The sequence below is a fragment of the Pseudanabaena yagii GIHE-NHR1 genome (assembly GCF_012863495.1).
Taxonomy (GTDB): Bacteria; Cyanobacteriota; Cyanobacteriia; order Pseudanabaenales; family Pseudanabaenaceae; genus Pseudanabaena; species Pseudanabaena yagii.
In genome coordinates, this window is sequence record NZ_JAAVJL010000002.1 from 636,886 (window position 1) to 694,556 (window position 57,671).

General features: G+C 40.9%; 61 protein-coding genes and 4 pseudogenes (2 of these 65 only partly in view). 38 read left to right on the forward strand and 27 right to left on the reverse strand.

Annotated elements, in window-relative coordinates; translation table 11 throughout:
• The 4 genes from HC246_RS19695 to HC246_RS19710 all read left to right on the forward strand — a co-directional run.
• Positions 1-25 carry the 3' portion of a DUF1269 domain-containing protein gene (locus HC246_RS19695; protein ID WP_169365128.1) on the forward strand. 458 nt of this gene lie to the left of the window's left edge, so 25 of the gene's 483 nt are visible here — the last part of the coding sequence; its start codon lies off the left edge, out of view; the stop codon is at positions 23-25.
• Between the two features lie 87 nt (positions 26-112).
• Positions 113-577 carry a hypothetical protein gene (locus tag HC246_RS19700; protein WP_169365129.1) on the forward strand — a complete coding sequence of 155 codons (465 nt, stop codon included), beginning with the start codon at positions 113-115 and terminating at the stop codon, positions 575-577.
• 524 nt (positions 578-1,101) lie between these two features.
• Complete coding sequence (locus HC246_RS19705) at positions 1,102-1,374, forward strand: hypothetical protein (protein ID WP_169365130.1); 273 nt, start codon at positions 1,102-1,104, stop codon at positions 1,372-1,374.
• A gap of 263 nt (positions 1,375-1,637) precedes the next feature.
• Positions 1,638-2,540 carry a GGDEF domain-containing protein gene (locus tag HC246_RS19710; RefSeq protein ID WP_169365131.1) on the forward strand — a complete coding sequence of 301 codons (903 nt, stop codon included), beginning with the start codon at positions 1,638-1,640 and terminating at the stop codon, positions 2,538-2,540.
• 77 nt (positions 2,541-2,617) lie between these two features.
• Here HC246_RS19710 and HC246_RS19715 read toward each other — a convergent pair whose 3' ends face one another.
• The gene (locus HC246_RS19715) at positions 2,618-3,931 is read right to left on the reverse strand and encodes an MFS transporter (protein WP_169365132.1); all 1,314 of its coding nucleotides are present in this window, start codon (positions 3,929-3,931) and stop codon (positions 2,618-2,620) included.
• A gap of 46 nt (positions 3,932-3,977) precedes the next feature.
• Between HC246_RS19715 and HC246_RS19720 the strand changes: the two genes are divergently transcribed.
• From HC246_RS19720 to HC246_RS19770, 11 genes are all read left to right on the forward strand, one after another.
• A complete protein-coding gene (locus tag HC246_RS19720) occupies positions 3,978-4,679 on the forward strand; it encodes a DUF1345 domain-containing protein (RefSeq protein WP_169365133.1) in 702 nt (233 codons plus the stop codon).
• Positions 4,680-4,931: 252 nt separating this feature from the next.
• Complete coding sequence (locus tag HC246_RS19725) at positions 4,932-5,348, forward strand: hypothetical protein (RefSeq protein ID WP_169365134.1); 417 nt, start codon at positions 4,932-4,934, stop codon at positions 5,346-5,348.
• A 69-nt stretch (positions 5,349-5,417) separates the two neighbouring features.
• The gene (locus HC246_RS19730; protein ID WP_169365135.1) at positions 5,418-5,771 is read left to right on the forward strand and encodes a DUF5335 family protein; all 354 of its coding nucleotides are present in this window, start codon (positions 5,418-5,420) and stop codon (positions 5,769-5,771) included.
• Between the two features lie 66 nt (positions 5,772-5,837).
• On the forward strand, positions 5,838-6,326 hold the full coding sequence (locus HC246_RS19735; RefSeq protein ID WP_169365136.1) for a YggT family protein: 489 nt from the start codon (positions 5,838-5,840) through the stop codon (positions 6,324-6,326).
• A 94-nt stretch (positions 6,327-6,420) separates the two neighbouring features.
• Positions 6,421-7,167, forward strand: a complete 747-nt coding sequence (locus tag HC246_RS19740; RefSeq protein ID WP_225903053.1) for a sterol desaturase family protein — start codon at positions 6,421-6,423, stop codon at positions 7,165-7,167.
• Positions 7,168-7,453: 286 nt separating this feature from the next.
• Entirely contained in the window at positions 7,454-7,636 is a 183-nt protein-coding gene (locus HC246_RS19745; RefSeq protein ID WP_169365138.1) for a CsbD family protein, read from the forward strand.
• 99 nt (positions 7,637-7,735) lie between these two features.
• The gene (locus HC246_RS26510; RefSeq protein ID WP_169364650.1) at positions 7,736-8,131 is read left to right on the forward strand and encodes a CsbD family protein; all 396 of its coding nucleotides are present in this window, start codon (positions 7,736-7,738) and stop codon (positions 8,129-8,131) included.
• Between the two features lie 107 nt (positions 8,132-8,238).
• Entirely contained in the window at positions 8,239-8,625 is a 387-nt protein-coding gene (locus HC246_RS19755; RefSeq protein ID WP_169365139.1) for a hypothetical protein, read from the forward strand.
• Positions 8,626-9,056: 431 nt separating this feature from the next.
• Complete coding sequence (locus HC246_RS27035; protein ID WP_169365140.1) at positions 9,057-9,209, forward strand: lmo0937 family membrane protein; 153 nt, start codon at positions 9,057-9,059, stop codon at positions 9,207-9,209.
• 113 nt (positions 9,210-9,322) lie between these two features.
• Positions 9,323-10,969 carry a B12-binding domain-containing radical SAM protein gene (locus HC246_RS19765; RefSeq protein WP_169365141.1) on the forward strand — a complete coding sequence of 549 codons (1,647 nt, stop codon included), beginning with the start codon at positions 9,323-9,325 and terminating at the stop codon, positions 10,967-10,969.
• Between the two features lie 92 nt (positions 10,970-11,061).
• Positions 11,062-11,769, forward strand: coding sequence for a TMEM175 family protein (locus HC246_RS19770; protein WP_169365142.1), 708 nt, complete (start codon positions 11,062-11,064; stop codon positions 11,767-11,769).
• A gap of 131 nt (positions 11,770-11,900) precedes the next feature.
• On the opposite strand, the pseudogene HC246_RS19775 reads toward HC246_RS19770, so the two are convergent.
• Positions 11,901-12,301, reverse strand: a pseudogene (locus tag HC246_RS19775) (ISKra4 family transposase); the annotation flags it as partial.
• A 5-nt stretch (positions 12,302-12,306) separates the two neighbouring features.
• Here HC246_RS19775 and HC246_RS19780 point away from each other — a divergent pair.
• A pseudogene (locus tag HC246_RS19780) lies at positions 12,307-12,977 on the forward strand (IS1 family transposase); the annotation flags it as partial.
• A gap of 184 nt (positions 12,978-13,161) precedes the next feature.
• Here the strand turns inward: HC246_RS19780 and HC246_RS19785 are convergent.
• The 10 genes from HC246_RS19785 to HC246_RS19830 form a co-directional block, all read right to left on the reverse strand.
• Entirely contained in the window at positions 13,162-13,671 is a 510-nt protein-coding gene (locus HC246_RS19785; RefSeq protein ID WP_169365145.1) for a hypothetical protein, read from the reverse strand.
• A 97-nt stretch (positions 13,672-13,768) separates the two neighbouring features.
• Entirely contained in the window at positions 13,769-14,059 is a 291-nt protein-coding gene (locus HC246_RS19790) for a hypothetical protein (protein ID WP_169365146.1), read from the reverse strand.
• A 36-nt stretch (positions 14,060-14,095) separates the two neighbouring features.
• Entirely contained in the window at positions 14,096-14,527 is a 432-nt protein-coding gene (locus tag HC246_RS19795; protein ID WP_169365247.1) for a hypothetical protein, read from the reverse strand.
• 56 nt (positions 14,528-14,583) lie between these two features.
• On the reverse strand, positions 14,584-14,952 hold the full coding sequence (locus HC246_RS19800; protein ID WP_169365147.1) for a phage holin family protein: 369 nt from the start codon (positions 14,950-14,952) through the stop codon (positions 14,584-14,586).
• An 83-nt stretch (positions 14,953-15,035) separates the two neighbouring features.
• Positions 15,036-15,206: a YqaE/Pmp3 family membrane protein gene (locus HC246_RS19805; protein WP_169365148.1), complete on the reverse strand. Its 171-nt coding sequence runs from the start codon at positions 15,204-15,206 to the stop codon at positions 15,036-15,038.
• An 88-nt stretch (positions 15,207-15,294) separates the two neighbouring features.
• Positions 15,295-16,065, reverse strand: coding sequence for a histidine kinase (locus HC246_RS19810; protein WP_169365149.1), 771 nt, complete (start codon positions 16,063-16,065; stop codon positions 15,295-15,297).
• Between the two features lie 118 nt (positions 16,066-16,183).
• Positions 16,184-17,221 (reverse strand): hemerythrin domain-containing protein, encoded by a 1,038-nt coding sequence (locus tag HC246_RS19815; protein ID WP_169365150.1) that lies wholly within the window; start codon positions 17,219-17,221, stop codon positions 16,184-16,186.
• A gap of 232 nt (positions 17,222-17,453) precedes the next feature.
• The gene (locus HC246_RS19820) at positions 17,454-17,954 is read right to left on the reverse strand and encodes a hypothetical protein (protein WP_169365151.1); all 501 of its coding nucleotides are present in this window, start codon (positions 17,952-17,954) and stop codon (positions 17,454-17,456) included.
• 87 nt (positions 17,955-18,041) lie between these two features.
• Positions 18,042-18,290, reverse strand: a complete 249-nt coding sequence (locus HC246_RS19825; protein ID WP_169365152.1) for a GlsB/YeaQ/YmgE family stress response membrane protein — start codon at positions 18,288-18,290, stop codon at positions 18,042-18,044.
• 95 nt (positions 18,291-18,385) lie between these two features.
• A complete protein-coding gene (locus tag HC246_RS19830) occupies positions 18,386-18,961 on the reverse strand; it encodes a YtxH domain-containing protein (protein ID WP_169365153.1) in 576 nt (191 codons plus the stop codon).
• Positions 18,962-19,688: 727 nt separating this feature from the next.
• Here HC246_RS19830 and HC246_RS19835 point away from each other — a divergent pair.
• From HC246_RS19835 to HC246_RS19910, 17 genes are all read left to right on the forward strand, one after another.
• A complete protein-coding gene (locus HC246_RS19835) occupies positions 19,689-20,303 on the forward strand; it encodes a general stress protein (protein ID WP_169365154.1) in 615 nt (204 codons plus the stop codon).
• 141 nt (positions 20,304-20,444) lie between these two features.
• A complete protein-coding gene (locus HC246_RS19840; protein WP_169365155.1) occupies positions 20,445-20,903 on the forward strand; it encodes a BON domain-containing protein in 459 nt (152 codons plus the stop codon).
• A gap of 335 nt (positions 20,904-21,238) precedes the next feature.
• A complete protein-coding gene (locus tag HC246_RS19845) occupies positions 21,239-21,376 on the forward strand; it encodes a hypothetical protein (protein WP_169365156.1) in 138 nt (45 codons plus the stop codon).
• A gap of 35 nt (positions 21,377-21,411) precedes the next feature.
• Entirely contained in the window at positions 21,412-22,818 is a 1,407-nt protein-coding gene (locus HC246_RS19850) for a PRC-barrel domain-containing protein (RefSeq protein WP_169365157.1), read from the forward strand.
• A gap of 477 nt (positions 22,819-23,295) precedes the next feature.
• Positions 23,296-23,502: a chlorophyll a/b-binding protein gene (locus tag HC246_RS19855; protein WP_211167853.1), complete on the forward strand. Its 207-nt coding sequence runs from the start codon at positions 23,296-23,298 to the stop codon at positions 23,500-23,502.
• A gap of 134 nt (positions 23,503-23,636) precedes the next feature.
• On the forward strand, positions 23,637-24,140 hold the full coding sequence (locus HC246_RS19860) for a YtxH domain-containing protein (protein ID WP_169365158.1): 504 nt from the start codon (positions 23,637-23,639) through the stop codon (positions 24,138-24,140).
• 351 nt (positions 24,141-24,491) lie between these two features.
• Positions 24,492-24,692 carry a rubredoxin gene (gene rd, locus HC246_RS19865; RefSeq protein WP_169365159.1) on the forward strand — a complete coding sequence of 67 codons (201 nt, stop codon included), beginning with the start codon at positions 24,492-24,494 and terminating at the stop codon, positions 24,690-24,692.
• A 66-nt stretch (positions 24,693-24,758) separates the two neighbouring features.
• Complete coding sequence (locus HC246_RS19870) at positions 24,759-25,295, forward strand: Dps family protein (protein WP_169365160.1); 537 nt, start codon at positions 24,759-24,761, stop codon at positions 25,293-25,295.
• Positions 25,296-25,367: 72 nt separating this feature from the next.
• Positions 25,368-26,108: an alpha/beta fold hydrolase gene (locus HC246_RS19875; protein ID WP_211167854.1), complete on the forward strand. Its 741-nt coding sequence runs from the start codon at positions 25,368-25,370 to the stop codon at positions 26,106-26,108.
• Positions 26,109-26,501 (forward strand): alpha/beta fold hydrolase, encoded by a 393-nt coding sequence (locus HC246_RS25610; RefSeq protein WP_211167855.1) that lies wholly within the window; start codon positions 26,109-26,111, stop codon positions 26,499-26,501.
• A gap of 149 nt (positions 26,502-26,650) precedes the next feature.
• Positions 26,651-27,316 (forward strand): glutathione S-transferase, encoded by a 666-nt coding sequence (locus HC246_RS19880; RefSeq protein ID WP_169365161.1) that lies wholly within the window; start codon positions 26,651-26,653, stop codon positions 27,314-27,316.
• A 32-nt stretch (positions 27,317-27,348) separates the two neighbouring features.
• On the forward strand, positions 27,349-28,266 hold the full coding sequence (locus HC246_RS19885) for a diguanylate cyclase domain-containing protein (protein ID WP_169365162.1): 918 nt from the start codon (positions 27,349-27,351) through the stop codon (positions 28,264-28,266).
• A 136-nt stretch (positions 28,267-28,402) separates the two neighbouring features.
• The gene (locus HC246_RS19890; protein WP_169365163.1) at positions 28,403-29,407 is read left to right on the forward strand and encodes an NADP-dependent oxidoreductase; all 1,005 of its coding nucleotides are present in this window, start codon (positions 28,403-28,405) and stop codon (positions 29,405-29,407) included.
• A 171-nt stretch (positions 29,408-29,578) separates the two neighbouring features.
• Positions 29,579-29,761, forward strand: a complete 183-nt coding sequence (locus HC246_RS19895; protein WP_169365164.1) for a CsbD family protein — start codon at positions 29,579-29,581, stop codon at positions 29,759-29,761.
• Between the two features lie 121 nt (positions 29,762-29,882).
• Positions 29,883-30,164 carry a 4a-hydroxytetrahydrobiopterin dehydratase gene (locus HC246_RS19900; protein ID WP_169365165.1) on the forward strand — a complete coding sequence of 94 codons (282 nt, stop codon included), beginning with the start codon at positions 29,883-29,885 and terminating at the stop codon, positions 30,162-30,164.
• Positions 30,165-30,209: 45 nt separating this feature from the next.
• Complete coding sequence (locus HC246_RS19905) at positions 30,210-30,512, forward strand: hypothetical protein (RefSeq protein ID WP_169365166.1); 303 nt, start codon at positions 30,210-30,212, stop codon at positions 30,510-30,512.
• Positions 30,513-30,537: 25 nt separating this feature from the next.
• Entirely contained in the window at positions 30,538-31,083 is a 546-nt protein-coding gene (locus tag HC246_RS19910; RefSeq protein WP_169365167.1) for a hypothetical protein, read from the forward strand.
• Positions 31,084-31,330: 247 nt separating this feature from the next.
• Here HC246_RS19910 and HC246_RS19915 read toward each other — a convergent pair.
• The 3 genes and pseudogenes from HC246_RS19915 to HC246_RS19925 all read right to left on the reverse strand — a co-directional run bounded on the left by HC246_RS19915 (position 31,331) and on the right by HC246_RS19925 (position 38,780).
• A pseudogene (locus HC246_RS19915) lies at positions 31,331-32,159 on the reverse strand (IS630 family transposase).
• A 99-nt stretch (positions 32,160-32,258) separates the two neighbouring features.
• Positions 32,259-34,910 (reverse strand): CHAT domain-containing protein, encoded by a 2,652-nt coding sequence (locus tag HC246_RS19920; RefSeq protein ID WP_225903054.1) that lies wholly within the window; start codon positions 34,908-34,910, stop codon positions 32,259-32,261.
• A gap of 33 nt (positions 34,911-34,943) precedes the next feature.
• Positions 34,944-38,780 (reverse strand): two-partner secretion domain-containing protein, encoded by a 3,837-nt coding sequence (locus HC246_RS19925; RefSeq protein WP_169365169.1) that lies wholly within the window; start codon positions 38,778-38,780, stop codon positions 34,944-34,946.
• 495 nt (positions 38,781-39,275) lie between these two features.
• Between HC246_RS19925 and HC246_RS19930 the strand changes: the two genes are divergently transcribed.
• Together HC246_RS19930 and HC246_RS19935 are read left to right on the forward strand one after the other, a co-directional pair.
• Positions 39,276-41,030 carry a ShlB/FhaC/HecB family hemolysin secretion/activation protein gene (locus tag HC246_RS19930; protein ID WP_318655978.1) on the forward strand — a complete coding sequence of 585 codons (1,755 nt, stop codon included), beginning with the start codon at positions 39,276-39,278 and terminating at the stop codon, positions 41,028-41,030.
• A gap of 9 nt (positions 41,031-41,039) precedes the next feature.
• Positions 41,040-43,466, forward strand: a complete 2,427-nt coding sequence (locus tag HC246_RS19935; protein ID WP_169365171.1) for a CHASE2 domain-containing protein — start codon at positions 41,040-41,042, stop codon at positions 43,464-43,466.
• A 435-nt stretch (positions 43,467-43,901) separates the two neighbouring features.
• Here HC246_RS19935 and HC246_RS19940 read toward each other — a convergent pair whose 3' ends face one another.
• Entirely contained in the window at positions 43,902-46,511 is a 2,610-nt protein-coding gene (locus HC246_RS19940) for a tetratricopeptide repeat protein (protein ID WP_169365172.1), read from the reverse strand.
• Between the two features lie 80 nt (positions 46,512-46,591).
• On the opposite strand from HC246_RS19940, the gene HC246_RS19945 reads away from it, so the two are divergent.
• On the forward strand, positions 46,592-46,825 hold the full coding sequence (locus HC246_RS19945) for a hypothetical protein (RefSeq protein WP_169365173.1): 234 nt from the start codon (positions 46,592-46,594) through the stop codon (positions 46,823-46,825).
• Between the two features lie 190 nt (positions 46,826-47,015).
• Positions 47,016-47,144, forward strand: a complete 129-nt coding sequence (locus HC246_RS26515) for a hypothetical protein (protein WP_263972538.1) — start codon at positions 47,016-47,018, stop codon at positions 47,142-47,144.
• A gap of 33 nt (positions 47,145-47,177) precedes the next feature.
• Here the strand turns inward: HC246_RS26515 and HC246_RS19950 are convergent, their stop codons facing one another.
• Positions 47,178-48,116: an aldo/keto reductase gene (locus HC246_RS19950; RefSeq protein ID WP_169365174.1), complete on the reverse strand. Its 939-nt coding sequence runs from the start codon at positions 48,114-48,116 to the stop codon at positions 47,178-47,180.
• Between the two features lie 995 nt (positions 48,117-49,111).
• Here HC246_RS19950 and HC246_RS19955 point away from each other — a divergent pair.
• Complete coding sequence (locus HC246_RS19955; protein WP_169365175.1) at positions 49,112-50,743, forward strand: helix-turn-helix domain-containing protein; 1,632 nt, start codon at positions 49,112-49,114, stop codon at positions 50,741-50,743.
• Positions 50,744-50,826: 83 nt separating this feature from the next.
• Here HC246_RS19955 and modB read toward each other — a convergent pair whose 3' ends face one another.
• The 10 genes and pseudogenes from modB to fdxB all read right to left on the reverse strand — a co-directional run.
• A complete protein-coding gene (modB, locus tag HC246_RS19960) occupies positions 50,827-52,668 on the reverse strand; it encodes a molybdate ABC transporter permease subunit (protein ID WP_169365176.1) in 1,842 nt (613 codons plus the stop codon).
• Positions 52,649-53,479: a molybdate ABC transporter substrate-binding protein gene (gene modA, locus HC246_RS19965; RefSeq protein ID WP_169365249.1), complete on the reverse strand. Its 831-nt coding sequence runs from the start codon at positions 53,477-53,479 to the stop codon at positions 52,649-52,651. Before modA ends, modB begins: the two co-directional genes overlap by 20 nt.
• Before the next feature lie 13 nt (positions 53,480-53,492).
• Positions 53,493-53,702 carry a TOBE domain-containing protein gene (locus HC246_RS19970; RefSeq protein WP_169365177.1) on the reverse strand — a complete coding sequence of 70 codons (210 nt, stop codon included), beginning with the start codon at positions 53,700-53,702 and terminating at the stop codon, positions 53,493-53,495.
• Positions 53,703-53,789: 87 nt separating this feature from the next.
• A pseudogene (locus HC246_RS27040) lies at positions 53,790-54,419 on the reverse strand (class I SAM-dependent methyltransferase).
• Between the two features lie 113 nt (positions 54,420-54,532).
• Entirely contained in the window at positions 54,533-55,174 is a 642-nt protein-coding gene (locus tag HC246_RS19980) for a CBS domain-containing protein (RefSeq protein WP_169365178.1), read from the reverse strand.
• A gap of 344 nt (positions 55,175-55,518) precedes the next feature.
• The gene (locus HC246_RS19985) at positions 55,519-55,794 is read right to left on the reverse strand and encodes a hypothetical protein (RefSeq protein WP_169365179.1); all 276 of its coding nucleotides are present in this window, start codon (positions 55,792-55,794) and stop codon (positions 55,519-55,521) included.
• Positions 55,795-56,130 carry a hypothetical protein gene (locus HC246_RS19990; RefSeq protein ID WP_169365180.1) on the reverse strand — a complete coding sequence of 112 codons (336 nt, stop codon included), beginning with the start codon at positions 56,128-56,130 and terminating at the stop codon, positions 55,795-55,797.
• Positions 56,131-56,137: 7 nt separating this feature from the next.
• Complete coding sequence (locus HC246_RS19995; protein ID WP_169365181.1) at positions 56,138-56,575, reverse strand: ArsC/Spx/MgsR family protein; 438 nt, start codon at positions 56,573-56,575, stop codon at positions 56,138-56,140.
• A 162-nt stretch (positions 56,576-56,737) separates the two neighbouring features.
• The gene (locus HC246_RS20000) at positions 56,738-57,358 is read right to left on the reverse strand and encodes a cysteine dioxygenase family protein (RefSeq protein ID WP_169365182.1); all 621 of its coding nucleotides are present in this window, start codon (positions 57,356-57,358) and stop codon (positions 56,738-56,740) included.
• A gap of 87 nt (positions 57,359-57,445) precedes the next feature.
• Positions 57,446-57,671, reverse strand: partial view of a ferredoxin III, nif-specific gene (fdxB, locus tag HC246_RS20005; RefSeq protein WP_169365183.1) — the 3' portion only. 74 nt of this gene lie beyond the right edge of the window; 226 of the gene's 300 nt are visible here — the last part of the coding sequence; the start codon falls outside the window, past its right edge; the stop codon is at positions 57,446-57,448.

The following is a 57,671-nucleotide window of genomic DNA, read 5'->3' on the forward strand; positions in this document are numbered from 1 at the left end:
GCTCCAAATTGCTTTAACCAAATAGTGAAGTGCAGATTTATTTCTCCCCTTGAGAAACTAAAGAATTAGTTGAAATAAGGCTTCATAGTTTTTGTTAATCAAGGAGTTGTATATGTTATTTAATCCAATTCGACTAGGCTTTTTAGGAATTGTCGGTTTATGTCTTAGTTTAAATTTTGCATCCCCAACCCATGCAGAAACCTGTGAACCACTTAATGTCGTTGGTGCTGATGGAATTAGTGTCAAAAAGACTGTTTCTCCCTTTAGTACTTTAGTGACTAATAACAACTGGAATACAGACTTCGCAGTTCCTAGCGATCGCTCTTACAATCGCTATGTGGCAACGATTGTTCCTGAAAACAATGCCAACTATGATATAGAACTCAATCTCAAATATAGTGACAATAGCTCTGGCGGAGCCTACAAAAAAGACAATGTGGCGGTTAAGGTCGGTCAACCACTACGACTCGTTGGTGTACCGCGATCGCGTCGTGATCCTTTTCAGGTGAATGTATTTATCGGCGGACTCAATGCGATCGGTAATACCTATACCGTATCAGTTGACGGTTGTATTTAGACATTGCACTAAAAGAGAAATTTTTGAAAGCGCGGCTTCGCCGCGCTTTCAAAAATTTCTATGTGCTGTAAGCACTTAAGCCATGTATTTCCACCTTCGATGGAAACACACAGCTTAAGTGCTTTTTTGTAAAACTTTATTATTTATTAAATCAAGTTAATCAAATCAATTAAGAAATCAAACAGTCTACTGTCATGGTAGTGATAAAGAAAATATATTTCTAGACATATATGGACAAAACTAATCCTATCTTAGAATTTGGAATTGGTATAATTATTAGTTCTTTCGTGGCTCTAGTCTTACAGCAGTTTGGAGTGATTGACTTAATTTGTGATGTCGGATTTACTACCCAAAATATAACTGCTAATAAAACAAGCAAATAAGAAAATAAGATTGATTTTTATAAAATACTTACAAAGTAGTATAGGGTTATAAGTAGCTGGGGCTGTGGCTCACGCGCAGCGTGAGCCACAGCCCCAGCTACTTTAGGATATTTTGAATAAAGTCTACTACAGCATGAATCAATGGCAAATGAGATTTTTGATCAAATATTTCGGGATAGCGAAGGCAAAATTGTTCTAGCACAAATGCCGAACTTACCTCTCATCACTTGGCTGGTTGCTAGTATATTACAGCTAATTTTTACGACGGGTAAAATTAATATTGGGTTAGAAGTTCTATCCTTTGGAGCCATATTTACTTGGGCTTGGGAAGAATTATTCCAAGGTGTTAATTATTTTCGGCGCACACTAGGCTTTGTTGTAATAATTATGCTGATTTTGTCAAAAGTCCAGTAATTTCACTGTAAAGATTTATTAGATTCTTATACAAACTATATATCTTATACATCGCTTCAACGTGATTTCAAGCAATAGAATTTTATGTTGATATTGTGAATACTGTGTAGTAAAGATTTTTCAATCTCCATAGCACATCCTAATAGCGTTTTACAAATGGGCGCATACTTATTTGTAAATCAAACAAATCGATCAGGCTAAAGGTTTAGAGGTTTTATTTTGTCTACGACAAAATAAAACGCGCTATAAGCATTGAGAAGAATATGTACACTAAAATCATGGCAAATGCAGGTGCTTTGAACAAGTCAGGAAGCAATGAAGACATTTCTCTTAAACTTGTGCTTGAGCAAAGTGAGGAAATTAAAGCAAAAGTTAAGGAAGCCGCCGAACAAATAAGTTCGGTAAATGCTGTCCTCAAACAAGAAGAGGTCATTCCTCCATACTCGACCATGGAAGAAGTGATCGCTCAAAATGAAGAGGCTGAGCAAAAAGTAACTCAGGCTGTAGGGGATTTACATCAGGTTAACGCTGAACTTGCTAAGCAGGTTGCCGAAAGAATTAATATTGAATTAGAACTAAAACAGACTAAGAGCGAACTATCTGACATACGTGCTGATTTATCAAAATCCCAAGTCAAAGAGAAAGATGCACTATATATTGCACTGCATGACTCATTAACGGGACTTCCCAACCGTTTACTACTAGAGCAACGTCTTGATCATGGATTAACTCAAGCTAGAAGATATGGTTGGAAACTGGCGATCCTGTTTATTGACCTAGATAAATTTAAGAATATTAATGATTCCTATGGTCACGATATTGGCGATAAAGTTTTGATTCGTGTCGCAGAACGTTTACAAGCTTCTGTACGTGGCGAGGATATGGTCAGTCGTTGGGGAGGAGATGAGTTCATCTGTGTCATGCTGAACATCAAGCATGAAGCTGACGTGATTAGTCTTGCCAACAAGATGGTTGAGGAGATTTCTCAGAAATGTGACTTTAACGGAACTATGGTTTCTATAAGCGCCACGATTGGAATTGCTCTATGCCCTAGGGATGGAGAAACGGCTGAAATCCTCTTTAAACAGGTTGATCGAGCTATGTATAGATCTAAAGGAACACACCAGCGAGTGATGCTGTTTAGTGAAGATATCTTAGATGTTTAATGGTGGGTAGCGCTTTACGTTGCCTATAACTTTTCAAAAAGATTGCTTCGCAATCTTTTTGAAAAGTTATCTGGATTTTAACAATTCTCATGGACAAATAGTAGAGGAATAACTGCCACTAAACGAAAAATTGCAGAAAGAAAAAATACTCCCAAAATTCCTTCATAATGGGCATATTGGGCTAAAGTTCCACCCAAGGTTGTACCCAAGGCACTACTAACGCCTGCGATCGCAGAGACGATCGCAAAAAAAGTTGCGTGATGTTCTATAGGTGCAATACCAATCTGAATATTATTACTGCCTAGATCGATCGCCGCCCAAGTCCCGCCTAAAAAGAGATGAAAGATGATCAGATATAGCCACAATTGTTCTTGCACTTGCGATATCCCAGTCAGCAACCAGAATAAAGGCGTAATGGCGATCGCCATACCCACCAATATCAATAAAGGACGATTGCCATAGCGATCGCTTAATCTTCCCCACACCAATAGCATCAGCATATTTGCGCCACTCGATAGGCTACTTAATAGCGTTACCCAAGTGATATCGACACCGAGATTCTCTAGCATATAGAGATTAAAAAAGGGAGTACTGAGATTAACGGCAAATCCCCAGAGGGCAACATAGATTAGAAAAAAGATGAGGTTACGATCTTGAAACGGAGCGATGAGATTATTAAATAGATTTATTTGATAATGTTCTTTTTCTGGTTCAGCTTGATATTTAGTTTGATATCTCTGAGGATTAACATCGATCATCAAATGTTGACAGGTCAAACTCGCCACCCCTGCCAAGATGCCCATACTCAGCACCAGTCCATATCCAGCAATACTTCCGCCTTGCCAATTAGCGATGATAAAACTAGCGATCGGTAAACAGAGTAAACCCGTAACATTGCTAACGATGCTACGCACACTATAGTACCGTCCCCGTAATTTTGCGGGAACTAATGCGGCGAGCCAACTCATCCAAGAAGCACTGCCCAATGCCGCTAAGATATTGGAAGTAATGACCAAAACCAAAGTCAAATAGACTAGCTCTCTAGAGAAGTCAGTATTTGCACCTCTTAAAATAATGCCAACAAGGAGAACGAGCCAAATTAGTCTCGCTGGCAAAAATGTCCAGATTCCATAGTCATGGCGGCTATGAGAACGATTGGATAATAAAGCTCCTAAAGGTTGCAAGAGATTTGCTAACATGGGTAGAGAAGCTAACATCCCAATCTCAAAGGGACTCGCACCTAAATCAATCAAAAAGCTACTAAGTAGAACGCCCCCTGTGATATTGCTAAAAACCGTTGATAAACTGCCATCAATACTTGATGCACGGAGGCTAGTACGAACAGATACTTTCAGTTCTCTTTCTTCTTCAGCATAGGTTTCAATGATCAAAATGAGCCTAGATATTTCTTAAGATGTTTTATAAATTGGATTGACAATGACCTTACCGAATAAATCTCAAAAAGCTTTGGTCAAAAATAAACTTTCTCATCAATGGAGAGTGCGATCGCGCCTAATTTTATCCAGTCTCGTTGCTATAATTGTCGCAATTTTCTTGCCTAACTGGTTTAGTATATCTACCCGTATTCTCTGTATATGGAATGCAGGGATGATTAGCTTTTTATTAGCAACTTGGACATTAATGTTCCAAGCAAAACCTAAAACCATGCGTCGGAATGCTCAAAGCCAAGATGAGGGACGTTTAGTAATTTTGAGCTTAATTACGGCGGCAGCTTGTGCCAGCATATTAGCGATCGCTTTCATTTTGAGAGAAGCCAAAGGGCAAGATATCAATATTGTCATTCCTCATGTAATTCTGGCAGTGATTACAATTATTGGTTCATGGTTACTCGTCCATACAATTTTCGCGATGCACTATGCCCATGAATATTATCAAGATCATCAAATACATTGTGATACCAAAGCAGGTGGACTAGATTTCCCTGACGATATTGAACCCGACTATTGGGATTTTCTATACTTCTCGTTTGTTATTGGCATGACTAGTCAAGTTTCTGATGTACAGATCACTTCGCGATCGCTAAGGAGATTATCTTTGTTCCATAGTATTCTTTCTTTTTTCTTTAACACTGCTATTGTAGCAATGAGTATTAACATTATTGCTGGCTTAATTCAGTAACCTATTAGTTCTTATTGTAATGATTTATAAACTTCTAATACAAATCATACAATTTATACAGTATGCAAACATGATTTCAAACAATGGGGTGTAAAAATCATTTTCTATCTAACTAAGTAGCTGGGTGCAATTAAATATAAAATTCCAAAACCTGTGGCGCACGCGCAGCGTGCGCCACAGGTTTTGGTTCTGGTTTTTAATTACACCTAGCTACTTAGTAAGAATCAGTTATTTATATAGAGGAATCCCATCATGAGTAATGCAACTGAGACTTTGAGTAAACAGTTTTTTGATAATTTACAAGTGCTTGAAGATCGAGCCAAGTCTCTGAAAGAGAATATTCAGTCTTCAACTAAAAAGACACAATCAGAAATCCAATCTTCTCTCGTAGAAATAAGAACAAACTTAAGTGCGAAAAAGCATGAATTTGATGAGTATCGCACAAAGTTGCAAACGCAGTTTGCAGAACAAGAATCTGAGTTGAAGTCAAATATTGAAGAATGGAAAACAAGTCACGAAGTCAAAAATCTGGAAAATCGGGCTGATAAAGCAGAAGAATATGCCTCAAATATGATCTACTTGGCAATGGCAACAATGGAAGAAGCCGAAGAAGCGACCTTAGCTGCAATTTCTAGCAGACTTGATGCTGACGCTGCTAACAAATCATAACCATTTTCAATTTTGGCTTTGCGAATCACAAATCAATTTCAACTCCTAACCAATTTTTGAGAGAATCCTATGATGAATAAAATTGATCTCAGCCAATCTGTATCAGGCGAGGAATGGGGAGAATTTTTTGATCGGTTTTCCACTAATAATCGTGGACGACATATTTCAATGGAAACCATTGATGAAGAGATAGGTGATTACAAACTGATTAGTAACGCACCTTTACTAGCAATGATTTACGATCGCCCTGACAAGGGAGATAATTTAGCGATCGAAGTGGGTCAAGATCAAATGACCTATGGTCATACCATTGATTCTCCTGTAGAGGTTTCGACAGGACAGAACACAAATGGTGAAATTGTCGCAATGTGTATTATCGATAATACGGGAAGAAAGACTCTGATTAAATTACACGCTGATTGAAATTAAATTGAAATCAAACACTGTGTAAAAGGGTTTAACCACTATCAAAAATTCAAGGTATTAAAAATGAATGATAATCAGAGTGATGAGAATAATCTGAAGCGTCGGCAAGACTTACTTTCACGTGCTTCTCGCCTTACGCCACTGAATAAAGGTGATGAAAATAATCTGGAGCGTCGTCAAGACTTACTACAGGATGAAGAAACCTTTCGGCTTCGACAAGAAGAGCAACGCTTAGGAGCCGCTCAGCGAAGTAATACCTATATCTGGATAGTGAATAGCATTTATTGGCTAGGAGGATTACTGGAAATCTTGCTAGGACTAAGGTTTGCACTTCGTCTATTTGGCGCTAATCCTCAAAATGAATTTGCGCGATTGATTAATAATTTATCGGCTCCCTTTATAGCACCATTTTCCACCCTATTCATTAGTCCCACTTCAGATAAAGGTGCAAATATCTTTGATGTGAATATTGTGATTGCGATTATTGCCTATGCACTCTTGAGTTACCTTGTTGTGTCCCTAGTAAGATTCATTTTCTACAATAGAGTATAAGCAAGTCTTGTTTTCAGAAGATGGATGGCGGCGCTTTGTGCCACCATCCATCTTCTGGTTTTGTGGGTAAAAAATGTTATATAAGGAGACTAAATTGCTAGATCACTCATTTGGTTTCTATGGTATTGCCCTATTTGGCATTATTCTCGTTAGATATTTTCTAGTGGCAGGGGGGATGTACCTATTCTTTTATGCACCATTTCGCCAATCATTCTCAGAACCCGATCTAAGACAGCTCCCTGACAAAAAATTAATTCAAAACGATATTAAACTCTCGGTGCTTTCGGCAGCAGTATTTGCGATCGCTTCAGCCTTAATTTTATCGAGCTATAGTTTGGGGATTACCCGCCTATACAGCGATCCTCAACAGTATGGTCTTTGGTATTTGGGTATAAGCTACGTCGTAGTTTTGATTCTTCAGGATACCTATTTTTATTTTACCCATCGTTTATTTCATCACCCATCACTTTTTCATTGGGTGCATCAAGGACACCACCGATCTCACCATCCCACCCCTTGGACTTCATTTGCCTTTGATCCGCTAGAAGCGATCGTCAGTTCTCTCTTTCTCATGAGTATTGTTTTTATTCTGCCACTGCATTTCATCACTATGATAGCAGTGCTAACGACAATGACAGTTTGGGCTGTATTAAACCATTTAGGAATGGATCGACTTCCCCTATCCTTCCCTCATCATTGGCTGGGTAAGTGGTTTATTGGGCCCGATCATCATTCTATTCATCATCTTAAGTACAATCGACACTATGGGCTTTATTTCACTTTTTGGGATAAATTGCTCGGTACTGAAGATTCCAATTTTACGAAGAAATTAAATGAGTAACTGATGTTACGTGGAACGCAGATGATAAATCTCTTGCTGCTAGCGAAGCAGGGCAACCACGGGGGGATTGCCCCTACCTGTAAATTTTTTATATCTTGTAGGGGCTGCGCCCCCGTGCCAGCCCCAGACTGCTTTGCGATTTTTATACAATTTGTATCGTATTCAATCAATTTAATCAATTCATGCAGAAAGTCAAATATCTGCTTGTCATAGTAATCACAGAAGTCCAGAATTACGGACTCAACTCTAAAAGAATATTCCTCAACTTTAATCAGGAGAACATATTATGAGTTTAGAAAATAGAGCTAAGGCAACTGCCAAAAATGTCGAAGGGAAAATCCAAGAATCAGTAGGTGACCTAACTGGTGATACTAACGCTCAAGTAAAAGGTAAGGAAAAACAAGCTGAGGCGAAAGTTCGTCATGCTACTGAAGATGTTAAAGATGAAGTCAAAAAGGCTATTGACTAATAGTTTTGGAGTCATAGAGGTGATTTATAAATTGACTCTATAGTCAAGAATCTGGAATTCATCAAATTTACTTTTTGCAATTAATTTGGAATAAAAAATATGGGTTTACTTAAACAAATTCGCAGTCTTTTGGTCAACATTGGTTTAGCTATATTTCTTTCAGCTATTATGGTTGTAGGAACTGGAGCTGGTTTGGCGGCAATTGCATTCACTCCAATCGTCAGTCAAACACAGTATATCGCAACTACAAGTCAAGACAATACAGCCAAAGATATTGAAAGTAAAGCTCAAGAAGCTCTTGGCAAACTGACAGGTAATCAGGAAACAGAATCTACTGGAAAAGAGAAGCAATTTAAAGCTAAAACTTTGGAAGGGATGAACAATAGTTTTGTCAATCCCAACTATAAACCTAGTGGTGAAAGTGACCCAACAGAAAACCTTGCCCGTGAAACAACGGAAGATTTAGAAAGTCAAATCAGTGACACCTTTAAGTAAATAATATTGCGGTTTGTAAGTTGTCAAAAATGACTTGATTAGAAACCGCGATGTTTGACACTTTATAAAACTCTTTAGTAGCAACAATAAATAAAGGAAATGTGAAGATGAGTAAAGTTGGTCTATGGATTGACCATAGAAAAGCGATTATTGTGTCTGTTAAAGAAAAATGGGAAGAGATCAAAAAAGTAGTTTTAGTATCCGAGCAATATCCTCAATCTTTTATTAATTCAACTTTTAAGGGTAATTATAGTTCGCTTCAAATACCAGTAAATTATCTTTCCCAGAGAATATTTCAGGAGCAAATTAACATTTATTATGACGAGATTATTGCAAGTATCTGTGATGCAAACTCTATCCTCATATTTGGCTCGAACACAGCAAAAGATGAACTAAGATATCGTCTTGAAATGAATAAACTAGGAGATCGCATTGTTGGTATTGAGACAATCGATAAAATGACGGAGCGCCAGATTTCAGCAAAAATTTTATAGTAAGTTGACGATAATATTAGAAGGCATTTGTAAAATAGTTGTTAATCTGCTGATTAGCCCTATCTTCAAAGGCTTTAAGCATTAACTGGTAATTTATTGGAAACTTGGCCCAAATACCTACACAGTAATGTTTTCAGCTAAATTAATATTTGAATTTGCCAATCCCTTCTATCTTTTGGTTTTAGTATTTAAATTAACAATAGCAATTCTTAATAGTTTGTAATATTACATCTCAAAGTATAAAAGTCAGTAATCTCACAAATAGAATTAGGAATACTATATGTTGAATTTAATCTTGCTTAGTGTTTGCTTAATTAGTATTCTGAGTATATTAACTTTATCAATTATTACAGTTTTTGTAATAGAAGGAACAACATCAAAGTAATAAATAGATAAATAACCACCTTGTATTGTAAATCAATAAAAAATATATGTTAAATTTAATTTGGACTGGCGTTGTCATACTGATTATTCTATGGGCATTAGGTTTTTCAGTTAACATTGGTGGTGGCTTAATCCATCTGCTTTTAGTTCTAGCTGTGATTGGCATTGTCTACAACATATTTGTGGGACGACGTATATAATAAATATTAAATGAATAATATAGTGGTATCTTTGCGAAATAATTAGTGTCTAAATCCTTCGCAATATTCATTTCTAAATTGATCACTCAAAATTAACTTGTTGGAGAACTGCGATGAAAGCATTGTTGCTCTATCCTCTATTTCCGCAATCATTTTGGTCTTATGATCGCCCTATGAAAATGGCTGGACTCAAATCCGTAATCCCCCCATTGGGCATTATTACTGTTGCTGCATTATTGCCTCCAGACTGGGAAATTCGATTTTGCGATCGCAATGTCAGTTTAGAGACAGATGCCGATTGGGATTGGTGCGATCTAGTGATTCTCTCAGCAATGCTAGTACAGAAACCAGACTTCCATGCCCTAATTCAAAAAGCTGTACGATTAGGCAAAAAAGTGGCTGTAGGTGGACCTTATCCGACATCGGTTCCCCAAGATGCTCTAGAGTCTGGAGCAGATTATCTCATTCTCGATGAAGGAGAACTAACAGTACCAAAGTTTCTCGAAGCATTAGCCCAAGGTAAAACAGCAGGAATCTTTCGTTCTATTGACAAGCCTGATGTTACGACCAGCCCGATACCGCGCTTCGATCTGCTCCAAATGTCAGCATATTTTATGATGGCAATTCAGTTTTCACGAGGTTGTCCCTTTAATTGTGAATTTTGTGACATCATCACTCTTTATGGTCGTAAACCCCGCACTAAAGAGCCAAGCCAAACTTTAGCTGAACTACAAACTCTCTACGATCTAGGCTGGCGAGGTTCTCTATTCATTGTTGATGATAATTTCATTGGCAATCAGCGCAATGTTAAGCGATTTTTGCGAGAACTGATTCCTTGGATGGAACAGCACAATTATCCCTTTACCTTTATTACTGAAGCCTCAGTTAATCTTGCTGAGGATGATGAACTACTGCAACTAATGATCGCTGCCCATTTCTATGCAGTGTTTCTAGGCATCGAGACTCCCGATCATGATAGTTTACATGTCACCCAAAAAGTTCAAAACACCCGTAACTCTCTCGTAGAAGCCTGTTCTAAAATCAATCAAGCAGGGCTATTAATCTATGCAGGGTTTATCCTCGGTTTTGACGGTGAACGTACTGGTGCAGGTGATCGCATTCAAGCATTTGTAGAAGAAACACATATTCCGCAGCCAATGTTAGGGATCTTGCAAGCATTGCCGAATACAGCCCTGTGGAGCCGTCTCCAGCGAGAACATCGTCTTGTTGAAGAGATGCATACCACAGCGACGGGAGATCAAAATGCCCTGATGAATTTTATTCCTACTAGGGCGATCGCGGAAGTTGCGAAAGAATATGTGGAAGGATTTTGGATGATGTATGAGCCTGCAAAGTATCTGCGGCGAAGTTTTCAGCAATGTTTGAACATCAGCACCTCAACTAATGAACAGACGATGAAACTACCACTAGGCAAAGGATTGCACGTGGTAGCCCAGTTAATTTGGCATCAAGGCATCCGTCGTCCTGAAATTCGCGGACAGTTTTGGCAACAGCTATGGCAGATTTTACTCAAGAAGCCTCAAGCTTTAAATATATATTTATTTCTATGCTTGACGGGTGAGCATTTCTGGGAGTATCGCGTTCTCGCTAGAAAACGTATTACTGAACAGTTAGGCTACGACCCGTTAATCGTTTCAGGGCTACGTGAGAATGTAAAGCAGCGCTCAGAGGAATCTGTAATTGAGTCAAAAATTTCTCAAACATTCTCTTACAGCGCTTCGCGCTCAAACCAAAATTAAGAGATTTTGTAAAAGTGTTGCTTTGCAACACTTTTACAATCTTTTGAGGTTCATTTGATCGATAATTGCTGCAATATTTCATAGTGATAGAAATGCGCTTTCCTCCATTCCGCTTTGTCAATTTACTTAGAGGCGTAAGGAATCGAATTTCTTCAGAGCCTGAAAATACCGATATTAGCAATCATCGTATCGATGCTTTAGTTGATGCTTTTTTTGCGATCGCTTTAACACTATTAATATTAGACATTAAGACATTTCATGTGGAGTCAGATGCGGAACTGATTCAGAAACTAATTACACTAATCCCTAAATTTTTTACTTACTTTCTGAGTTTTACAATTCTAGGACTATTGTGGTTTGAGCATCAAATGGTATCCCATTATGTTGCTCGATCTGATCGCACGCATATTTGGCTAAACCTGCTATTTTTGATGTCTATCTCCTTGATCCCTTTTGCAGCATCACTATTAGGCGAAAATCTTTCTCATCCATCTGCTACTACCTTTTATGGAATTAACCTTTTCGTTACAGGATTAATTCAATATTTTGATTGGGAGTATGTAACTCGCAAAAATCGTTTAATCGATGAAACCCTCAACCGAAAATTAGTCCGCTCTATCCAAAAAACATTTTTGTTGGTCGCTGTAAGCTATGCGATCGGGATTGAAGCTTCGTTCTACAGCATTCCTGTGAGTATCGCAATTTATAGCTTAGCTACTCTTGCAGGTGCATTGAGAATGAATGCCATCTTCCATCAATCCCATGAATTTAATCAGCCAGAAGTAATCCTCAAAGAGTAGTACTATAGCAAATATTAATCTAGAGAGGTACAGTAGCAAGAATGAGTAAACCAAAAATGAGAATCAGCAAGAGAAAGACTATTAAAAGCGTCGTCAAGAGATTTGAGCAAATCAGGATAATAGGGAGCATCTCAATTAGGCGCTGAGTAAAAACACTTAGGAGAATAGAAGTAACCATTAAGATAAACGCAGCGATGTTTCAAAACTTGAGCAACATTGGACTTATTCCACTGAGCGCCAGAAATCTTGAGGCGACGACCAATCTGCTTAATCGTCGATTCAACGCGCCGCCTGAACCAATGGTTAGCCCCTGTTTCTGTAGATAACCATACTCAGGCATACGATGACGGTGATTGCGTAAATAAGCCAGAAAATTAATAGCGCGTTTGAATTTACAACCCGCAAATAAGACAACCGCCTGCTCAACATTGCCTTGCCAGAGCCAATCTTCAGCCTTGGCTAGACGACGCAAAGAACCGCTAACATTGTAAAGATGTTCTTTCAGATGATACCAGTCGAGTATTTCAAACCTTTGCACAGAATTACAAGTGTCGAGACTGTGGTCGTCAATTTGTTGAAAATCCTCAATGGCAAAGATTGTTAGAACGTATTTAACCTATGCAATCTCTGCCAAAGTGACAGCTATTGGAAAAAATCCCATTAGCAGGGATAACACGAGTTCTGAAATTGTCAGAACGTTGGTTACAGAGTTATGTTAATCACAAATATCAAGACATTTCTCATGAGGTGCAAGTTCAACCCAAACCTAAACGTCGTCTGACTGTACAGATGTACGAATTATGGTCATTTGTTGATAACACAGACAATCAATTGTGGGTATGGTTAGAGCTTGATGTTGAGACTCGTGAAATAGTTGGTTGTTATATTGGCGAGCACTCTGATGCGTCGGCTCAAAAGTTATGGGATTCTCTACCTGCCGTCTATCGACAGTGTGCTGTCTGTTATACCGATTTCTGGTCTGCTTATCCGACTGTTCTCCCAAGTAAGCGCCATCGGGCTGTGGGTAAAGAAACGGGTAAAACTAGCTATATTGAAAGGTTTAATTGCACCCTCAGGCAAAGAGTATCGCGTCTGGTTAGGAAAACTCTGGCTTTTTCTAAAAAGTTGAAAATCATATTGGTGCTATTTGGAATTTTATCCATCACTACAATGATTTTCTCCCTCTATGTTCATCCTTTCCTTTTTAGGACTACCAAATTATCAACGGAATAATAATTCTTCTAACAACACCCGACGCGATCACTACGACCGTTAACACATTCTTTGCGAGAGAGATTATCGATAACCTCCCTTATAGCCTCTAGTCCCTCAAGGCAGCACTAGAGACTATCGAGATAATGCAATTGATATTTTCATTTTGCATTGAGTGATTCATTTACGACCGATCCATTTTGAGGCGATCGCACCTACAACTGCGCCCACAAGAGGATTGCTGAGAAACTTGACCAATGCAGGTTGATCGGCTAAAACTTCATGAAAAATGTCAGGACGTGAATGATACGCAAACCCTGCTAATTTGGCGACATCATCAGGGTTCATGCGGCTAGGATCGTGACTAGATAAGCCTAGTTGTTTCTCTAGTTCTCGATTACCTAGTCCTCTCTTTTTAAGCTGGCTAAATAACTCTCTCGCTACGTCATCTCGCTGACTTGGTTGAATTTTTGCAAGTGCTTGCTGCAATTCTGGTTCCATTTGTGCTGAGGAAATACGATCGGGCTGAAAGAAATCACTAAATAAATTACGACGTTCCTCTCGTGAAGACCTTTGAGCAAAATTGTCAAAATCTGCAAAATTTTCTGAATTATCGGGTAGAGGTTCTTTATTCCCTCCCGCTAAATCTTTCATAACTTGACGCTTATATTCATCGCTAGTATTTGGCATAGCTATTTGGAACTCCATTAAAAATAAATAGATTATGTGATTAATTAAGTATCCCTAGTTGGCACTTGGCACTGCATAGGACTGCCTGAAAGGATTTTCAAGTAGTTCCTGCCTGATCCCAAGCATCACGAACTGCGTCTTTGACTTTATCCCAAGCTAGTCCTGTGCCACTTTTTTGGGCTAAGAGAGCTTCATAATCTCGCTTGAGTTCAGTTTCTGCTTCATCAAAGCTCTTGCCAAAATATCGATCGCAACCTTCATGTCCTGTATGATAGGCAAGTTGATAGTCTTCATAATTAGCTCCTTTCTCAATATACGGACGAGAACTATGATTCTGTCGCCAGTAACTATCATCGAAGCTGGCAATTTTTAGGGTTTGATTACTCATGGTTATCTCAATAAAGATCTGGTAGATCGAGCTGAATTAACTTGCTTGTTGATAATCAATTTGTTTAGACTGATAATCGTATCGAGCCGTTAAAATCAATTTTTTGTCAGGTGCATAGATCAAAACGGTTAAATCTTGATTTGGGAAAGTATTCCGAAAGCCTTGGGTTAGTGATTGAGTTAAAGACTTTACATCTGTAGGTAGAACTTGAGATGAAATTACAACCCCTAATTTATTACCATCGCGCACATAGGCATCCTTAATTAAGCCTTTACTAGTTTGCATCACCCAATTTCCGAAATCTTGTCCTGTAGCGGAGTTGCCTCGCGCTATCTGACTGTAATTTGAACTCTGATTGAGCTTTACTGGACTAGAAGACTGAGGAGATCCACAAGCAGTTGTAAAAGTCAAAACCAACATTAGCGCGATCGCTACTATTGTGGTTCGAGCGTAGCGCAAGAAATTCATCTGATTGTCCATTAGTTTTCGGTAATCGTAAGAGGATGGGCAGTACTTTATGCTGTTTATCTTTTCTCTTGACGACCAACTCCTTTCTCAGCAAAGTATTTGTTTAGGAAAGTACTACAAAAAGATAGAACGATAGGGGCTAGGATAAATGCCAAGAAACCATTCATCGTAAATCCCGGAACAATAATTGAGGCAATCCATAGCAATATTCCATTCAGGACGAAGGAAAATAATCCTAGAGTAAGAAAGGTAAGGGGGAGAGATAAAACCTGCAAAACTGGTCTAATGAAGGCATTGACAAAACCAATGACGACTGCTGCTAGCAGAGCCGCAGGGAAGTTGGCAATGTCTACACCAGGAACAAATGTATCAACAACGAGAAGCCCTAAAGCTGTCGCTAATACGGTCAGAAAGTAGCCAATCATATCTTTTAGCCTAATAGTAATTTTTGATGAAATGAGAGAGTGAAAAATACGAAGCGGTATTCCAACGAGCAAATCAAATAAATCTAATTACTTGACTGCTTCTCTTGCTGTTTAGAGATCGCCCAAACAGCGTGAATAATGCCAGGAATCCACCCTAATAGGGTTAGTCCAATATTGATTAATAGAGTGGTACTAAATCCGTAAGCCAGAAAAACGCCAAGAGGTGGAAGAAGAATGCCTAGAATTAGTTTCATAGTTGATTAGTCTTTAAGGAATTTACTGTTTTTTTGGATTTGATGCGGGCTTTGTCTGTATCAAATCTCCCGATGTATGATTGTGAAATTAGCGCTTAGTGGCGGAATTTTTACTTTCCCAAATTGCTTTTAGACCTTGCTTAATTTGTTCTTCTTTACGAGCGACTACTGAACCAAGTTCGCCTAGATTCTCGTCAATTTCAGCCTGTTTTTGTTGTAAAGGAATGACTCGACTAGCTTTAGCTTCAACTTTTTTCTGGTCATACCAAGTTTTAGCTTTTTCCCATTGCTGCTTAATCTCTTGATAGCGATCGCCATAACGATCTGCCAACTTCTCATCTAGAACGGCAAGTTGAGCCTTGAGTTTGATGTACTGCTCTTGCAAAACCCCCAACTCGTGATGCTCTTGATAGGTATTGACTGCTAGATGAATTTCTTCAGAATTAGGGTCAGTCAATTCTACTGCTTTGATATCCATCATGATTGCACTGGATTCACGATCCAGTTCCTCCTGCTGTTCATCTAACTGAGTTTGAATCGCCAGTAGTCTTTCTCGACGCTCGGCGATCGCCTGTTGACGCTGGTGAGTACTGCCTGCGATCGCACCTTCAATAGAAGCAGTAATTTTTTCAGAGTTTTCCTTGTCACTTCCCTTTAAATCACCTTTTAAATCAGCAATTACCGTAGAGATAGCATCTTTGACAATCAAGCCAATTTCACCTGAGCCTTCTTTTAACTCAGCAACAGTTTGGACAACTGCATCTTTGACGATTTCTCGAATATGTTCGGCTCTAATCTTGCCTTGACTCTTGGCTCTGTCAAGATTGATTTTAATCTTGTCTTTAACTAGGTTAGACATAGTTAATTTTTCCAGTTTATAGATGGTATTGAAGTTTTGTCTGATCTCAGTTTGAGCAATTACAGATTTTCTAGGACTCGCACCCCATCCTGATGGGACGGCGCAAGTCCTAGAAAATCTATTCAGAAACTGCTGCTAGTCGCTGATCTTGAATCTTGCTTTTGGCAGTTTTAAAATCTGTCGCCAGTTGTTTCTGTTGATCGTCACCAAAACTACTGCGAATACGAGGAAACATCTCATTCTCCTCTTCTAGCACATGGTCGTTTACAGCCATCGCGAGAATCTCTACCGCAGCTTTAAACGCTACTGTGTCGTCAGAGTTCATCGCTTTGATCTGTTCAAGCGTTTGCTTCATTTCCGCTTGTTCGTTATAAAGCTTCTGAACGTCATTGAAGTAAGGACGCACAACTGGATAGATAACCTGCTCCTCAGCATCAGAGTGGGCGCTTAAATCTTGGTAGACTTGACCAAAATACTCCTCTAGCTTTTGAGGATCATCGGTGGCTTTAATCTGAGAGAACAGAGAATATACCTTGACGTGATCGAGATGAATCAAATCACAGATATTGATCTCATGGTCAGTACGACTGATCAGGCTGCCAGCAATACCACTCAAAGCCGCGATCGTGTCTTGTACCCTTGACCACAGCCCACTGTCGGAAGGCTTGCCAGTTAGCTCCATCGTGCTGAGGGATTCCATAATGCCCTTCAGTTGTTCCTCATGTCCACGATTTTCAAAGTTAACCGTATTCAGAGGGGCGATCGCTACAGCGATATCTGCACCAACCACTTGCCCAGCCTTGTGAACGAGAACTCCTGCCATTGCTTGAGTATGTTTGAGAATTTCGTGCTTGGCAACCTTTTCAAACAAAGTTAGATCCGAGTCTTGCATCATCTTTCCAAGATCTTCAAACTCTTTTTGCATGGATGGATTTGGCTCAGCTTTAATTCCATACTGAACAATCACTGTGTCGATGATATCCAAATTCTTCTGATCATCTCTGAGAAAACCTTCTAAACGATTAGTGATTTCTCGATCTGGACAAGCAGAGATTAAACTTTTCTCATTGGCAATAAGCAAGTTCTGAGTGGCTTTCATGTCTGCCAATTTGACTGCGATCGCAGTACGTTTGTTATTTTCGAGTGTTACTGACATTGACGTTAATCCTTATGTATAGTTCAGAGACAATTACTTCTCTGTATAGAAATCATGACGTTGGAATGTCCAACTACTTGAACGATTTGATGGATTTGCTTTACTATGAAACAAAGTGTAATGGAACGGAATCTCTATTACACTTTGTTTCTATTCCAAATTAGTAGGGAACTAGATTTTTGATGTCGCGGCAATTCACTGCTAAACCACAAAAATCAATTACTCCTGTGATTTAACGACGAATTGCCGTAGAAGCACGATCCCAAGCATCTTTTACCGCATGTTTAGCTTGTTCCCAAGGTAAACTTCCAGTCTGATTTGCTTGATAATCACGCTGCAAATCCGTCTCAACTTCGTTGTAAGTCCGACCACTGTGACCATAGCGATCGTAGCCTTCATAGCCAGTACGATAGGCTGGTTGATAGTCTTCGTAGGTTTTATCTTGCTCAGAATAGGAACTAGAAGTATAAGTCTCCTGCCAATCATTGTCTTCAAAAGTAGGATTAGCTTGCTCAGCCACATTCTTGCCAGCTAAGCCACCGACTACGGAGCCGATTACCGCACCAACTACTGCACCAACAGGACCACCAATTGCGCCACCGATGACTGTACCAGCAGTTCCCGCACCTGCGGCTCCCACACCTGTTCCCACAGGATGCGCTCCTGTTTCTCCAGAAAGCGGATCGAGATTAGCATCGGTTTGCTGATCAGGGTTTACAGTTTTATTAGTCATTGTTATTTATCCTCTAAATAATCTATTAGTGATTTGCACAAAATCTTGAATTTGAAAACTCTCTTTTAATCCAATGGAAAAGGATAATTAAGAAGTTCTATTAACTAAGCGAATACCGTATAGAAGCACTACTGCACCAATAGTTGCCACAAACAGGCTACCGATTAAGCCTCCACCTGTAGAGACACCAAAGGTGTTAAATAGGAAGCCACCTAATAATGCGCCGACAATACCAACTACAATATCGCCTAAAGTACCGAAGCCACCACCGCGAACTATTTGACCAGCCAAAGCGCCAGCCACTAGTCCAATTAAAATGAACCAAATAAATTCCATACATTTTTTCTCTGTTTATCTATTTAAAATTGATGGGAATGAGCAAACAGTCATCGCCAAATGATCGACAAGTGATGACTGTTTGCTTACTACATTTACTGTCCTAAAAAGTCTTTGACAGAATCAATGGCTTCATCGACTTTGCTGCCAGCTTTATCAGGCAAGTCTTTGGCTCCATCCTTAACTTCATTGGTGCGATCGCTTGCCATTTCCTTGGCTTTATCAACACCATCACCAATTTTGTCTTTGGCATCTTTAGCAACTTCCTTCGCCTTGCCAATATTTTCCTTAGTGCCTTCCTTGACGTTTTTAGCCAATTCTTTGGTACGTTTTCCTGCTTCTTTGGCAAAGTCTTTAGAGGTATCTGCAAGTTTATCGATCACCTTGTCAGTTCTACCATCACGAAGATCGCGCCCGATTTCCTTAGTGATGCCTGCGGCTTTGTCGATCGCCATGTCAGTCTTCACACCTTGGGTGATCTCTTCAACTTTGTTGCCGAACAAGCCAGCCAAAGGAGATGCGATCGCCCCAGAACTAAAAAAAGTCGCTTGCAACATCATAACTAGCGCAAAACCCGAAGCAAAAAGAAGTCCTTTCTTGACACCATCTAGTAACGCAGTAACTGGGCTATTAAAATGATTAGATTTGCCCTTGTCGAAGATATAATTCATTTATTTCACCTAATGTTTTGTGTGTAGTTGCACGAGTCAACATCTAAGCTATCAGGTGATTGTTCGATCTAATATTTAAGCAATGTATAAATTGAATGAATTGCACCAAAACAAGATAAATCTTTATAATAAAATCCAATTGTTACTGCTTAATAACTAAATTGACTTAATTATTGACTAAATAAGTAACTTAACGCAATTAAATCTAAAAGACTATAGCGCATATTCTGTAAATGTGATATGGGATTTACTTTGAATTTTTATAATATCTAACTACTTATATATAATTGCTAAAGCGTTGTAGATTTTGGGGTTTGTGGAAGTACAGCCAAAAGGATTATGCTCCACAGACCATTTAGGATTACCATAAGTAGCTCAAAAAACATATTCTGGAACATTTTAGTAGCTCTAATAAGGTGATTAAGAGTCCTATTTATTGAAATCTTTCTAGTTTATATAAGTAAAAATATTTATATTAATAGTAAAAATATTTGTAATGTAAAGATTTAAAATATTTTAAATCATTTTATACAATTCATTCATATTTAGCAGTTTTACGGTACAAGATTTAACACATTAAAGTGTAAAGATATCAACTGTACATAAAGTATAAAACTAAATTCATTTAAGGTAATTCTAGAGAGGAAATCTCTAAGATTCTAATTTCTAAAATTGTTTGAAAGTTTTAAAAAATGTAATTCTGAATTGTATTAACAAGTGAAAAAACATGACAGTAGCACAACAAAACAAAAGGGCGATCGGCACATTCTCAAATCATAGTGAGGCTGAGACGGCTTTGCGTGAACTCAGAGATAGTAACTTTCCCATGGATAAGGTTTCTGTGGTTGGACAGGATATCGACCGTAAAACAAATATTGCTGGAGCCGACGGAAGCAACAGCCTCTCTGATTTAGCAGAAAAACATAATAAAGCTGATCAAGGTGCGGCTACTGGTGCGGCTACTGGTGGTGCTGTGGGTGGGCTTACAGGCTTGCTTGTAGGCTTGGGTATGGTCGCAATTCCAGGAGTAGGACCGATCATGCTTGCAGGTGCAGCGGCAACCACTTTGGCAACTACATTAGCTGGTGGAGCCATTGGCGCAGCAACAGGCGGAATTGTAGGTGCATTAGTAGGTATGGGAATTCCTGAAGATCGGGCTAAGAAGTATAGCGATCGCATTGAGCATGGTGACTATCTAGTGATGGTGGAAGGTTCCAATGATGATGTCCAAAGGGCGCAGAAGATCCTGAGTCATCGCGGAATCAATGATTGGGGTATCTATGACGATAACCGCGAAACCCATAATAGCCGTTCGGTTATAGATGGTAATCCCAATCGATAACGATCGATGATCATCAGTGATTGAATTCATCAATGGATGTTTATCGAAAGTATTGCTAGACAGTAATTTCCATAAACATCTAGATTTTGCTTCAGTGCTGTGCACTGTGTTAACAAACCAATAATAAGTCAATAAAATAAAATGAATAGAAAAGTAGTTTCCTCCTTTTTGATCGGATTTGTAGTAGTTGCTGTCGGTGCTTGTACCGAAGCACGAACTACTAGCGATGCGCCTACTTCGACCGATCAAAAAGCTCAGACTCCGATCGCTCAAAGTACGGAACCCGCTAAAACTGATGCCCAGAGTGATACCCGTGCTAAGCAGTTAGATGCGGATATTCGTGCTAAAGAACAGCGCAATAATGTGATGGGCAATCCGCCAAGTCGCAATGATAACGATCTTGCCAGTGAAGTACGCAGCAAATTGGAAGCCAATATTCCTAGTGGAAATCTCACAGTTTCATCTAAAGATGCCGTGGTCACTGTATCTGGAACAGTTTCCAATTTAGAGCAACTGACTAAGATTCAAAAATTGGCAATGGAAATCAAGGGCGTAAAAAGCGTCACAATCAAAGCAGTAGTTGCTACTAAATCTAACTAGCCATAGCAATACAGCGCTTTGCGCTTTCTCAAACCCTAGATAAATTTTGCAAAAGCTTGCTTCGCAAAATTTATCTGTCGAAAATGGAAAATCAATCTCAGTAATATTTCTGAGGTTTTATTTTGCTTACGGCAAAATAAAACCTGCCACGTTTCTGTAACAGTTTGTTTCTTAATGAATCAATTAAGTTAAATCATTCACAAAATCAAACACGATGCTGCCAAGGTAGAAATCTAGGAAATTTCTATTTCTCTAGATAAATAGAAACTGCGAGGAAATATATGCCTAGACTTGTAGGGAAGAAGAATAATTCTGTTCTGTATACGGGCTTAGCTATGCTCATAGCTGCAGTAGGAATTGTAGCATTAGAATACTTCGGAGTAATTGACTTCATTCCTAACTTTGGTAAAGAGACTGACGTAAAGAGTAATGCTACTAGCCAACCTGTAAAAATCAATAAACCTGTCAATTAAGGTTGACTTTCACCAAATTTAGGAGAACATCTGAGATGCGTAATGGTAAGGTAATGATTGGCAAGCCTATAGTTGCTTACGACTCTGGCGAAGAGTTTAAGACAATTGTCGATTTAATCTTCGATCAAGAAAAGAACCAGCTATTAGGGTTTCTTGTAGATGAAGGCGGATGGTTTAGCAATGCCTTGGTACTTCCTTTGAGCAAAGTTCGAGCGATCGGTGCTGATGCTGTAATTGTCGCTTCTAGAGATACTATAGATTCTGCTAGCGAATTTCCTGAAATCCAAAGTATTTTAGAGAGAGATAATATCTTAAAAGGTACGCGAATTATGACCGTTGATGGTCTTGATTTGGGGACAATGGTAGACCTTTATTTTGATGATACTACTGGTGCGATCGAAGGCTATGAGGTGTCTGGAGGCATTTTTGCAGATGCTTATTCGGGACGCTCTTTTGTACCTGCCCCTGACACCCTTAAAATTGGTGAAGATATCGCCTTTGTTCCTTCAGAAACTGCTGACCTCATGCAAGAGCAGGTAGGCGGAATTCGAGGTGCGATGAATACCGCCAGTGGTAAAGTGCAGGAAATGGCACAATTTACAGGGGAGAAAGCTCAAGAAGCGGCTCAGTTTACAGGAGAAAAGTTCCAAGAAGCAACGACATTTGTAGGTACTAGCTTTGCTAATGCTGTTGTCAATCCTGAAGAGCAAGAAGCTTTTGTACTAGGGAAAGTTGCCCAAGAAACTATAGAAACCAATGACGGTATACCTTTAATTCACGAAGGGCAGGTTGTTACTCAATCACATATCCTTGCAGCTCGGAACTGTAAAATGACTGATAATCTCTATCATGCGACAGGTGGAAGTGTTCAAGATAGATTAGGCGAAAGATTATCTGGAACCGTCGCAGGTATCGGTGCAAATATTGGCATTGAACAGGCTCAAGGTCGGCGAGTTAACAAAATGATTTTCACGTCCGAAGGCTCAGTTGTGGCAGTGGAAGGACAAATTGTAACTTCACGAGTAATTGAAAGAGCTAAAACTCATCATCAGGAACAGGCTCTATTGGAAGCAGTTGGATTAACTACAGGTGATGCTTTGAGAGTTACTGGCTCTAATGTGGGACAACAGGTTAAAGACGGTGCTAAGGGACTGTGGGAGCAGGTGAAAGAAACTGCAAGTAACCTACAAGAGCATGGTAATCAAGCTATTGAAGACAAGAGAATTAAGGGTGCTTTGGGTCGTCCTGTCACTCGCGTTATTCTCGATCGCAAGGATGAGGTGATTCTTAATGTCGGAGAACTAATTACACATCAGGCGATCGCTATTTCCCGTGAAGCTGATGTATTAGAAGTTTTACTTGATTCTGTTTATACAGAAACACCGACTCTCTCTTTAGATGATTTACGCGCTCCTGAATCTGGTAAAGCGGCTCTAAATTAAAATTATAGCGATTTTCATGTCTCTTAGACAACATGAAAACCACTATAACTAAGCAGATCAGTGTAGTTATTAACTAAACCCAAATTATCGTAATGTCTGCTGAGCAGGCACTACGATAATTTGGGTTTTAAGTTTACTTATGATTAACTACTGAGGATTGATTTTTTGTTAAATGAGTAAACTAAGTAGCTCGGCATAGTTATAAACAAAACCCGTATTTCTATACCGCCCGCGTAGCGGGCGGTATAGAAATATGGGTTTTAAGTTTACTTATGCTTGACTACTTATCATTTGAAACCTGCCATAAGAGATAAGCGAATCGATTCAGATATATTTATCTCTTTAGGTCAACATTTGAGAAATACTTATGCAAATTATACGTTTTAAGCCGTTCTACAACACTATTTCCATCATGTGTATGTAATTGTATGGGAAGTCAAAAGACTAAATAAATATTTGAATTTTGGAGCAAGAACTATGCAAACTAATACACCACAGGCTGAAGCAGCAAGAGCAATGAATCGTAATGCTTGGATTTCAGGATTTACACCACAGGCGGAACTCTGGAATGGTCGCCTAGCTATGATTGGCTTTATATCCGCGATCGCGATCGAACTCTTTACTCATCAGGGTGTTCTCCATTTTTGGGGTATCTTGTCTTCAGGCGTAGTTCCAGTTTCATAGATTAAATTCTCTATGCTGTTACAAGTAAATGTTTGATTTCTTAATTAAGGAAATCATTCAAGAAATCAAACATTTACTTGTAATAGCAGTTTTAGAAATAATTGACAATGCTTAATCAGATTAGGAGAAACTCTATGAAACTTACTCAATTTTTAAGTCGCCTACTAGTTGTAGTTGCTATGTGGGGATTAGTGACATTTGTGAATGTTGTACCTGCGATCGCGTCTAAGGATGCCCCAAATCAAATAACAGACAACCTGACCATGCCTAACATTCAGAAAAAGGCAGAAGATGCAACAAATAGTAGTACTTATGATACTAATTTAGAATATACGTCTGGAGAACAGTCCAATCAGGGGTTAAATGAAATTCAGGGAACTGCTGATTTTGACAAAATGAAGCGGAGTCCCAACGAAGATACACCTCCAATTGTAAAGGAAGTAGAAAAGTCTCTAGGTAAGTTTGGAGACAAAGTGAAATCGGCTAAAGAAGATTCTAAAAAAGGTCTAGATGCTGCTTTAGATAAAGCTGGAGATGCTGCTAGTCACATCAAAGATAAGACTGGAGATGTGATTAACTCACTCACTGAGAAAGCATCAGATGCCACTGAATCCATCAAAAGTAAGATTAAATCCTAACTAAAACAGAAAAGCGGTACAAAGCATCGCTTTTCTGTCTAAATAACTGATGTTATATGAAATCCTAGCATCTTTATTAAGGCAGAAAGAAAGTAAGGCTAATTTTTTTGTTCGTATCTTCCCTTCTCGGAGATGGGCTAGGGGTAAAGATCTTGGGTATTTCCACTTAGCATCAGGAATTACTCAAAACCGATGCACTATTTAATATTAGCGACAGATTACGATGGAACTTTAGTTAAAAATGGGAAAGTATCTAAGGCATTCCGATTGGATCGTTACTGACGAAGTGCATCACATGTTTTCATCATTAGCTCAAAATCATATCAATCCATTCTTATTTAGGAATTAAAAATGCAAAAATACATCTGTAAAACCTGTGGATATGTCTACGATCCTGCAATCGGCGATCCAGATTCAGGTATTGAACCTGGTACTCCCTTTGGGGCTTTACCAGATGATTGGGTTTGCCCCAAATGTGGAACTCCTAAGTCTGACTTTGAGCCAGAAGATGCAGCAGCAACGAACGTCCCATTAATGGAACCAGTCGTCTAATGTCTATTAACTAACTTCACGTGGAAGTTTGCAAAATAACTATTACTACAATTCAAGGAAATTATTATGCAGACAATTAATATTGGACTAACCGATACCCAACGCCAAGGCGTGATCGATCTTCTCAACAACGATTTGGCAGATAGCTACTTGCTACTTGTCAAAACTAAGAAATATCATTGGGATGTAGTAGGACCTCAATTCATGACCCTGCATAAGCTATGGCAGGCACACTATGAAGCCCTCACGATTAATGTCGATTTGATCGCCGAACGGATTAGAACCCTTGGCGGATATCCTGTAGGAACGATGGAAGGATTTCTAAAAATCTGTTCTCTCAAAGAAGATGCTGGTAAAATCCCCACAGCAACAGGTATGGTATCGCACTTGCTAGCGGATCATGAACAAGTTGTACGGAATCTGCGCGAACATATTGAGAAATGTAGCAGCAAGTTTAAAGATGACGGAACTGCTGACTTTCTCACAGGTTTGATGGAGCAGCATGAACAGATCGCATGGATGCTGCGTTCTTTTGTGGAAGGCGAAGCGATCGCATCCAATGGTGCTAAGCCAGAACCTAATAAAAAAACTGTCGGAGTTTAAGTAGCGAGTAGCGGCGCTTTGCGCCGCCACTCGCTACTTGGGAAAGCCCAGAGCAAACCAATAATTAAATATATGTCTATTTTTCCCTTAGCTCCACTAATTATCTTGCTGTTAGGATTACTTTCTACAGCATTGCTTGGTTTTGGCTTGTATTTTGTAATTGGATGGTTTCTGGGTTGGATTACAGTAGTCGCGCTACTTGTATCAGGCATCATCATGCTAGTTTTTAGCCTCTTAGGACGCTTTGTAATCCTAGCTCTGCTAGCTAGTCCAGCCGAGAATGAACCAACATCTTCGCGCTCCAGAGAGGTTGAACAAATTCGCCGCCCCGATGGGACACAGATTCACGTTGAATTCTTTGGCGATCGCGATGCTCCGCCAATTATTTTTACCCACGGATGGAGTTGTAATAGTACGCATTGGTACTACATTAAACAAGCTTTAGAAAATGAATTTCGATTAATCCTCTGGGATGTGCCAGGGACAGGGAAATCGGGACAAGTTCCTGATAATGACTATAGTATGAAGAACTTAGCGACTGATCTCGAAGCTGTTCTACATTTAGCAGGAGATAAACCAGCGCTGATCTTTGGACATAGTATGGGTGGCATGATTTTACTAACCTTCTGTCGTCTCTTTCCCCAACATTTAGGAACGCGAGTGGCGGGTATTGGCTTAGTTAATACCACTTTTACTAATCCTGTGCATACTGCTCCATTTACAAATGTCTTGCGAGTCTTACAAAAACCTTTATTAGAACCAATCCTTTACTTAATGATTGCTTTATCACCCATTGTATGGGTACAAACATAGTTGAGCTATTTTAATGGAACTGCACATATTTCGGGAAGATTTTCTTCTTTTGCAGGTCGTCCAACCATGGGACAGTTGGACTATGTGACTAATCGCTCTGCACGAGTTTCACCTTCAGTCTTAGGGCGACAAATGTTAGGGATGATGCATTACGATGCAACTGAAGTTCTAGAAGAGATTCAGATCCCAACCTTGATAATTTCCGCGAATAAGGATGGGGCTACAGTTGTCGAAGCGAGTCACTATATGCACAAGGAGATAGAAAGTTCGGAATTAGTAGTTCTAGCACCTTCTGGACATATGAGTATGATGGAGCAACACCAAGAATTTGTTGAGGCGGTAGCCAATTTTGCTCGTCGTTGTTCTCATCAAATGTACTCATCTATTAGCTAATCAGAGATAGTGAAAGTGCCTATTGAGGCTTTGAGGAGTACAGAAATATTTTTGAAAGCGTTGCTTAGCAACGCTTTCAAAAATATTTCTGGGTTTTAAGTCAGCGTAAAGCGCTGTAGTAACAAGGAACATAGTAGGAATGTAATTTAATGATCACCGTTCACCACTTAAATAACTCTCGCTCCCAACGTGTGCTCTGGCTGCTAGAGGAACTTGGACTGACCTACGAAATCAAGCGCTACGAGCGTGACCCCAAAACTATGTTGGCTCCCGCATCTCTACACGAGGTACATCCCCTCGGTAAATCACCTGTGATCACTGATGGAGATCTGACCTTAGCTGAATCTGGAGCCATTATCGAGTATCTAGTCGATCGCTATGGTAACGGACGCTTGAGACCTGCTATAGGCACACCAGAATATTTGCGCTATACCTACTGGTTGCATTACGCCGAAGGTTCTGCGATGCCCCCGCTATTACTAAAGCTGATCTTTGACCAAATTGAGAAAAATTCAATGCCCTTTTTCGTGCGCCCGATCGCTCGGTTAATTACTAATCGCGTTAAAATCTCGTTTATTGAGCCTCAGATTACCCAGCACCTAGATTATATGGAGTCAGAGATTTGCAAAAGCGCATGGTTTGCTGGTAACGAATTTACCGCAGCCGATATCCAAATTAGCTTTCCTCTAGAGGCAGCCGTTGCAAGGGCTGGACTGAATGCTAGTCGTCCAAAACTTATCGCCTTCTTGAATCGCATTCATAGCCGTTCTGCATATCAACAAGCACTGGAACGAGGAGGAGCTTACGATCTTTAAACAAGACTTTGATGAGTTTCTTAGGAAATATTATGGAAAATGAAACTAAAGATGGTTCAAGTACATCAGATAACTTAGTAAGTAACAAAACAATTCCTCTTGAAAATGTACGCGATCAAAGCGAAGAAATCAAAGAAAATGTAGAGGAGGCGGCAGATCAACTTAGTTCAGTAAATGCAGTCCTCACAAATGATGATAAAGTCATTCCTCCATTTCCAACCATCGAAGAGGTAATTGCTCAGAACGAAGAAGCAGAGAAAAAGGTGACAAAAGCCGCGGAAGATCTGCATCAGGTTAATGCCGACCTCACTGAGCAAGTGATTGATAGAATCAATATTGAATCTGAACTAAAGCAAACGAAGAAGGATCTACTTGAGGTGCGTACCGATTTGTCGAAATCCCAAGTAAAAGAGAAAGATGCACTACATATCGCACTTCATGATTCACTAACGGGGCTTCCAAACCGATTATTAATCGAGCAGCATCTCGATCATGGTTTAACTCAGTCAAGACGACATGGCTGGAAACTTGCGCTCCTGTTCATCGATCTAGATAAATTTAAGAACATTAATGACTCCTATGGTCATGACATTGGCGATAAGGTGTTAATCACTGTGGCGCAACGTTTACAAGATTTTGTGCGCGGTGAAGATATCGTTAGCCGATGGGGCGGGGATGAGTTTATTTGCGTTCTGTTGGATATCAAACTAGAAGAAGAAGTAATTAACCTTGCGAAAAAGATTGCTGCTCGAATTTCTGAAGACTGTAATTTCGATGGAACTATTGTTTCTATCAGTGCCACTATTGGGATTGCCATATGTCCTAGGGATGGAGAAACGGCTGACATCCTTTTTAAACAGGTTGATAGAGCTATGTATAGATCAAAAGAAACAGACAAGAGCGTTATGCTGTTTAGTGAATCTATGTTGGATATTCCTGCTAGTGAATAGATACTATAGCCCCCCCTTGTAGTCCTGCAGGTTGCGGTTGTAATTCGAGATGGGCGGCGCTTTGCGCCGTCCATCTCGAATTACAACTAAACAGATTTCGCCAAAAAGTTTCACCACAAATAATCAGGAAGAAATTATGACAGATATCATGAGCCACGAAATTCGCCTAGTTTCTCGTCCTAACGGGATGCCAACTGCCGATAATTTTGCGATCGCCACAACCAAATTAGAGCCACTGCAAGATGGACAAGTGCTGGTTCGCAATCTTTATATGTCAGTCGATCCCTATATGCGCGGACGCATGAGCGATCGCAAATCCTATGTTCCGCCTTTTGAGTTAGGACAACCTCTGAATGGCGGTGCTGTCGGTGAAGTAATCGAGTCTCGCACACAGGAATTTAAGCAGGGAGATGTGGTGATTTCTAGCTTCGGCTGGCGAGAATACTTTATCACTGTGCCACAAGCACTACACCTAGTCAGTCGTGACATTCAACCACTTTCAACTTATCTGGGCGCACTGGGCATGACAGGCATGACTGCTTGGGTAGGTTTGAATTTAGTAGAAGTCAAAGCAGGTGACGTAATATTTATCTCGGGTGCAGCAGGTGCAGTCGGCAGTATTGCTGGGCAACTTGCAAAATTGCGTGGATGTCAGGTGATTGGGGCAGCAGGTTCTACAGAGAAAGTCAGCTTTCTACAGGAAGAATGCGGCTTTGACAGCGCCTTCAATTACAAAACTGCACCTATCCTCGAACAATTAGACCAAGCGGTTCCCGATGGCATTGATGTCTATTTCGATAATGTCGGTGGCGAAACCCTAGAAGCAGCCCTATCTGCATTACGCATTCATGGCAGAATCATTGCTTGTGGTGGCATCTCTGGCTACAACGAAGAAAGTCCACAGGCAGGTCCTTCTAATCTTTTTAACATGATTACTAAGCGATTGACGATGAAAGGGCTGATTGTTAGTGACTTCCTCGATCTTCAGGACAAATTTGAGCAGGAAGTGGGGAGCTATTTCCGTACTGGCAAACTGAAGAATAAAGAAACTGTAGTGGTAGGTATTGAGCAGGCAGTAAGCGCATTCATCGGACTCTTTTCAGGCAAAAATATTGGCAAGATGGTAGTGAAGTTAGATTAGGAATCAGGCTTAGCAGCACTTCACACTGTCAAGCCAATATCTTTAGGTAAAGGTTTGTATCTTATTCAATCAATTCATTCAAGAAATCAAGCGATCGCCTGTCACAGTAACTCTATACGCCAGAGCTGTTAATTCGGTTCTGGTAAATATTCTCAAATTAAGGAGTGCATCATGAGTTTAGAAAATAGAGCTAAAGCAGCAGCTAAAAATGTTGAAGGCAAAGTCCAAGAGGCGGTCGGCGATATGACTGGCAACACCAAAGATAAGGTTCAGGGCAAGGCAAAACAGGCTGAGGCTAATGTGCGTAATGCTGCTGAAGATGTCAAAGATGAAGTCAAAAAAGCTGTTGACTAATTGATGACCTAGCGATCGCCTTGAGGCGATCGCTAGATAAGTATGGTAATTCCAGCTTCTTAAAGAAGTTGGAATTACTATACTTACTAAGTTTAAATCCATTACACTCTAATTATTTTCTATGCCTAAAGCAAAATTGACAGATAAAGAGATTACAACTGCGATCGCTAAACTACCTGAATGGAAAGTAGTTGGTGGCAAGTTAAATCGAGCTTTCAAATTTGATAGTTTTGTTGATGCTTTTACTTTTATGACTAAGGTTGCTTTTGCTGCTGACAAAATGGAGCATCATCCTGAATTTTTCAATGTCTACAATCGTGTAGTAATTAATCTCGCTACCCATGATGTAGATGGGATCAGCAATCTAGATATTGAGCTAGCTGAAAAGATTAACGCTATTTAGATTAGGCGATATCTCTGTCCATTTGTAAACTACTTAAATTTAAAAATGCAAAACAATAACCAAGACAAATTTGAATTAGACGGAAAAATTATTGGCAAGATCCATAAAGGAGCCGAATTTCCTCAATCTCCAGATCATCCCGATCCTATTGGGAAATTAACTACCAACATCTCCTTTGAAGGGGTAGTAGTCGAAAATGCTAAAAAAGTGATTTTTAGGATTACAGAGGTAAATGATCACGGAAATATGCAGATAGAGCAGATGAGAGAGCGAGGAATGCAAGCAATTGCCGTAGGTCAAATTTTTTCGGTTGAGGAACTAACTGGATGGGATATTAAACCTATTTAACCTATTTAAATTAAGGGAATTTAGCATGGTGTTAAAACATAAAAATGCGATCGGTATATTTCCCGATCGCCCAAGTATTGAATCAGCGATCGCACAACTCCGAGAGACTGAATTTCCCATGAATAAAGTTTCGGTAGTTGTCGAGCGTCTTAATTCTGAAGACACAAGCATAGGAGGTTTAATTGAACCACCTGTGCAGTCTGAAAAACAGTTTGCCCGCGATCGCACCAGTACTCAAATCGGACATGGTGCTTTAGATGCTGGAGTTTTAGGAAGCGTTGTCGGTGGTGTCGTTGCAGGACTCGCTACCCTAGCATTTCCCGCAGGTGGTGGTGCAGTTTTATTAGTGGGCATGGCAACGGGAGCATTCTATGGGACTTTATCGGGTGGATTGCTAGGAGGTGCGATCGGTGCTGGCATTTCCGAGGAACAAGCCAAACACTACAGCAATCTTTTAGCGCAAGGAAATTATTTAGTAGCGATCGAGGGAACTGATATTGAAATTGATCGCGCTTCATTGGTTCTAAAGACTAAAAACATTCAAGATTGGATAACTTTTGATAAGTTCTAACATGTTAGGTTTCGAAGTTATACACGGATATTCAGTAGCTCAGCATCGTTATAACCCAAACCTCAAATGCTGTGCCGCCTGATTATTAGGTGGCACGGCATTTGGGGTTTTAAGTTTACTTATGCCTAGCTACTTACACGAAATGATTTGGCTAGCTGTGGGGTTGTGGACGATCCTGATAAAGATTTATTCATTATTTCAATCAATCTATAGTAAATTCAAATAAGAACTAGAGGGAGCGACTAGCCTATTGTGCAACCAAAGAGTCCAAAGATGTATCCTTGTCAGCATAAGCCCTTCTCTTTTTGAGAGCCGCAAAATCATGCTCAATCTTATTAAAATCAGGAGAATATTTCGGCAGAAATAAGACTGTATGCCCAACAGCAGAAACTAACTCTTGAATCACTGTTTTACGATGAAAGGGTGCATTATCCATGATCAGAGTGGAATTCTCCTCCAAAGATGGGAGTAGCCATGCAGATAACCACTTTTCAAAACATTGGGCATCGATACTACCTTGGATAATCATGGGGGCTAACATTTGATTACCACGACGAGCAGCAATCAGATTTTGCCTTGTTTCTCGTTTACCAGTAATTTCACCATAGAGTTTTTGCCCTCTTGCCGCCCAACCGTGAGTACTGCTGACCCGATTATCAAATCCAGATTCGTCAATGTACACGATGTTTTCCGAACCTTTCTCTAAAATGGTTTTACGCAATCGTCTTAGATAAAACTGTCTTTCTTGGTGGTTTCTTTCTATATACTTTTGCTGTTTTTTTTCGCGTAATTTGTAACTCTTTTAAGGCATACCAAATGGCACTGGGATTTACTCCGAAGTGTTTGGCTCGGTCTTTGAGGGTTGCTTCTGGGTATTGCTGCACATGGATTTTTAGGGCTTGCCAGTCTATTTTGCGTCTTCGACGAATAACTACTGTTGGTTTTAAGTCTTCTCGTTTTAGCCATGTATATACTGTTGCTTCACTGACTTCGTATCTCCTTGCTGCTTCTGCTTTGCTTCCTCCTCCTCTGACATATTTCACAACTCTTTCTCTTAAGTCCATGCTGTATGCCATTTTTTCTCCTCCTGTTTCCTCTAGTTCTTATTTGAATTTACTATAAATCTAAAGTAATCTAGGAGACATAAACCCAAAAGTATTAATCACTGCAAATTTTTATAGCCAATTACCAACTAATACAAATGGTGCCCAGTAAAAGGGATGAGTAAATTGTGGGTTCTTGAGAAGATGGAGTTGCGCTTTGCGTAAAGCATCAGCTTTTGTTGTTCCAATCACTGCGAGTTCTTGATAGAAATTCTCCATAAATGTGGCGGTGGCACTATCCTCAACTGACCATAAACTGGCGATCGTACTCCTTGCTCCCGATCGCACTGCTATACCTGCTAGTCCTAAGGTAGCGCGATTATCACCTTTGGCGGTTTTACAGGCACTGAGCACCAATAGCTCAATGGGAATGCGTTGATCTTGATCCCTAGTTTGCAGTAATTCTCCTAATTGTTTGACTCCCAGACGATTATTCCAAGTCAAAATAAAGGTTTTTTCAGCATTAGAACTAAATTCACCATGAGTTGCCAAATGTACTACCCTAAAGGGAATTTTACTAATTTGTTTTTTGATCGATTCGCTGATAAAGGTTTCATTAAGTAATGGTGTTGGAGTTGATACCATTGCAGCAATTTTCTGGATTTCTCTTTCGACATTAGGTAATGCTCGAAAGTTTTGAGTTTCCTTGCTTAAGCCACCGATAAATACTTCTAACTGTTGACGTTTGAGGGGACGTGGATCGAGAAGTTGCAACCCAGGAGTGAGCGCGAGATTGTATTTCTCCATTAAATATTGCTTCCCATCATAGAGAACTGCCATGGGTAAGTTCCGTAGAGAACCATCAAGCACAAATACTAAAGTTTGGATCTTATTAGTGTTGAAGGTATCGGCAATTTCTTTGCCAATTAGGAGGTTGTAGACTTTTTCTGAGCTTGTTTGAATATCTGTCTCAAGGGATGTTCGTCTGAGCGATCGCCATAGTTCACTCAAAAGCTGGTCGAGTTGATCTTGTGAAATTTGACTGGTATGGTGAAAAAGAGAACGATTTGGCAGAGAAACAATTACTTCTAATCTGTCAGGCAAAACAATGGGGTAGATTACCGCAGCTTGGGGATCGACCTCATCAACTTGGGTGGCTCGACCCGTAAGGCAAGCTTCTTTAAAAAAGTTATCTAGTTCTGCTAGTTGCAGAGATTCGATCGCTTTACGGGCGGCGATAAGATTGTCTTGGCTGATAGTTTTGCCCTGTTCATGACGCATCAGCAATCCTACAAGCTCACGGTAGACAGGTTCAACACTATCGCGAAAGGAAAACTGGATATCGGTATTACTCGAAACAAGGTCACCACGAATAGAAGTGAGAGTATGCACAGCTTCGTTATAGGCAGCGATCGCTTGGGAATATTTACCTTGCGCTTTCAGGATTCGTCCCAGTTGCCACTGCCAACGATAGGCGATATCAGCAGCATTATGGGTTTGAGCAAGCATCAGTGCCTTTTCGGTTAACTCCTGTGCTTCTAGCAATTGTTGCGACTGCTCGTAGAGTTCGCCGAGGTAGCCGATCGCATAGGATTCGGCTCTCGGATCGCCCATTGCTTGCGCCTGTTGGGCAGCCTTGGCGAGTAATTGAGCCGCAACTTGGCGATCGCTCAGCGTTAGTTTGATTAAACTCTGGGCAAAATTCACGCTTGCATATACTGCGGCGCGGCTAGGGGGAAGATCGGGTAATTGAGCTTGGATCTTTGTTAATAGGCTTTTGGCTGACTCAACTTTTTTTAAGTCAATTTCCAGACGCAATTGGTTGAGTTGGGCTTTTACTTTGGTAATCGGACGAGTTGCGATTTGAGTGGCTTGTTGGTAATAGGCGATCGCCTCAATACTTTTTTGCTTACGGTAAGTGATATCTCCTGCACTAGCGGCTTGTTGCTGGCTAGAGGCAATATTACCTAAGCTAAGCAGGATTTCGGCGATCGTGGGGACATCATTGAGTTGTTGAGCGATCGCCAGACTATCTTTCAGGATCGCAGTGGCTTCAATGAAATCTCCATTGAGTCGGAGCGTATCACCAAGATTGAGCAGACTCGAAAGTTTTAGGGCGGAGTTGGGAAGCTCTTTTAGTAACGATTGCACCTGTTGAAGTGTAGCCTTGGCTTTGGGATAGAGCCCAAGCGATCGCATAGCCTGACTTTGATTGATTTTGCTGCGTGTGACTCCATCTTTATCTCCCGCCTGTTCATAAATTTGTTCTGCCTTTTGCCAAGTGGTTAAAGCTTCTTGAGATTGCCCCTGAGCAATTTGGAGACTGCCTTGGATGTTGAGCGCTTGGGCAAGTAATTTAGGCTGTTGGGGATGCGATCGTAAAATTTCTAAACTCTGCAAAATTAATTGCTCTGATTCTTGCCAATGACCGAGTTGTTGATGGGCTAGCGCAAGATTTTGAGCAACAACGGCTTGATTGAGGCGATCGCCTTGTTTTGCATAAATATCTGCCGCTTGTTGCCAAGAGGCGATCGCTTGGGCATATTGCCCTGCTTGGTAATATTGTCTGCCGAGCTGAACGAAATCTACAGGGTTATTCGGAATCGATTGATGAAGTTCTGGAGCCGTGGAATTAGTGAAACCTCTTACCGAACTTGCGATACTAGGTTGCGAGTTCATTCCTAAGCATAGGGTGATGAAAGTTGTACAGATGCCAATCCCAATATAGCGTAGTGATTTACTACTTTTGAATTTGAAATTAAACAGAGCATCCCAAGACAGCATAGAGTTTTTCAGGGTGAGGATTAGCATTTGCCTTTATTTTGCACAGGAAAGCTCTGGTATTGCGGGACTGAGAGGACGAGCTTCAGACATTAAGCGGAGGATGCCGCGACTATCCCTAGCGATCGCATTTGCCTCCACAATCACTTTAGGAACTACTTGATTTACTTCCTGTCTTGATTCTGACTTTGCTTCTAATCCTAAATTTTGATTATTACTTGGATTATTGCTACTCGGTACTAATTCAGATAATTCTACTAAAGGTTGTGTACTGGAAAGCTCATCACTGGGACTCTTGGGCAAACCTCCTCGCCCCAAAATGGTGAAACTACTATCTCGACTAGATAACTTCCCCCCGACTCCACAACTTTGGCTAATTTGCCTTGATGGATCGCTAAGATTGACTGGCAAAGTGGTCAGACCTCGACTAGGATCGAGGGATGGAGTCGAAACAACCACAGTGCCCTGTAAGCCAAATTGGGAACTAGCGGTAATATCGCTAAAGGAAGTCAGTTGAGGATGGAACTCAAGCCCATAAATGGCATTGGTATTGATGTTGATATTGCCACCATTACCAGTAAATGCATTGGCAAAGATATTACTATTTTCTCCCTTAACCCCAACAATAAATCCCGCTTTAATATTGATGTTGCCCCCATTGCCCCCTGCATTTGCTGTCCCTGCGGTGGTAGTAATATTGCTGGCATAACGCAAAAGTAGTATGGCTGGAACATTTAAGTTGATATTACCTCCATTTGTATTAGCGGTTGAAGCAGTAATAGACGAACCATTGAGAAGCGAAAGATAATTTGCCAAGATGCTAATATTGCCACCAATTCCAGAACCGAGACTACCGACAGCAATTGTTGCTCCATCTTGAAGAATCACAGACTGCGGATCGATGCTGATATTACCGCCATTCCCGTTAGAACCTTTGGTTGTATTCGCAAATAAGCCAGTACCCGCAGTAAAAAGAATAGAATTACCAGCTTTCAGATTGATATTGCCAGCTTTCCCATCACTACTAGTTTGAGCCGTAATCTGACTATTATTTTTGAAGGTGATATCCTGTCCTGCGTTAACATCGATATTACCTGCATTGCCTTTGCTGCTGGTGTTACTGAAGATTTGGCTATTGTTCTGGAAAATGATTGATTGAGGACTAGTAATCAAAATATTTCCCGCAGGATCAATCCCTTGAGTGGTACTCAAGATCAGCGTGTTGTCAAATAGTAAATTCTTTGCTCCTGTAACTGTGACATCTCCCGATCGCCCTGATTGACCTGTACCAAAAATTGTGGTGATGAAGGTATTCGGATCGTTAATATCATAGGCGCGTTTAGGGAAGTTAACAGTTTTACTAGTAATGATCTGAAGACTAGCGATCGCCAAATCATCTACGCCCTTAATATTTACTGCTCCTGCTTGCCCAAAGGCTGATGAAGTAAACAGATCGAGGTTACTAATTTGATTTTTGGCAGTTAAGTTAATGTCACCACCATTACCGCTACTCGCACCTAGCTTAGAAATGGAGAAGGATAATATATAACTGGTTAAGTCACTGATGATATTGCCATTGGGAGTAGATATTGATACTGAGCCGCCATTCTGGGAACCTGCTAAAGGAGCCAATGAGTAAGCGGACAAAGTCGAATTGCTGAGGTAAATATTGCCAGATCTAGAATATAGAGAAATTGCCCCCCCATTCCGAGCATTTGCAGACTTTGCAAAGGAGTAGGAGTACAGAGTCAAATCATTCAGTGTAATATCTCCAGAAGTAGTAGCTAAGGAAATTTTGCCTCCATCACCAGCATATTCTGATTTTGAAAATGCATAGGAAGCAGTGGAGGAGTTTAATGGGGCTTTAGATAGTGAAATATTGCCAGAATTGGAAGCTAAGAAAAAATCACCGCCATTACCAGAGGACTTAGAGCCTGAGTAAGTACCTGTGTCTAAATAAGTACCAGTATCTCCGAAGTAGCTTCTAGCATCTTGAATAGTGATATTTCCAGAATAGGTGGCAAAAGAAACCAAACCTCCATTGCCTGAAGAACCTAATGCTAAAGATACTGAGGGGGTTTTCCAGAGTGGGCGCGTAACCGTAATATTGCCTGAATAGGAAGTTAGAGAAATATCTCCTGCATTTGCCGAGTTGCCAGAGGAAGCAAATGAGGAAGCTTCTAAATATATATTATCGAGGATTATATTGCCTGAATAGGAAGAGAAGGAAATCTTGCCGCTATTGCTTGTATTTCCCAAAGGGGTAAAAGAGTCAGTGTATAAATTAGCCCCCGACGTAATCTTGCCAGAGTAAGTGGAAATTGCGATCGAGCCACCTTTACCTGCATTGCCCAAAGCTGGCTCTGCATATGCTATTAAATCCGAATTCAGGATAATATCATCGCGTCCATAGATGTGAATATTGCCAGCATTCGCCCCAACAATACTTGTACCAGTATCAATTACCTGCGTTGAGATTATCCCTTGTGCAGTATTAGGAGAGAATTGATTGGTTAATAGAACTAATCCATTGGGCTGATCAATACGAATATTCCCATTCACAGTGATATTGGCATTAGTAGAAGGATTACTATAGGTAGGACTAGGATTAACAGTACCTAAACCTAGGGGGCTATTTGGCAAACCTCCCAACTGCGACCAATCCACCCCCGATCGCACATCTAAAGTTGCTTGTTGGCTACCATCAATGGTAATTGGAATTTTGATCGGGATAACATCCCTTACTGTCCCATCGCTATTTTTAAGAGCTTGATAGTCAGTTAAGGAGAATGTGGCTAGATCGGCATAGCTTTTTGTGGCATTAAATAGGTTGGTATTACTAGGATTGATTGTCGTGCTTGTGCTTCCTGTCCCCGTGATCGTCACATTGCCGAGAGTCACGCTTCCCCCTGCCAAGATATGTAATGATGCGCCCGTATAGTTACCTAAAGTCACATTCCCACTTGCTAGGATGACGGGATCGTTGGGACTGATTAAGTTACCAAGAGTGCGATCTAACTTCTCAATTTTTAAGTTTCTCCCAGTATAGAAATGGGCATCACCAATAATCGGATTTGCCGATCGCAGGATCATATTGCTACCTGACCAAAAACCACTGCGAGCATGGTTGAGGGTAAAAATATCGACTAATTGATTGCCCTGTATCCTCAGAGATCTACCCGCAACTGCCCAAAAAGGATTGTTCGTGCGATCGCGAATTTGGACTGTATCTTGCGCTTTTAAAATTAAGTCTCGTCCTGCTTGCAATTGCCCCTGTAAATTCAGCTTGTCAGCATTGAGGATTAAATCTTGTCCCGTTGAGAGATTGCCCTGATTGGTAATCGTAGCTCCCACATTACTCCTGCCATACTGTAATCCGGGAGTAATGCTTGTTGTTAGTAAAGGTGGTGCTTGGGGATGGGTAGCACTAAATTCACTACCATCAGTTAACTTGAGATTGCTAGCAGTACTGCTCACAAAAGTACCACCAATATCTAATTTTGCCTTTGTCCCAAATGTAATTCCGTGGGGATTGAGAAGAAATAAATTCGCATTGCCATTTGCTTTAATCAGCCCATCAATACTAGAAGCGGAGTTCCCCGTTACTCGCGTCACAATATTTTGGATATTAGAAGCATTATTAAAATAAGCGGTATTATTAATCGGAACTGAGAAGTCTTGAAAACTATGATAGAGGTTTACGCCTCTGGCTGTCCCGCCAGTAATTGTATGTGTTAATCCACTTTTAGTTACTACTGAGTTGATTGGTAGAGTTTGATCGGGAATAATCTGAGCATTAGCAGAAAATATTGCGGCGTTCCACCCTATAAAGGCGATCCCAGAAATACAGATATTGCGAAGAGTGAGTTGCATAACTTCAATCCATCTTAGTAGCTATTTAAGAAATCCAAGGCGGACATCCAAGAGTTATAAACAATGCTGAATATAGCGCTTTACAAGCAAGCGAGGTAAATAGGTTTGTTTCCCCGCCTTCGAACCTGTACTTCACTAGGTTGGTAAACGCTATATATGAGTTTTTAAATATTAGTTTTTGATATATTTCTCGACCCTATAGTAATAATTTTGTAATCAGTAGCTGGGCATAATTAAAAAACAGAGTCAAAAGCTGTAGCGCACGCTGCGCGTGCGCTACAGCTTTTTGGGTTTTATATTTAATTGCGCCTAGCTACTTCAAATAAGTGGTGAGATTTTTAATAGCAATATTTTAGCAAAACATCACATTAAGTTCAATCTAGTTCAATCTAAGAGGATTATAAAACTGCTTTATCCAAAAGTAAGAATAAGTAATAAAATACAACCCTATTCGCCCTATTTATAGTTTTTTGACGAAAGCGGGGAGTGATTATCGTGAAAGTGGTTTATAGGTGCGTTTCTAAAGTACAAGAGGCAGGAATATATCTGTTTTTCTTGGCGATCGCTGTGAATTTCTATGCCCAAGCGATCGCAACTCAAGCCGCGCCACTTCCTCCTAAATCAGTCATTCCTAACGATCTTGCGCCCAAAATCACACCAAAAGCACCTACAGAACCTACTAAGCTCCCACCTCCCGAACGCCTATTACCTCCTCAAAAAGCACCAACTTCGCCATCTCCCCCATCTCCTCTCCATAACAATTCAGAATTAGTCATTGTTAAAAAATTTGAGGTGATTGGCAGTAGTGTTTTTAGCGATCGCGAGCTGCTAGAAATTACTAAACCCTATCTGAATCATCCAATTTCGATTGTTGAATTATTACAAATTAGAACCAAGATTACGGAACTTTATTTAGATCGGGGTTACATTACCTCTGGCGCATATTTACCAGAGCAGGATTTACAGAAGGGAATTGTCAAAATCCAAGTTGTTGAAGGGGGACTTGCGGAAATTAAAGTCACGGGATTGACCAGACTGAATGAAGACTACATCAAATCTCGCCTCGCGATCGCTACTGGGAAGCCCCTAAATCGCAATCGTCTCCTCGAAGCCTTGCAACTACTCCAAATCAATCCGCTCATTGAGAATATATCGGCTAATTTATCACCAAGTCTCCAAGCGGGGTTAAATGACTTAGAAGTTAAGGTGACAGAGGCTCCCACCTTTAGTCTACCGATTACCTTTGATAACAGTCGTACCCCAAGTGTTGGTTCTGAGCGTCGTCAAATCCAACTTAACGAAGCTAATTTAACAGGACTAGGCGATCGCTTGAGTCTCTCCTATAGCAATACCAATGGCAGCAATGCTTTTGATGTGAGTTATACCATCCCCTTCAATCCCTATAATGGCACGATTGGCTTAAGCTTTGGGACTTCATCGAGTAATGTCATCGAACCTCCTTTTAACATTCTCGATATTACCTCTAACTCCCGCAATTACGAACTAACATTACGCCAGCCTGTCTTCCAAAATACTGTCCAAGATCTTGCCCTCGGTTTGTCCTTGAGTCATCGCCAAAGCTCAGCATCCTTACTAAGTGGTCTGATTCCTTTTCCTTCCCTTGGTGCTGATGCGGATGGTCAAACGAGGGTGACAGTGCTGCGCTTTTTTCAAGAATATGTCCAACGCAGTGCGGAAGAGGTATTTGCGGCGCGATCGCAAATTAGCTTAGGGCTTAATGCTTTTGGCTCAACTATTAACTTAACTGCTCCAGATAGTCAGTTTGTATCTTGGCGAGGACAGACACAATATGTAAGACTATTAGCGCCTGAAACTTTGTTACTATTGCGAACCGATCTCCAACTTAGCGATCGCCCATTGTTATCGCAAGAACAAATTAGTTTTGGTGGACAAGATAACCTGAGAGGATATCGCCAAGATGCTTTACTTAGTGATAATGGTTTATTACTATCTGCTGAAATGCGGATTCCTGTACTACGAATACCTGAAATTAGTGGACTTCTTCAAGTGGTTCCCTTCTGGGATTTTGGGACAGTCTGGAATCATCAAGCAGAAACAAACCCTGATCCGAGTACCCTTGCTTCATTAGGTATGGGATTGCGCTTTCAAATGAGCGATCGCTTGACCATCCGCCTTGATCTCGGCATTCCCTTGAGCCGCATTTTTGCCGAGAAAAAGACTTTGCAGGAAAATGGGATTTATTTCTCAATATTGACCAATCCATTTTAAGATTTATTCATGTGGAGCAACCTCAAAAAAAGGATTTGGAAGTGTAAAGAATTTTTTGTAATTATTCCTGTAACTACAGGAATTTTGCTGGGAATTCGCTTTATGGGACTGCTTCAACCCCTAGAGCTAGCTTTTTATGACTTATTCTTTCAATGGCGACCGCCTGAACCTGTAGATGACCGCATCGTAATTGTGGCGATCTCTGAATCTGATATTCAAAATTTTGGTTATCCCATCTCTGATGAGACCCTCACCAAGCTTCTCAATTTAATCAAACAGCAGCAACCAAGGGTAATTGGATTAGATATCTACCGTGATTTACCAGTACCTAAAACCTATGGTTCGGGCTATCAAGAACTCGTCAAAGTATTTGAATCCACCCCCAATCTGATTGGCATTCGCAAAGTGATCGCTAATCGTGAAGGTAGTGGCGTTGCCGCCTCGCCAATTCTAGAACAGCGCAACCAAGTAGCTGCTAATGATTTCCCCCCTGATAACGACGGTAAAATTCGGCGAGTGCTGCTATCGCTCAAAGATCAACAGGGTAAAACAGTCACTAGTTTGAGCGCTGCCCTTGCACTGCAATATCTCCAAAAAGAAAACATTAAACTGGAAGTGCTTGACCCAAAAGCCCAGAAATATCAATTAGGTAAAGCGATCTTTGTGCCTATGCAAGAAAATGATGGCGGCTATGTGCAGCAGCAGTTAGGCGGCTATCAAATACTATCGAACTTTCGCAATTTTCAAGATGGATTCCGCTCCGTCTCCTTAACCCAAATTTTAAAAGGCGATATTCCTCAGGACATCTTTCGCGATCGCTTGATTTTGATTGGCGTTACAGCCGAAAGTAACACCGATTATTTTATTACCCCCTACAACAGCACGATTTTAGGCAATTCTTTTCCAGTTACCAGTGGTGTAACCCTCCATGCCAATATCACCAGTCAATTAATCGCCCAATCCCTTGATGGTAGACCTGTCTTGCGAGTCTGGTCAAAACCGATAGAGTCACTTTGGATTGTGATCTGGGCTTTTTTAAGTGGTTTATTATGCTGGAAGCGTTACAATTATCGACCACCCATCACCCAATCAAAATTTGCATTCCGTATTCCTTGGGTTACTCTCGCGATCGCTAGTTTAGGTGGTATCCTCTTTATCGCCAGCTATTTGGTCTTTTTATGGGGATGGTGGATTCCGATAGTCCCTGCATTGCTCGCGCTATTTGGTTCATCAACTATTGTCACAGGCTATATTGCCCTCAGTGCCAATGAAATCCGTAGACGTGCCATCCTTTCAGTTATTCCCGATCTAATGTTTAATGTCAGCGTTGATGGCATTTATCTAGGACAGATTAACTACGATCGCGACATTGAGTTGCTCTATCCCGACTTTGAAAATATTGGTAAGCATCTCTCGCAAATCCTACCGCCCGAAATCTGCGATCGCCATCTATTTCATATCCAGCAAGCATTAAGCACGGGCAAAGTGCAAGTATACGAGCAGCAAATCTGCATAGATGGTAATTGCCAAGACGAAGAAGTCCGCATCGTTGTCAGTGGCGTTAATGAAGTCCTGTTTATGATCCGCAATATTAGCGATCGGAAACAAGCCGAGCTAACTATTTACAACAAAAATACTGAACTAGCTAACACCTTAGAAGAACTCAAAACCACCCAAAAGCAACTGGTCGAATCAGAGAAATATGCCTCCCTCGGTAGCATGGTTGCAGGAATTGCCCATGAAGTGAATACCCCCATTGGCAATAGCCTTATGGCAGCTTCGATTTTGGAACATGCGACCCAGCAATTTGATGCAGCTTTCAGTCGCGGCGAGCTAAAAAAATCGAGCTTACAAGCATATTTAGATAAAGCCAAAATCAGTAGTGAAATTCTCTTATCAAATTTACAAAGAGCTGCCGAACTGATCCAAAACTTCAAGCAGGTTGCTGTCGATCAATCTAGCCTAGAGCAACGTAGCTTTTCTGTAACAGACTATATCGAAAAGATTTTGATTAGCTTAGCTCCGCAGATCAAATATACTCCTCACCAAGTATTTGTCCAAGGTGATGCAGAGATAGTTATCCAAAGCTATCCGGGGGCATTGTCGCAGATCGTTACGAATTTAGTAATGAATTCTCTAACTCATGCCTATCATGGACTAGAAAAAGTAGGTCTTTTGCAATTTGAAGTGGAGGAGCAAAATGACAAAGTAATAATCATTTACTCCGATGATGGCAAAGGTATTCCTCCAGAAAGTTTGCCTAAAATTTTTGATCCTTTTTTTACAACAGCTAGGAATTCTGGAGGTAGTGGCTTAGGGCTACATATTATCTACAACCTCGTAACCCAGAATCTCAAGGGCAATATTCTTTGCAAAAGTGAGGTTGGTATCGGCACAAAGTTTATAATCACATTGCCTCAAAATCTGCACGAATAAAATTAATTGTATTGGGTTGCTGAATTCTAGGGCATGTCATCAATTAAGCCAGATAAAGGAAGCGGTCAGATAAAAAGCTATGAGGTCAGCACAAACTTGCTTACGTGGTTAGTGAGTTTGTCGAACTATTGGTTCCATCATTCACGTAACATCAGTTATTCTGTTAGTGTGATGAATTATTCGCACCCTCAAAGCCTTATAAACACATACTTGTAGGGGTTGAGCATTTGCGCCACTATTTTTATACTCCCGACAATCATCTTGAAATGCAAATGCTCAACCCTTTGTGCTTTCATCGATAACTTGTCCCTGCGTTGCGAGGTTTGGGCAAAGCATTGCCAAATCAAAATTATCTGAAAATTTATAGATTTCCGTGGCAATGCTTTGCCCCTACAGAAGGATCGTCTGATGCGCGAATAATTCATGACACTAACATTATTCTCCTAAATCCTCCTGAATTTTTGCTAGGAGTTCTTCGCAGTCTTTGACTAAAGGAATGCCAAGTTCTTGGGAGAGCGTGAGGGCGGCTTGGCAATGGCTGAGGGCGAGTTGGGGTTGATTGGTTTGATGGGCAATATCGGCAAGGGCGTTTAAACTATAGGCGATTAAAGACTTATAGTTAATCTCTTGGGAAATAACTAAGGATTCTTGAATTTTGGTTTCCGCTTCGCTGTAGTTTTCCAGTTTGATCAACGCTTCCCCTATATTTTGTAAAGAAATTGCCACCCCTTGCAGATTGCCCATTTCTTCTTCGATTTCGAGAGATTGCTGGTGATGGTTGATCGCTTTTTTATACTGCCCCAAGGAATTATAACAAAGTCCTAAATTCCCTAGAGAACTTGCCATCCCTTGCCGATTGCCGATTTCTTCACTGATGTCGTGAGTTTGCTGGTGATGGTTGATTGCCTTTTCATGCTGCCCCAAGGAATTATAACAAAGTCCTAAATTGCCTAGAGAATTTGCCACCCCTTGCCGATCGCCGATTTCTTCACTGATGTCGTAATGTTGCTGATGATAGGTGATCGCCTTTTCATACTGCCCCAAGTGTCTATAACAAATTCCTAAATTGCCTAGAGAACTTGCTACCCCTTGCCGCTTGCCAATTTCTTCACTGATGTCGTGAGTTTGCTGGAGATAGGTGATCGCCTTTTCATAGTGCCCCAAGGAATTATAACAAAGTCCTAAATTGCCTAGAGAATTTGCCACCCCTTGCCGATCGCCGATTTCTTCACTGATGTCGTAATGTTGCTGATGATAGGTGATCGCCTTTTCATACTGCCCCAAGTGTCTATAACAAATTCCTAAATTGCCTAGAGAACTTGCTACCCCTTGCCGATCACCGATTTCTTTGCTGATATCGTAATGTTTCTGATGATAGGTAATCGCTTTTTCATACTGACCCAAGTCTTTATAACAATTGCCGAGAAATTTTAACGATTTGCGATGACAATCTTGTTCTAGTTGACTCCCTGCGATTACCTGCTCGTATAACTGCGCTTGCTGACGATAAAACCCTTGTAAATCCAGAAATAGATCAACTGATTCATTTTTCCCTTCTCCCCCTGTCTCCTCATTCAAAATATCAAAAGCTAACTGCCATTCTCCCAATTCCCCTGCATGGTAAAACCCCTCTAAATACGCCGTCAAATCCTCCAACGATTCCCAAGGTGGCGCAGGTAAATGTGCCAAAAAATAATCTAATGCAGCCTGATGCGCCGATCGCAACAACTCAGAATCCGCTTGTTGTTGCACCACCATCGAAATTAAAGGCAAAAACTGAAACCGTCGCGGGTTTCCCTTGAGGGGTTCGGGGGGAAACTCCTGCAACAACGAAAAACGGGCTAAATACCGTAACTCTGCCTCCGTTACCTCGGCAGTTAACCCCTGAGCTAACCCTAGATCAAAAATCCCTCGCAATACCGATAACCGCTTTAAAATATCCCCTAACCTTGCCGATAATCGCGCCAAACTCGCCGCTACCACTTCCCTGACACAGGTTTCCGTATCACGGTGATAACCCTCCACCGTAAACAAATCTAAGCCCAAATTTTCCGCCTCCGTCACACCAACCCCTTCCCCCAACTCCTCCCGCATCCAACTCGATACCAGTTGCATCAAGAGGGGATGCCGATCCATTCGGTTCACAAAATGGGCTAATTCCTCCTGCGTTCCCGTTAATCCATAGTCTTCCGTCACCAAACGCATCGCATCAGCTTCGGCTAACCCCTTTAGAGCTAACCAATAACAACGCGGCAGCAAATTGGCGCTAAACACTGGCTGTTCCCGACTGGTGAGCAGTAGCTTACTATTACTCCCATTGCCTAACCATTGGCTCAAAAATTGACCATAAACCGACTTCCCTTCTGCTGGTATTACCGTTTCCATATTGTCCAACACCAACAAACAAGGCTCAGCGATTAACCCTTCGACGATCTGCCCAATTAACGTCTCCTCGTCCCATTTCTCATCATAAGCTCGTCCCAACTCCTCCAATAACCATCGCCCAAATTGCGCCAAGGGATAAGGCTGAATAAAACTCACCCACAACACCCGCCAATCAGGGGTTAACTGCTCTTTGAACTTCACCGCTAAAGCCGATTTACCATAGCCTCCTGCGGCGGTCATTCCGATTAAACGTACTTTCTCATTGCTTAACGCGGTTTGGAGTTCCTTGATTTCATCCTGTCGTCCCTGCCATTCATCCACAGGCGGCGGTGTCGTATTCAGGGTTGCTGCGATCGCCACAACTTGAGCAGTTTGACGAGACTTAGCAGGATTCCATGCATTCGGATCAACAATCTCCGTGACCTCTAAACGCAAAGCCGTACAAATCGCTAGGACGTAATCTCGATCGATGCCTTTACCATCAAAAAATCGTCTTATCGTTCTTTGATCGACTGAAGCTTGAGCATTCCGAGAAATGCGATCGGCAATGCCCTCATAGGTCAAACGGGTTCCATCTTCTTTGCCAGCCGCCTTAACCTCACGAAGTTTTTGCAGTCCCGCAACGGTTGCGGCGATCCCTCTATTGCGCTGTGTAGGCATGACCCAACTAAGTTTTGCTGACTGTGTTGATTTAGTTTAACTCAATTCTAAAGAGGACAGAAAAGGCAGTTAAGAAAAGTTTGCTATCTGCCTTAACCAGTCTGGAGGCTTCATGTCATTTCTTAGATGATGACATTGACAACTTTACGGAGAACTTCCCCATGACTCGTTTTCAACGCTTGATTAAATTCCTAATCACTGTCAACACATTGTTATATCTTGTCTCTTCCATTGGTTTAAGACTCGATTTAATCCACTCTTTTAAAGAATCTCCTCTCACACCACCTAGTCAAACCTGCACTAAGCAACCATAAACAGAGCGATCGCCGACTTTTTCTAGACAAGCAAAGACAATTTGCAAATTTACAAAAAGTCGGCGACTTAGCCCATTTTTTCAGTAGTTACTTTGATACGGAAATCGGCACAAAACAAGCTGTAGAGAGTTATCTTGCCATTGCCAGCGCGATCGCTAAGTTACCAGCACAGATCCTTTTTATTTCGGATGTGACTGTCGAGCTAAAAGCCGCACGAGCCGCAGGAATGCAAACGCTATTTTCGTTGCGATCGGGCAATCAGGCTAAGGATAGCGAAGGATTTCCAACGATTGAAAGCTTTGACTCTGTTGAATTTTAGGATTTGAACTTTAGCTGGGGTGTCATGGCAATATTAGTTACTCTTTTGACGCAGTAGTTCGACTTCCTCTTGGGTTAAAGACCAACCTAACGCTCCAGCATTTTGTGTAGCTTGATTAGCATTCTTTGCCCCAGGAATAGGAATCACATTTCCTTGAGATATTAACCAATTCAAAGAAATTTGTGCAGGGGTTTTATCGTAATTTTCAGAAAGATCTTTTAAGGTTGAGAATAGAGACTCAAGCTTCTGTAAACCTTGAGGACTAAATCGAGCATCAAGACGACGCGCACCTTGCAAGTTCTTCAAAGTCTCTGGCGTATATTTACCAGTAAGTAAACCTTGAGCAAGAGGACTATAGGCAAGGATCGTTACACCCAATTGTTGTGACTTTGCGAGAACTCCATTTTGTTCGATTTGTTTATTCAAAAGAGAATAGGGAACTTGATTTACAGCCAGAGAAATTCCCTTTTCAGAAAGATACTGATGGGCAAGAGTCATCTGTTCTGCGGAGTAATTACTTACACCGACCGCCTGAATGCGTCCTTTTTTCACCTCATCAGCTAAGACTTCCATAAAGTCCTTGGTCTTGAGGATAAATTCTAAGGGCCAGTGGATTTGATAAAGACTAATTTGTGAAGTCTGTAAACGCTCCAGACTAGAGGTCAGAGCATCAACTATTGATGCTCGACTCCAGCGCCAAGGCAGTGGGAAATACTTAGTCGCGATCTGGATTGGTTGCGAAGTTTGCTTACTAAACTTACCAATCAAACGTTCCGATTCACCTAAACCATAAACCTCAGCAGTATCAAAAAAGGTGACTCCTGCATCCACCGAAGCTTGAAAAGCTCCTTCTACATCCTTTGCCCCAAAATCCTTGCCATAAGCCCAAAAAAGCGTATCTCCCCATGCCCATGTTCCTACACCTAGCGCTGTTACAGTTAGTCCATTGGAACCTAGTTTAATGGTTTGCATTGTTTTGGCTAAATTTTTCTCGACCATTATATAACAATCCTAAATGGTTTGTGGAAGCTCACACCTTCGGGGTGAGCTTCCACAAACCCAAAATCTACAAGATACAAGATCTCTGTGGATTGTTTTTTGTTTCTAAACACTTGCTTGGTGAGCGAGAAAGGAAAATCCAGTCCCTTCAAACGCACCTTGCAATAGAAATGCTGCAAGATCTGAGGTAATGGACTGGCTATTAATTAAAGTACCTGTGGCTTCGACTCCGTTCAGCCAGCGTTAGCTGAGCGAAGTCGAAGCTAGATAACTTTGGTGTGACATTTTTTATCCGCGAGAGCCTAAACAAATATACCCATGGATTAATTAGAGAGTTCTATCCTAAAATCACAAGCTTCAAAATCGTGCAAACAGATAATTTCCAGAAAACGATGAATTCAATAAATCACAGATCGAGAAAATCTCTTAACTATCTTAATCCCTGATAAATTATTCTTTGCTTCATTTAGCCACCCTTTGCATTTCATCCTTAAATTGGCAATATATTGAGAAATCCTCAGGTTTGGCGCTAGTGAATAAGTATCCTTCTTAGAAAAAACTTGTTGGAAGAAGAGATAATGCTATTAATGCTAAATAAGATAACAATGTCAAAAAATCACAACAATTCCAGTGATTTTTTGATTCTCTAAATCAATTTTGAGCAGGCTTAAACATTCTATAAGCAAACTTTTTCAATCCCTGAAAGTATTGTGAGACAAGGATTTATAAAATTTGTTACGTTCTACATACTAGCTTATATCTTAATATAAGGTTGAAATGTTATGAAAATCTAAAGCCTAACTAGATGCTCAACGTGAACAGAATTACGAACACTTATCTAAGTATAAAGACTTAATATAAATCCTTTATAGATTAGAGGCTTCTATCTCTGACAAATCGACCTGCAAATTGTTAGGTAGCTGAAAGCTTAGTGTTAAAAATTCTCAAAACATATTGGTGTTGTAACTATGGCATATAAGATATCTAGCGATTGCGTTGCCTGTTCTTCTTGCATAGCTATTTGTCCTACAGGTGCAATCTCAATTCAGCAAGGCAACTATTGGATCGATCCTGCCATATGTAATAACTGTGAAGGCTATGCAAGCGAACCTCTATGCGTTAGTGTCTGTAATATCGGTGCTTCACTCCCATTACAGCCTAAAAAAGGGAGAGTCAGGACAATCGAAAATCCCCTAACGATCAGTCCGAGCCTATTTGCAAATGGTGGCAGTACTCCATTTGCCTCAGCGATCGCAATTTGGGAAGCTTGCAATTTACTTGCCCAACGTCGCGCTTTACCTTGGTCTTTAGACGATTCAGGGACTCTTGTTTATGAGAGATCTGTTAGTCAAGGCAAAGGCAAAATTGCATTGCGCTTGAATAATTTGATCAATTTTAGTTATCCGCGATCGCCCTTAGAAGCACAGACAATTCTTGCTTCTGACACCCTTGATATCCGTGCTGCCTGTATCCATCTCATCTATGCAGCCTATGCCACCACCCTAGATAAACCTTGGGAACAGGAATTTACAATTAGTGATAGTCAAATCGAAGAATATTTGGGTTTAGATAAACGCAAAGATCTTACAAAATCAACAAAGCTAAATCTAATTAAAACCATTGCAATGCAACCCTGTTGGATTACTGCCGAAATTGATTGGCCTAAGCAAGGAAAAGTTGAAGCTTTCTCTATACCTGAAAGTCCATTATGGAATCTCTTAGAAATTGTGCATCACTTTCAAGAAGACGAAGAGGGTTGTAAACATCTAATTGGGCTGACTTTTAGAATCCAAGCAGGAATATGGTCACAATATTTTCTCAATAAAAAGGAATGCCACGTAGGAAAAGCCTTTTATCAATATAGCCACTTACCGAAGTCGCTACTAGGCGCAATCATGAGTGTCTGGCAACAGCATGAAGGTGCATCGCGAATGTTGCTTTGGTTGCTATTTAAAACTCGTATGGGAGATCAACAAAGAATTATGGTGATCACTTTAATGCGTGTTGCCTATGGCGAAGATCGCGTTAAGCTAGCGCTCTCCCAAAGAGATGAACGTAAGCGTTTATTGAGAATGTTTGAGAGTGACTTGGAGGTCGTAAATCGTTATGGACTCAAACCGATCTTCGATCCCGTCACCTATCCTGTGGAGATTCAGCCGCTATGGTCAAAACTAGAGGATATTCCTGATGATGCTGAAGCTGCCCTAGATTTCTGGATTAATGATGGTAGCTGCAATCTGCGACTAACAGACATTGGTCCCCGTGGAAAATGGCAGATGTTAGTTAATGCTCGCATTCTATCCTTTGAGTTACTTGCTGATTGGGAACAGCCTACGGAATTGACTCGCAAAAAGCGTAAATATGAGCGATCGCAAAGTCAGTCGAATAAACCCCAAAGATCCAGTAAAAAATCTCCACATACTCAATCTGAATTATCAGGCGAGCAAATTGCAACCCTCCGCAAAAATCTCCAAATTAGTCAGCGCACTTTAGCCGAGAAAATCGGGAAGAGTCAGAGTTGGATTCGCGATGTGGAAAATGGACGTTTTCAAGCTAAGCAAAATGAACAACAGTTAATTCGGCAAGCTCTAGGACTATAAGAATCATTACATCACGATGCAACGCCATTTTCATGCATTTGCGCTGTGCTTTGCATGGCGCAAATGCCTATATTGAATGCACGTTAAAGGATTTTTGAGTAGCTATCTGAGCTACTTAAAAATAATTGATCAGGATCGAGATAAACCTGTAAAGGCTGAGCATATTGCTTCAGCACAAACCACTTTTCTTTAAATACTTCTGCTTGGAGATGGTAATCCCAATCATGGTTAGGAGGATTATTTAATTTCAGGTATAAAGTCATGCGGTGCGGTGTTTCGGTCGTGCGAACTAACCAACAGGGCAGAGTATTTGGTAAATTGCCATTACTTGAACTATCTAAAAATGTAATATGATGAGCACGAATTCCTATATGCGTTGGTAGGTTTGTAGAGTTATGGTTGATTTGGAGCTTACATTCCCAATCGATCGCTTCGACATGATCAGGTTTAATCAGGTTAATTCGCGAAAAGTTTTTACATCCTGTTAGCCTTGCTGTTGCTAAGTTAGAGGGATTTTCGAGAACGTCGGACTTCTCGCCATATCTCATGACTTGACCATGATCTAAAATCAACAGATTTGTGCAGATGCGATAGGCTTCCTCAATGTTGTGAGTGACAAATAGCGTCATTCCTTTATAGTTGCTAAGCGCCGAAATTAACTCCCGTTCCATTTGGCTACGCAAGTGGGTATCCAATGCCGAGAATGGTTCATCGAGGAGGAGAATATCGGGTTGACTGACGAGCGCTCTGGCGAGGGCAACCCTTTGCTGCTGACCTCCTGAGAGTTGATGCGGATAGCGATCGCCAAATCCCTGTAGCTCGATGCTATGTAATTGTTCAGAGACTTTTTGCTTGATTTGTAATGCTGGTAATTCTTTGGACAAGCCAAAGGCAATATTTTGTGCGACCGTCAGATGTGGAAAGAGGGCATAGTTTTGGAATAGAAAACCAATATGGCGATCGCGACTAGGTAAATTGATTTTCTGCTCACTATCAAATAAAACCTTGCCATTGATGACAATCCGTCCACTTGAGGGAGTTTCCATCCCCGCAATACACTTGAGCAGCATACTTTTCCCCGTCCCTGATGCCCCCAAAATACCAATAGATTGATCAACACAGTGCAAAGCAATCTGCAAATCAAACTCAGGTAATTGCTTCTCAATATCGATTACCAACCCCTCTTGATAATTCGTAATTCGTAATTCGTAATTTGATGGAATTTTTTCCTTTTTCCTTTTTCCTTTTTCCCTATTCTGTTCTCTCTTGTTTGACCAGAGATGAGCAATGGCGATCGCCGAAAAAGACATCGACAAAATGATCGCTGTCCATAGCCAAGCTTCTTGATTTGCGCCAGCTTCGACAGCGGCGTAAATGGCGAGGGGAATTGTGGTGGTTTGCTTAGGGATATTCCCTGCTAGCATCAGGGTTGCACCAAATTCACCTAAGCCTCTGGCAAAGGAAAGCATCGCGCCTGCTAAAACCCCCGGAAAGGCAAGAGGTAGGGCTATTTGCCAGAAGACTTGAAAATCTGAAGCGCCAAGGGTTTTCGCGGCACGGAGTAAATTTCCATCCACTTGCTCGAAGGCTCCTTGGGCAGTTTTATACATTAGCGGAAAGGTAACGACAACTGCTGCGACTACCCCTGCATACCAAGTGAAAATGATATTGAAACGGAAGAGTTGTAAAAACTTTCCCATCCAGCCATATTGTCCAAATAATTGGAGTAAGAGAAAGCCGACGACGGTGGGCGGTAATACCAATGGTGCAAGGAGAATGCTATCAAGTACTGCTTTCCATCTACCGCGATATTCGAGGAGACTGTAAGCTGCGGTAATTCCTAAAAAGAACGTAAAAAAGATGGCAGTAGTTGCCACCTTTAGGGAGATCCAAAATGGAGAGAAATCAAAGGGTACTGAATCCATATTTCTCGAAAATAGTCTTGGCTGGTTCGCTGGATAGAAATTCTAGGTAGGACTTGGCGCTCGTTTGGTTGGTGCTTTTTTGTAAAACTGCGATCGGATAGACAATTGGTTTATGAAGTTTAGCATCAATGACTTGGACTACTTTTACCTTAGTGGAAGTTTTCGCATCGGTTGCATAGACAATTCCTGCTTGAGCATTGCCCGATTCCACAAATTGCAGCACTTGGCGCACGTTATTGCCTAGGACAAATTTTGATTGTACATCTTGCAATAGTTCTAATTTTGTCAGGGCTTGTTCGGCATATTGACCTACGGGAACACTACGGGGATCGCCGATCGCAATTCGTTCGATATTAGCATTAGTTAAATCTTTTAACTCTTTGGCATCGCCTTTGTCCACAGGAACGATGAGTACTAAACGATTGCTTAATAGATCGCGTCGCGTATCAGCAATGATTAAGTCCTTTTTTTGCAATTCATCCATTTGCTTAGCAGCGGCAGAAATGAATACATCAACGGGAGCGCCATTAATGATTTGTTGTTGCAAATCGCCTGAACTTCCAAAGTTATTGCGAATGGTGACATTGGATTTTGCTTTGCTATATAGAGGTGTGATTTCACCTAATGCTTCCTTGAGACTAGCTGCTGCTGAAACTGTTAATTGGACGTTCTCTTGTTTGACTGAGGGGACTACCGAGGCATTGGGTTTACTAGTCTGTTCGACCGTTGGTGAGAGGAAGCTACATCCTGCGATCGCACATAGGGTAACGACGACTAAACTAATAAAGGTGATGAATCTTTTTGTGTGCATATTGTGCATATATTTAGTCCGTTGCTACCATTACATCTGAAGCTTTAATCACAACATAAGCTTCTTTCCCTTCTGTTAATTCTAAACTCTCAGCCGATGCCTTAGTGATTGTTGATATTACATTGACACCAGCAGAGATCTCGATAGATACTTCGGCAGTAACTGCGCCAATTTTAACCTTCTTTACAATACCCTGGAAAGAATTACGAGCGCTAATTTTCATCGCTGTTTCTCCTTATAAATTTTTAGATGGATGACAAAACTTGTTTTATGCAGATCTGAGGAATGTAGCTCTATCTATCTGCATTGATTACTTCCTACAAGCTACGATATGGAAAATATGCCAATATTTCTGTTCACCAATAGCAGTTTCGCCATGATGTTCCTCTTCTTCAAAATATTCCACTTTAAAAGGCTGTAATAACTCCTCAACCTTTTCCTTGGGATAATGGGTCATATTGGGATAAGTTGTCGCCCAAGTATCGCGATCGCCAAATAATTGACCGCAAAATCTGCCTCCACTTCGCAAGGATGCGATGATTTTGTTCCATAGGTTAGGAAAATCCTCAGGAAGACAAAAGGGTAAAGCGAAGCTCGAATTAATTAAATTGATGGAAGGGGGCAGGATTAGGGACTCAAAGCGCATCACTTGAGTTTCTAGCCATGTTGAATCAATGTCTTGGCGATCGCTAAACTATGCGATCGCCTCTGTATTCCCATCGATCGCTAATACTTTCCATCCACGGCTGAGCAGTTCCACCGTATCGCGCCCATCACCACAACCAAGATCGATCGCCAAGCGAGGTGATTTGGTCGATTTCTCTAGCTCAAAGAGATCTAGTGCTTTTAGTAAAGTATCGCGAGGAGGACGACCTGCTACAGCTTGATAATATGCCGACCAATCACGGTCAAATGAACTTTTTTCAGAAGCATCAATCATTGGTTTATTGTCACATTGAAATTAAGGAAAAATTTGAAAGTGTTGCAAAGCAACACTTTCAAATTTTTTGAGAAGAGATCTGAGAAGAGAACTAATCTACAAGGTTATCCAGATTAACGGGCTACTCTATTAGTAACTAGCTGTCCAGTACCAAGGACTTGGAAAATTTTGGGATTCTCGTCACAGTAGAGTTGGAAAGCAGTTTTTTCTGGAACGTCCATACCGCTTTGGTAAATCATTTCCGCTTCAATATCTTCGACCAAAGCCCAAGCTGCTGCACATTCCTTGGAAGTAATGCCTACGCCAGCACAGAGAGATTTTGCTTCAGCGATCGCACGGGACAACTCATTCCGAGCTACAACTACCTTGGGCTTCTCTAAGAAGTCTCCCTTGTTCAGGATATCGCTTAGAGAAATGATGCCTAATATACCTTCGCGAATCACAGGAGCCACATGAATACCTGTATTCGCAAACAAACGCGCAACATACTCCACCCCTAGATCTGGATTGACCGAAATACAAGGTTTGGTCATGATTTCATAAACTCGCATAGCGGCGGGGTCTTTCCCATAGGCAACCACCTTATACACGATGTCGGTTTGCGTCACAATTCCATAGGCATCATCGGTAGAACGGATGTCTACGATCAATGTACGGACTTCCTTGAGTCTCATCAGTTTAATAGCTTCGGCAACGGTTGCAGAACCACGCACGATCGCCACATCCTGAGACATTATGTCAAATGCTTTTAACATAAAAGCTGACCTTTATTAACGACATTATTTAGTTTAGTTCTTCTGAAATGAATTTGCATTTTCTACTACATTTCTTAACTATATTCTGTATTAAAAACAGCAATAAATACAATAGCTAAAAAGTTTTAAAAGTCAGCACAAATAAGGGGTTTAAGCTCCTTATTTTTATATTTAAATAAGATTATCCAGCAAGCTATTGATTAAATTTTGGCAGCTTGAAAGGTAATTAAAAACTTTAATATTAGCTCTAAGTACTAAATTATTTGTTTTTAATTTCCCGTTTAGTTTTTATGAAATATTGCCCCTTCGGAGCAATATTTCATAAACTATTTTAGATTGCGAGATTAACTTGCTAATTCACTCGGATATAAACCCAATTGTTTAGATAGCTCCCTTGCTACATGGATTAAAAATTTGGCTGCGTCGGGATTGTCATGGTGAGCGTAGTAAGTTGCTATCTGAACCATCATTTTGATTAGCCCCTCATCAAGCAAATCACTATGGGCATCAAGTACTTCAGGTTCGCCGCCACTAGGACATTGAAACAACTTGTCAATCAGTGCCGCATAGAGGTTTTGACGTTCTGATTGAGCTTGGGCGTCTTCTTGTGTTAATGTCATTTAATCCTCATCCCTCGCGGGAAAATATTCTTCTAATTTCCAGAGATTGCGCTTGTTCTCCATCATCCAATTACGAGATTCAGGAGTTAACTGCTCCCACACTATATCGATGGGAATGTAGGGAGTAGAGTATTGATATTTTTTGCCCAGCATCCAGAGATTATTGATAACCCCTTTAGGAATACCAAGCATTTTCCAATCCACATCGATGGTTTTATGTGGCAATCCTCCAGTCGGATCAAAGATTAATTGAGTGAGGCGGATTAAATCCGCAAAATGTCCCTCATTTAATCCAGTTAAGTTCTGAATTTGAACTGCTTTATTGTTGTTTGTCATTTGCCGATTACTGACTACAATTGCCAACCAAATCTTTCCCAATAACTTTTGGGCAAGTTTCCAGATCTAAATCTTTAACAATTGGTTGAGGTTCTTTCAGTCCCATCCAAGCGTTGAGCTTAACTAAATCAAATCCGACGGTATAGCGATCGCCAATTTGAATTAGTGGTCGGCGAATGATAATTGGGTACTTGACCATTAGCTCTAAAGCGGTTTGCTCATCGAGCTTCTCAGGTACAATTTCGCCATCTCTAATTTGTGGAGCCGTGCGATTAAACCATTCCCATAAAGGTCGATCCTTGAGAAATTGGTATAAGGTTTCGGGACTCCAAGATTGCGTCAATAGGTTTCGCGCTTTGACAGCATAACCAGCAGCATGGAGAATTTCCTTCTGCTTGGTATTGTTGACGCAATTAGGTTTCTCATAAAAAATGATCGTTGCCATAGTTTTTAATGGTTTGCTTATACACAAGTCCCAACTATGGTGTACAGATAAGTCTCAAAACCCCCTTTAATTCCCCCTTACAAAGGGGGAAAACAAGAAATTTTGTTCCCTCTTCTTTGCAAGGGGAGGGTTAGGGAGGGGTTTCAAAGCATTGAGTTACACTTAGAAGGGTTTTGCAGTGTGTTTTGTTGTGTCAAAAATGAACCGCGATCGCGGTAGCGTATCACCATAAATGGTGAAACTAAAAGCGGGGTCATTGCCGATGGCGGTGACTTGGTGAATCGCATGGGGCGTAAAACTAATGATTTCTCCCGCCTTGAGAATCTTCTCGCCCACTTTCTCGATTTTGTTAGGAAACTGCGGATCTTCAACGCGCTTCCAGAAAGTATGTTTTTCCTCTCCCTTGAGAACTGCCACCACTCCCCATGTACCATGATTGTGGACATTCGAGGAGACATTGGGCGCAAAGGTTGCCGTCTGTACGGTGAGCGGATAACCGATCTCATTGTATAGAGTCCGCGTTGCCATCCCAGTTTTTGGAGAAGGTTCTAGATATTGAGTGTGCAACCAATAGGAGTTGATCACTAACTGCCTAACGCGCCTCCGAATTTGCGGTAAATAATTCCACTCGTCTTCCTCATTGGAAATGTTCCGCAGCAAATTGATAATCTCGGTTAGGAACTCATGAAAATAATATTTGTCCCTAATTAGATCCCACTCCCTAGAGGCAGGACGAGATTCGCAATGTCCGTCATCGGTGACAATCCAATCTTTGCTATTCATGCGGTGGAAAGAAAGACTAATCATAATCGAGCATGATAATTGAGGATGGTTTTGGGCAGACAAGGGGCTTAAGCCCCTTGTCTGTTATTAGGCGATCGCTAAATCTAAGGTTTGGTGGGTGTAGCAGTTCTTAGGACAAACTCGCGAACAAGCTTCACAGCCAATGCAGTTATTAGCATTAGCGATCGTCATTACTTTCTTCTCGATTTCATCTTCATCATCATCCACAAATTCGCCTTCATCATTCATGCCCCTAAGTCCTAGCACTCCGCGTCCACAGACTTTGAAGCATCGAGCGCAGCCAATACATTTA

Excerpts from the sequence above, each read along its gene's own strand:
- HC246_RS19795 (WP_169365247.1), bottom strand. The coding sequence starts at position 14,527 with ATGAATTTCTTGCGCTACGCTCGAACCACAATAGTAGCGATCGCGCTA.
- HC246_RS19955 (WP_169365175.1), top strand. The coding sequence starts at position 49,112 with ATGGCATATAAGATATCTAGCGATTGCGTTGCCTGTTCTTCTTGCATA.
- HC246_RS19995 (WP_169365181.1), bottom strand. The coding sequence starts at position 56,575 with ATGGCAACGATCATTTTTTATGAGAAACCTAATTGCGTCAACAATACC.
- HC246_RS19725 (WP_169365134.1), top strand. The coding sequence starts at position 4,932 with ATGAGTAATGCAACTGAGACTTTGAGTAAACAGTTTTTTGATAATTTA.
- HC246_RS26510 (WP_169364650.1), top strand. The coding sequence starts at position 7,736 with ATGGGTTTACTTAAACAAATTCGCAGTCTTTTGGTCAACATTGGTTTA.
- HC246_RS19855 (WP_211167853.1), top strand. The coding sequence starts at position 23,296 with ATGCAAACTAATACACCACAGGCTGAAGCAGCAAGAGCAATGAATCGT.
- HC246_RS19935 (WP_169365171.1), top strand. The coding sequence starts at position 41,040 with ATGTGGAGCAACCTCAAAAAAAGGATTTGGAAGTGTAAAGAATTTTTT.
- HC246_RS19880 (WP_169365161.1), top strand. The coding sequence starts at position 26,651 with ATGATCACCGTTCACCACTTAAATAACTCTCGCTCCCAACGTGTGCTC.
- modB (WP_169365176.1), bottom strand. The coding sequence starts at position 52,668 with ATGGATTCAGTACCCTTTGATTTCTCTCCATTTTGGATCTCCCTAAAG.
- HC246_RS19940 (WP_169365172.1), bottom strand. The coding sequence starts at position 46,511 with ATGCCTACACAGCGCAATAGAGGGATCGCCGCAACCGTTGCGGGACTG.
- HC246_RS19920 (WP_225903054.1), bottom strand. The coding sequence starts at position 34,910 with ATGCTGTCTTGGGATGCTCTGTTTAATTTCAAATTCAAAAGTAGTAAA.
- HC246_RS19735 (WP_169365136.1), top strand. The coding sequence starts at position 5,838 with ATGAATGATAATCAGAGTGATGAGAATAATCTGAAGCGTCGGCAAGAC.
- HC246_RS19745 (WP_169365138.1), top strand. The coding sequence starts at position 7,454 with ATGAGTTTAGAAAATAGAGCTAAGGCAACTGCCAAAAATGTCGAAGGG.
- HC246_RS19910 (WP_169365167.1), top strand. The coding sequence starts at position 30,538 with ATGGTGTTAAAACATAAAAATGCGATCGGTATATTTCCCGATCGCCCA.
- HC246_RS19895 (WP_169365164.1), top strand. The coding sequence starts at position 29,579 with ATGAGTTTAGAAAATAGAGCTAAAGCAGCAGCTAAAAATGTTGAAGGC.
- HC246_RS19820 (WP_169365151.1), bottom strand. The coding sequence starts at position 17,954 with ATGACTAATAAAACTGTAAACCCTGATCAGCAAACCGATGCTAATCTC.
- HC246_RS19785 (WP_169365145.1), bottom strand. The coding sequence starts at position 13,671 with ATGCCAAATACTAGCGATGAATATAAGCGTCAAGTTATGAAAGATTTA.
- HC246_RS19720 (WP_169365133.1), top strand. The coding sequence starts at position 3,978 with ATGACCTTACCGAATAAATCTCAAAAAGCTTTGGTCAAAAATAAACTT.
- HC246_RS27035 (WP_169365140.1), top strand. The coding sequence starts at position 9,057 with ATGTTAAATTTAATTTGGACTGGCGTTGTCATACTGATTATTCTATGG.
- HC246_RS19705 (WP_169365130.1), top strand. The coding sequence starts at position 1,102 with ATGGCAAATGAGATTTTTGATCAAATATTTCGGGATAGCGAAGGCAAA.
- HC246_RS19845 (WP_169365156.1), top strand. The coding sequence starts at position 21,239 with ATGCTCATAGCTGCAGTAGGAATTGTAGCATTAGAATACTTCGGAGTA.
- HC246_RS19770 (WP_169365142.1), top strand. The coding sequence starts at position 11,062 with ATGCGCTTTCCTCCATTCCGCTTTGTCAATTTACTTAGAGGCGTAAGG.
- HC246_RS19790 (WP_169365146.1), bottom strand. The coding sequence starts at position 14,059 with ATGAGTAATCAAACCCTAAAAATTGCCAGCTTCGATGATAGTTACTGG.
- HC246_RS20000 (WP_169365182.1), bottom strand. The coding sequence starts at position 57,358 with ATGAATAGCAAAGATTGGATTGTCACCGATGACGGACATTGCGAATCT.
- modA (WP_169365249.1), bottom strand. The coding sequence starts at position 53,479 with ATGCACACAAAAAGATTCATCACCTTTATTAGTTTAGTCGTCGTTACC.
- HC246_RS19700 (WP_169365129.1), top strand. The coding sequence starts at position 113 with ATGTTATTTAATCCAATTCGACTAGGCTTTTTAGGAATTGTCGGTTTA.
- HC246_RS19900 (WP_169365165.1), top strand. The coding sequence starts at position 29,883 with ATGCCTAAAGCAAAATTGACAGATAAAGAGATTACAACTGCGATCGCT.
- HC246_RS19805 (WP_169365148.1), bottom strand. The coding sequence starts at position 15,206 with ATGAAACTAATTCTAGGCATTCTTCTTCCACCTCTTGGCGTTTTTCTG.
- HC246_RS19730 (WP_169365135.1), top strand. The coding sequence starts at position 5,418 with ATGATGAATAAAATTGATCTCAGCCAATCTGTATCAGGCGAGGAATGG.
- HC246_RS19850 (WP_169365157.1), top strand. The coding sequence starts at position 21,412 with ATGCGTAATGGTAAGGTAATGATTGGCAAGCCTATAGTTGCTTACGAC.
- HC246_RS19970 (WP_169365177.1), bottom strand. The coding sequence starts at position 53,702 with ATGAAAATTAGCGCTCGTAATTCTTTCCAGGGTATTGTAAAGAAGGTT.
- HC246_RS19885 (WP_169365162.1), top strand. The coding sequence starts at position 27,349 with ATGGAAAATGAAACTAAAGATGGTTCAAGTACATCAGATAACTTAGTA.
- HC246_RS19830 (WP_169365153.1), bottom strand. The coding sequence starts at position 18,961 with ATGAATTATATCTTCGACAAGGGCAAATCTAATCATTTTAATAGCCCA.
- HC246_RS19710 (WP_169365131.1), top strand. The coding sequence starts at position 1,638 with ATGTACACTAAAATCATGGCAAATGCAGGTGCTTTGAACAAGTCAGGA.
- HC246_RS19810 (WP_169365149.1), bottom strand. The coding sequence starts at position 16,065 with ATGTCTAACCTAGTTAAAGACAAGATTAAAATCAATCTTGACAGAGCC.
- HC246_RS19950 (WP_169365174.1), bottom strand. The coding sequence starts at position 48,116 with ATGCAAACCATTAAACTAGGTTCCAATGGACTAACTGTAACAGCGCTA.
- HC246_RS19990 (WP_169365180.1), bottom strand. The coding sequence starts at position 56,130 with ATGACAAACAACAATAAAGCAGTTCAAATTCAGAACTTAACTGGATTA.
- HC246_RS19980 (WP_169365178.1), bottom strand. The coding sequence starts at position 55,174 with ATGTTAAAAGCATTTGACATAATGTCTCAGGATGTGGCGATCGTGCGT.
- HC246_RS19985 (WP_169365179.1), bottom strand. The coding sequence starts at position 55,794 with ATGACATTAACACAAGAAGACGCCCAAGCTCAATCAGAACGTCAAAAC.
- HC246_RS19870 (WP_169365160.1), top strand. The coding sequence starts at position 24,759 with ATGCAGACAATTAATATTGGACTAACCGATACCCAACGCCAAGGCGTG.
- HC246_RS19840 (WP_169365155.1), top strand. The coding sequence starts at position 20,445 with ATGAATAGAAAAGTAGTTTCCTCCTTTTTGATCGGATTTGTAGTAGTT.
- HC246_RS19905 (WP_169365166.1), top strand. The coding sequence starts at position 30,210 with ATGCAAAACAATAACCAAGACAAATTTGAATTAGACGGAAAAATTATT.
- HC246_RS19800 (WP_169365147.1), bottom strand. The coding sequence starts at position 14,952 with ATGATTGGCTACTTTCTGACCGTATTAGCGACAGCTTTAGGGCTTCTC.
- HC246_RS19890 (WP_169365163.1), top strand. The coding sequence starts at position 28,403 with ATGACAGATATCATGAGCCACGAAATTCGCCTAGTTTCTCGTCCTAAC.
- HC246_RS19835 (WP_169365154.1), top strand. The coding sequence starts at position 19,689 with ATGACAGTAGCACAACAAAACAAAAGGGCGATCGGCACATTCTCAAAT.
- rd (WP_169365159.1), top strand. The coding sequence starts at position 24,492 with ATGCAAAAATACATCTGTAAAACCTGTGGATATGTCTACGATCCTGCA.
- HC246_RS19815 (WP_169365150.1), bottom strand. The coding sequence starts at position 17,221 with ATGTCAGTAACACTCGAAAATAACAAACGTACTGCGATCGCAGTCAAA.
- HC246_RS19765 (WP_169365141.1), top strand. The coding sequence starts at position 9,323 with ATGAAAGCATTGTTGCTCTATCCTCTATTTCCGCAATCATTTTGGTCT.
- HC246_RS19755 (WP_169365139.1), top strand. The coding sequence starts at position 8,239 with ATGAGTAAAGTTGGTCTATGGATTGACCATAGAAAAGCGATTATTGTG.
- HC246_RS19925 (WP_169365169.1), bottom strand. The coding sequence starts at position 38,780 with ATGCAACTCACTCTTCGCAATATCTGTATTTCTGGGATCGCCTTTATA.
- HC246_RS19860 (WP_169365158.1), top strand. The coding sequence starts at position 23,637 with ATGAAACTTACTCAATTTTTAAGTCGCCTACTAGTTGTAGTTGCTATG.
- HC246_RS19825 (WP_169365152.1), bottom strand. The coding sequence starts at position 18,290 with ATGGAATTTATTTGGTTCATTTTAATTGGACTAGTGGCTGGCGCTTTG.
- HC246_RS19875 (WP_211167854.1), top strand. The coding sequence starts at position 25,368 with ATGTCTATTTTTCCCTTAGCTCCACTAATTATCTTGCTGTTAGGATTA.